Genomic DNA, 56,969 nt, shown 5'->3' with positions numbered 1-56,969 from the left:
CGTCGTGCGGTCTGGCAGACGGCGACGTGGATCGTCGTCAACGCGCGCCACTACGGCGTCGTCAAGGTCGCCGCGGACGGCATGACGTGGACGCGTGCGGCGACCGCGTGGACCGGCGACGAGAAGGCGGGGAGCACGGTGACGGTCACGTTCGCGTGACCTCGCCATGCTCCCCGCCTGAACCCTGGGGGATGATCCCGGAAAGAGAAGACTCCGGAGCCTACAGTTCGCGCAGCTGGGCGGCGATCTGGATGGCCTCGACGCTGGCCTCCGCCTTGTTGCGGGTCTCCTGCCATTCGTTGGCGGGCACGGAGTCGAGCACCAGTCCGGCGCCGGCCTGCACGCTCGCCTCATGGTCGCGCAGGAACGCGGTGCGGATGGCGATCGCCATGTCCATGTTGCCGGAGAAGTCGAAGTAGCCGACGGTGCCGCCGTAGATGCCGCGGTCGGCGGGCTCCAGCTCGTCGATGATCTCGATGGCGCGCGGCTTCGGCGCTCCGGACAGCGTGCCCGCGGGGAACGCCGACATGAACACGTCGAACGCGGTCATGTCCGGATTGACCTCGCCGGTGACGGTCGAGCAGATGTGCATGATGTGGCTGAACCGCTTGATGTCCATGAGGGACACCACTTCGACGGTCTCCGGCCTGCACACCTTGCTCAGGTCGTTGCGCGACAGGTCGACGAGCATGATGTGCTCGCTGCGCTCCTTCGGATCGGCGAGCAGCTCCTTGGCGAGGCGCGCGTCCTCCTCAGGGGTCTTGCCGCGCGGACGGGAGCCGGCGATCGGGAAGGTGAGCGCATGGCCGTCGTCCACCTTGATGAGCGTCTCCGGGCTGGAGCCGATCACGTTGAAGTCGCGGCCCTCGGCGTCGGTCAACGCCATGAAGTACATGTACGGGCTCGGGTTGAGCGTGCGCAGCACGCGGTAGACGTCGAACGGGTCGGCGGGCGAGTCGATGTCGAGACGCTGGGAGATGACCGTCTGGAACACGTCGCCGTCGATGATGTGCTGCCGGGTGGCCTCCACCGCCTTCTCGTACACCTCCTTGGGGGTGCGGAACCGCAGTTCGGGCTGCCTGACGGAGGTGTCGAGCGCGCTGACGCGGGCCTCCCCCGGCGTGGGCGTGGCCGCGTTCTCCTGCATGCGGTCGAGGCGCCTGACGGCCTGGTCGTAGGCGATGTCGGCGCGGGTGGGCTTGTCGTCCACGTTCACCGCGTTGGCGATGAGCCACACCGAACCGGACACGTGGTCGACGACGGCGATGTCGGTGGCGAGGGCGAGCACCATCTCCGGCTGGCCGGTCTCGTTCGGCGCGGTGGCGCGCAGCGTCGGCTCCCAGTGGCGGATCGCGTCCCAGCCGACGGTGCCGACCAGACCGGACGTGAGATTCGGCAGTCCCTCGACGCGCGGCGCCTTGAGCGTCTTCAGCGTGGCGTGCGCGACCTCGACCACGTCGCCGTGCGTGGGGACTCCGGCGGGCACAGTGCCCAACCAGTCGGCGTTGCCGTCCTTGTCGGCGCGCAGCTGCGCCATCGAGTTCACGCCGATGAAGCTGTATCGGCTCCAGGAGCCGCCGTATTCGGCGGATTCAAGGATGAACGTACCGGTGCGGCCGCCGGCGAGGCGCTCGTAGAAGCCGACCGGAGTGAGCGAGTCGGCGAGCAGACGGCGCACGATCGGAATCACACGGTAGCCTTCGCCCGCCAGTTCGAGGAACTGTTCGCGGGTCGGCCACGTGCCGCCCCAGTTGAGATGTTCGACGCTGCACTCGGTCATGCCCGTGCCTCCGTTTCCGTATCGTCCGCGTGCCCTTCGCGCTCGGAAGCGCCGGAGACGTCGGCCTGTTCCGGCGTGCGGTGGCCGACGACCACCGGCAGCGGCCCTCCTTCGAGGAAGCAGCTGCGCTTGCCGGTGTGGCAGGCGGCACCCACCTGGTCGACCTCGACGAGCAGCGCGTCGCCGTCGCAGTCCAGGGACACGCCCTTCACGTACTGCACGTGGCCCGACGTGTCGCCCTTGCGCCAGTATTCCTGACGGGAGCGTGACCAGAAGGTCACGCGGCCGGTGGTGAGCGTGCGTCGGAGCGCCTCGTCGTTCATGTAGCCGACCATAAGCACTTCACGCGTGTCGTATTGCTGGACGACCGCCGCCACGAGACCCTTCGCGTCGCGCTTGAGCCGCGCGGCGATGCGGGGGTCGAGTTCGGTCGCATTGTCGTAGATGGTGTCCGTCATTGCAGTCTTTCCGTCGATTCCGTATGTCCGTATGTGTCCGACGCCGTATGCCCGCGCGCGTCTCAGCGCACCGTGTAGCCGTGGCGTTTGAGCTCCGCCTTCACGTCGGCGATGGTCATGAGCCCGAAGTGGAAGACCGATGCGGCGAGCACCGCATTCGCCCCTGCCTCGATGGCGGGAGGGAAGTCCTCGACCTTGCCGGCGCCGCCGGAGGCGATGATCGGGATCTTGACCTCCTTGCGCACGGCGCGGATCATCTCCAGGTCGAAACCCTCTTTCGTGCCGTCGGCATCCATCGAGTTGAGGAGAATCTCGCCGGCTCCCAGCTCCTCGGCGCGCTTCACCCACCAGATCGCGTCGATGCCGGTGGATTTGCGGCCGCCCATCGTCGTGACCTCGAAACCGGATTGCGTGTGCTGCTCGCCCTTCTCGCGGCGCGCGTCGACGGACAGGACCAGCACCTGGTTGCCGAAGCGTCCGGCGACGCGGCTGATGAGCGTCGGATCGTTGATGGCCGCCGTGTTGACGCCCACCTTGTCGGCGCCGCAACGCAGCAGCGAATCCACGTCCTCCGGGGTGCGCACGCCGCCGCCCACGGTCATGGGGATGAACACCTGCTCGGCGGTGCGCGACACGACGTCGATCATCGTGTTGCGGTGCGAGCTGGAGGCGGTCACGTCGAGGAAGGTGAGCTCGTCGGCGCCCTGCCGGTAGTATTCGGCGGCGAGCTCCACCGGGTCGCCGGCGTCCTTCAGATTCTCGAAATGCACGCCTTTGACCACTCGTCCGGCATCGACGTCCAGGCACGGGATGACTCGAACCGCCAGCGACATAACTCCACTCCCCTGTTCGCAAGGTTTTCTTCTGTACGACACCCCAGACTACCGGCCGCGCGCCGTACGGGCGGCCGGCGTCTCACTTCGCGCGCTCGAACGCCTCCCGGGTCTTGGCGGCGAGCTGCCCGCAGGCGCCGTCGATGTCCTGGCCGCGGGTGTCGCGCAGGGTGGCGGTGATGCCCGCGTCGTGCAGGATCTCGAGGAACCGCGCCTCGTCCTCCGGCTTGGAGGCGGTCCAGCGGGACCCTTCGATCGGGTTGAGCGGGATCGGGTTCACATGCGCCCAGTCGTCGCCGTAATGGTTGAGCCGCTTGGCGAGCAGACGCGCGTGCTCGGCCTGGTCGTTGATGCCGCGCATCAGCGCGTATTCGATGCTGACGCGGCGCTTGGAGGCCAGCCAGTAGTCGTGCGCGGCGTCGAGCACCTGCGTGGTGTCGAAACGCTTGTTCATCGGCACGAGCTCGTCGCGCAGCTCGTCGCTCGGCGCATGCAGGGAGACGGCGAGGCGCACCGGGATGCCTTCGGCGGCGAGCTTCCTGATGCCGGGCACGACGCCCACCGTGGAGACGGTGATGTTGCGCGCGGAGATGCCGAAGCCCTCGGGCGGCATGGCGGAGATCTGGCGCACGGCGGACAGGACGGAACGGTAGTTGCCCATCGGTTCGCCCATGCCCATGAACACGATGTTGCTCAGACGTCCGGGGCCGCCGGAGACCTCGCCGTCGCGCATCATGCGCGCGGCGACGCGCACCTGTTCGAGGATCTCCCCCGCGGACATGTTGCGGGTGAGGCCGAGCTTGCCGGTGGCGCAGAACGGGCATCCCATGCCGCAGCCGACCTGCGAGGAGATGCACAGCGTGGTGCGCGTCGGATAGCGCATGAGCACCGATTCGATGTGGGAGCCGTCGAACAGGCGCCACAGCGTCTTGATCGTGGTGCCGTTGTCCGCCACCTGACGGGTGACCTCGTGGATGAGTTCGGGGAAGAACGCGGCCGCCGCCTCGTCGCGTTTGGCGGCCGGGAAGTCGGTGAATTCGGCGGCGTTCACGTCGAAGCGCCCATAGTAGTGGTTGGCGAGCTGCTTGACGCGGAACTTCGGCATGCCGAGCTCTTTCGCGGTCTCGACGCGCTGTTCGGGCGTCATGTCGGCGAAATGCAGCGGCGGCTTGCCGCGGCGTGCGTGGTCCTTGGACAGCACGTCGCGGAACGCGCCGGTGGTGCCTCCCGGCGTGATGCCGGTCTCGGGGGCGTCCCCGTCGGCAATGATGTTCTGGTCGGTCATGGTCGGCTTCCTTTCGTCACGTTTCGTCGTGTGTCGTCATTCGTCGTCCGTCGCGGTTCACCCGCGAAAATGCGGAACGGGCCGGACAATCGTCACGACTGTCCGGCCCGGGAATCGTCCGGTTCCTCACCGGCCTCGGTCATCGGCATCACCGCGTCATCGCCGTCACAGACCGGTGAACCACAGGAGGATGCAGGTGAACGGCGCCGCCATGAGGATGGAGTCGACGCGGTCCATCACGCCGCCGTGGCCTTTGAGCAGATGGCCCATGTCCTTGATGCCGAGGTCGCGCTTGATCATCGAGGCACACAGGTCGCCGAACGTGCCGGTCACGCCGACGAGCACGCCTTCGAGCACGGGCACCCACCACATGGCGGCCCACACATCCGACGTGTACGTGCAGAACATGACGGCGAACGCGCCGGCCATGGCGAACAGCACCGATCCGGCGAGACCCTCCCAGCTCTTCTTCGGGGAGATGCGCGGGGAGAGCTTGTGCTTGCCGAGCCACGCGCCGGCGAACAGGCCGCCGGTGTCGGACAGGGCCGGCAGGAACACGAGCATGATCGCGTGGGCGACCGGATGCCCGTGGAAGGTCAGCGGCATGACGATGCACGCGGCGAGCACGGGGATGTACAGCACGGTGAGCACCGACACGGACACGTGGCTCAGCCGGGAGTGGTGCTGTTCGCCGCCCTCGTGGTTGAACGAGGATTCGAGGCGCGCGCCCGCCTCCGTGTTGGAGAGCTTGTCCGCCACGGCGAGCGACAGGCGGTTGCCGAAGCTCAGCTTGGCGGTCGCCGTCATGGAGACGAGCATGATCGACGCCATCGCGCACAACGCCATCGCGACGACGTGCAACGGCGCGTAGTAGGTGGCGAACAGGGTCGCCGCCGAGCAGACGCACAGCATGACGAACGGGATGTGCAGGCCGACGGTCGCGAAGTCGACGCGCAGCTCCCACAGGGCGAGAATCATGAACACGACGATCAACGCCACGAACAGGTCGATGCTGAGCAGCATCGCGGCGAGGATGACGGCGATCAGGACGACGGCGGTTCCTACCGCCTGAGGCATGTTCCGGCCGGTCTTCTTGTTGATCTCGTCGAGTGCGACTTCGGCCTCTTCGTGGAGTTGTTCGTTGCGTTCCATAACGGCGTACGGAGGCTCAGACCTCCATGATCTCCTTCTGCTTGGTCTCCAGCAGGGTGTCGATCTCGTCGGTGACGGACTTGGTGACCTTGTCGAGGTCCTTGAGGAGACGATCGCCCTCGTCCTCGCCCATGTCGCCGTCCTTGACGGACTTGTCGATGCCTTCCTTGGTCTTGCGGCGGATGTTGCGCACCGCGACCTTGCCGTCCTCGGCCTTCGCCTTGGCGAGCTTGACGTACTCCTTGCGGCGTTCCTCGGTGAGTTCCGGCATCGTGATGCGGATCACGTTGCCGTCGCGGTTCGGGCTGACGCCGAGGTCGGAGTTGCGGATCGCCTTCTCGACGGCGCCCGCCTGGGAGGCGTCGAACGGGGTGACGGAAAGGGTGCGCGGCTCCGGCACGCCGATGGAGGCGACGGCCTTGATCGGCGTGGGGGCGCCGTAGTAATCGACCACGATGCCGTTGAGGAGGGCCGGGTTGGCGCGGCCGGTGCGGATGCCCGCGAAGTTCTCCTTGGTGTTCTCGACGGTCTTGGCCATCTGCTCCTTGGCCTGATCGATGACGTTTGCCATGTTGTGCTCCTTGCTGTTCGTCTGCGAACGGTTCGTTTACGGTTGTGTCCCTACCGATTGTAGGGTCTCGAAGCGGATTCGGCCTATTCCGCCACGCGCGATTCCGCGGTGGACACGAGCGTGCCGATCTCCTCGCCGAGCAGGGCGCGGGTCACGTTGCCCGGCTCCTCGAGGCCGAAGACGCGGATGCGCTTCTTGTTGTCGCGGGCCATGGACAGCGCGGAGGCGTCCATGACGGCGAGGTTGTCGACCAGGGCGCGGTTGTAGCTCAGCGTCTCGAAGCGCTTGGCGTCGGCGTTCCTGCGCGGGTCGGCGGTGTAGACGCCGTCGACGCCGTTCTTGCCCATGAGGACCTCGTCGCAGTGGATCTCCAGCGAACGCTGGATGGAGACGGTGTCGGTGGAGAAGTACGGCATGCCGGCGCCGGCGCCGAAGATGACCACGCGGCCCTTCTCCAGATGACGGATGGCCTTGAGCGGGATGTACGGCTCGGCGACCTGGCCCATGGTGATGGCGGTCTGCACGCGGGTGGCCTGCCCCTCCTGCTCGAGGAAGTCCTGGAGGGCGAGGCAGTTCATCACGGTGCCGAGCATGCCCATGTAGTCGCCGCGGGAACGGTCGATGCCGGCCTGCTGCAGTTCGGCGCCGCGGAAGAAGTTGCCGCCGCCCGTCACGATGGCGACCTGCACGCCCTGCCGGACCGCGGGGACGATCTCCTCGGCGATGCGGCGGATCACCTTGGTGTCGATGCCGACCCTGCCGCCGCCGAACGCCTCGCCCGACAGCTTGAGCAGCACCCTGCGCGGCTTGTCCTTCGCCTCGTTGCCAGTCATACTGTTACACCCTTTCGTCCTCGGATGCCCGGCATGGCGAGACCCCGCCTGTTGCCGCGCTTCCACGAAAATTACCATCTGACAGGTTATCCGCCGTTCACGACAGCACTCAAGCCGGCGGCGGCGCGCATGCCGGCTGGGATCAGGCCTTGTTCCCGCCCAGCCGTTCCGCGAGCCAGTTGAGCACGGAACCGGCGACGACGAGCAGCGCGCCGCACCAGAACGGCAGCGTCAGCGACAGGCCGAGGATGACCGCGCTGGCGGCCACGGACAGCACGGGGGTCGCATACGAGGCGACGGCGAGCGTCTTGAGGCTCCCGTGCAGGATGCCGTACCCCCAGAACGCGTATCCGCCGGCGATGACCGCCGCGGATGCGACGACGGCGGCCCAGGCGAGTGGTCCGGGGACCGCGTCGGGCATTCCTTCGCCGGAGGTGAGATGGATGATCCACAATACGACCGCCACACCGGGGAAGAACACCGATGTGCCGTCCAGACCGTCGGACATGGCGGGGGTGATCACCGCGTAGAGGGACCATGCGAACGCGCCGAGGAAGGCGAGCAGGTACGGCAGCGGATCGGAGGCGACGTGGCCGAGGGCCGCGCCGACGTCCAGCCCGCTGTTGCCGCCCACGGCAAGCGCGACGCCCATGGTGGCGACGACGGCGCCCGGGATCGCCCGCCATACGGCGCCCTTGCGCCGCGGCCTGCCGATGGCGGCGGCGAGCAGCACCATCAGCGTGGGCCACAGGTAGTTGACGAGGCTCACCTCGACGGATTGCTCGGCGGTGGATGCCAGACCGATGGACAGGGAGATGGAGGATTCGTAGAACACGAAGAGCGCTCCCCCGACCATCAGATACCTCTTCGGGTAGCGCGCGAGCGGCGCGGGACGGTGGAAGACGAGCAGCAGGGCGACGCCGGCCGTGTAGATGAGCGCCGATCCGAGCGTCGCGCCGAACGATTCGGCGACGACGCGCACCAATGCGGTCATGAGGCTCCACACCACGATGGCGAGCAGTCCCACGGCGGTGGCTCGCGTCGCGGGCACATATCCGAGGCGTTTCTCGTCGGCGTCCATGATCGGTCTTCCCCTTCGTTCCTTCTTGTTCTCTTGCCCCGTCGGTTCCGCGGGTTTTCCTGGAATATGATGGCGGCCGCGCACCACGGGGATGCGCGGCCGCCATCATTCAGCGTGTCGCATGGCCGTCAGCCGGCCTTGGAGGCCGATCCGACGGGATACGGGAGAGTGCCTCAGGCCTCCTCGCCCTTGCCGACCTCGACGCGGGCGAAGGCCACGGCCTTGCCGCCGACCTCGTCGAAGAGCTTGCCGACGGTCTTGGACGGATCCTTGACGAACGGCTGCTCGAGGAGGACGACCTCCTTGAAGAAGGCGTTGAGACGGCCCTCGACGATCTTCGGGACGATCTTCTCCGGCTTGCCCTCGGCGAGGGACTTCTCGGTGGCGACGCGACGCTCGGACTCGACCACGTCGGCCGGGACGTCCTCGCGGGTCAGCCACTTGGCGCCCATCGCGGAGATCTGCAGCGCGGCCTCGTGCGCGACGGCGGCGCCGGCCTTGTCGGTGGCGATCATCGCGACGATGCTCGGCGGCATCTCGGCGGACTTCTTGTGGGCGTAGATCTCGACGTGCTCGCCGGAGATCTTCGCGAACTGGCCGACCTTGACGTGCTCGCCGAACAGGGCGGCGGCCTCCTCGATGGCCTCCTTGACGGTCTCGTCGCCAGCCTTGGCGGCCAGCAGCTCGTCGGCGTTGCTCGCGTCGGCGGCCACGGCGTAGCCGAGGATCGTGTCGGCGAACTCGACGAACTTCGGGGTCTTGGCCACGAAGTCGGTCTCGGAGTTCAGCTCGACGGCGTAGCCGGTCTGGCCCTCGGCGCCTTCGACGACCTTGGAGGCGATGGTGCCTTCCTGGGCCTTGCGGCCTTCGCGCTTGCCGGCCGCGGCGATGCCCTTGGCGCGGATGATCTCCTTGGCGCGGGCGACGTCGCCCTCGGCCTCGGTCAGGGCCTTCTTGACGTCGAGCATGCCGGCGCCGGTGTCCTCACGAACCTGCTTGATCAGAGCGGCGGTAATAGCTGCCATGAAATTGTTCTCCTTGGGATAAAACTCGATTACATTCCCCTACGACAGGAGGTGCAATCATTGTTGCACCTCCCATCCTAGCGGTAGGCGAACCTCAGCGGTTCACGCTTGGCGAATCCTTAAGCGGGGATTCACTCGGCCTTGGCTTCGCCCTCGGCGGCCGGGGCGGCGGTGGCGTCCTGGTTCTCCAGAAGCTCCTTCTCCCAAGCGGCCATCGGCTGCTCGGAGGCGCCCTCCTCCTTGGCGGCCTTGCCGGAACGCTCCAGCAGACCGTCGGCGACGGCGTCGGCCATGAGGCTGGTCAGCAGCTCGATGCCGCGGATGGCGTCGTCGTTGGCCGGAATCGGGTAGTCGACGGACTCCGGGTCGGTGTTGGTGTCGACGATGGCGACGACCGGGATGCCCAGCTTGTGGGCCTCCTCGACGGCCAGCGCCTCCTTGTTGATGTCGACGACGAACATCGCGGACGGGGTGCGGCCCATGTTGCGGATGCCGCCGAGCTGCTTCTCCAGCTTGTCCTTCTCGCGCTCGAGGAGCAGCAGCTCCTTCTTGGTCAGACCGGAGCCGTGCACGTCGGAGAAGTCCATCTCCTCGAGCTCCTTGAGGCGGTTGACGCGCTTGGAGACGGTCTGGAAGTTGGTCAGCATGCCGCCGAGCCAGCGCTCGGAGACGTACGGCATGTTCACGCGGGTGGCCTGGGCGGAGATGGCCTCCTGGGCCTGCTTCTTGGTGCCGACGAAGAGCACGGTGCCGTTGTGGGCGACGGTGGTCTTGATGAAGTCGTACGCCTTGTCGATCATCTCGAGCGACTTGAACAGGTTGATGATGTGGATGCCGTTGCGCTGGGTGAGGATGAACTGCTTCATCTTCGGGTTCCAGCGGCGGGTCTGGTGGCCGAAGTGCAGGCCGGCCTTCAGCATTTCGCTCATCGTGATCTGAGCCATGGTGATGCTACCTTTCTTGTCGGTTATTGCCTGGTCATGCGCACCTGCGTGCAGTCCTTCCCGTGGTCCACGGGCTCGGACCGACCGACACAGGCCGTCGCGGGCATGACGCGAATTCTTCGCACGCCGGTTGACGATATTGGGTGGTCCGGAGCGGCTGCGACTCCGCTCCTCGCCGGTTGGCGCACAAGGCGGCAGAATAGCACACCACATGGAAAAGGGAACCGTCGGCGCTGCCGAACCGCTTCATCGGCCGATGGTCCCCTTGTCTTCCGCGGTGTTCCCCGCGGTCGTCCGCCCGTTGCGGGCCAGACGTCACTTCTGGTGTTCGCGCATGTACTTCAGCGCCGCGCGGCGCTCCTCCTTCTCCAGACGGTCGAGGTAGACGTGGCCGTCGAGGTGGTCGGTCTCGTGCTGAAGCATGCGGCCCATGAGCCCGGTCCCCTCCAGCACGATCTCCTTGCCGTCGAGGTCGATGCCGCGCACGCGCGCGTAGTCAGCGCGGCGCGTCTTGTACCACAGTCCGGGCACGGACAGGCATCCCTCGTCGCCGTACTGTTCGCCGCGGGTCTCCTCAAGCACCGGGTTGAGGATGTAGCCGATTTTCCCGTCGATGTTGTAGGAGAAGGCCCTGAGGCTCACGCCGATCTGGTTGGCGGACAGGCCGGCGCGCCCCGGATCGTCGACGGTCTCGAGCAGGTCGTCGACCAGCCGGCGCACGGCGGGCGTGATCTCGCGGATCTCGTCGCAGGGGGTGCGCAGCACGGGGTCGGGGACGATGCGGATCTCACGGATGGCCAAGGCTAGTTCTCCTCGTTGTCGGTGGTTTCGGTGGTGTCGCGGCCGTCGGCACGGTCGGCGGGGGAAGCGGCGTCGTCGTTCCCGTCCGCGCCTTCCGGCTGGCGCTTGATCTTCTCGGACACGGTAGCAAGCGAATCAGACACGTTCTCCTTGGCCTGCTCGTAGGCGGAGCGCAGGCTCTTGGGGTTGACGGTCTCGGACGCCTGCTTGACGGTCTCGGCGGTGCGCTTGACCGATTCGGTGGTCTTGTCGAGGATGCGCACGGTGGCTGGCAGCGGCTTGCCGGGGTTGCGGGGCGTGTAGATCTCATGCTCGATCACGTCCTCGTAGCGCTTGAGCACCTTCGGGCGCACGACCTTCATGCTCGGCGTCAGCGTACCCTTCTCCTGGCTGAACTCCTCGTCGAGGATCGCGAACTTGCGCACCGATTCGGCGCGCGAGACGTTCGCATTGGCCTTGTCGACGTACTGCTGGACGAACGCGCGCACCGCGTCGTTCGTCGCGATCTCGGACATCGGCGCGTCCTGGTCGAGTCCCTGGGAGGCGAGCCAGGAACGGGTCATCTCCGGGTCGAGTTCGATGAGCGCGGAGATGAACGGCTTGCCGTCGCCGACGACGACCGCGTGGTCGACAATCGGGCAGGTGGCGATGGTCTCCTCCATGGGAGCTGGGCTCACGTTCTTGCCGCCGGCAGTGATGATGATGTCCTTCTTGCGGCCGGTGATGAAGACGAAGCCGTCGTCGTCGATCGTGCCGAGGTCGCCGGTGCGGATCCATCCGTCGGCGGTCTTCGTCTCGGCGGTGAGCTCGGGCTGCTTATAGTAGCCGAGGAACACGTTCGGGCCGGTGAGCAGCAGTTCGTCGCCCTCGCCCTGGCGTACGCCCATGCCGGGGCCAGGCTTGCCGACGGAGCCGACCTTGTTGGCGTCCTGCCAGTTGACGAGCATCGGGGCCGCGGTCTCGGTCATGCCGTAGCCCTGGATGAACGTGATGCCGTCCATGCCGTTGAAGAAGTGCGCGAGGTCCGGGTTGAGCGGGGCGCCGCCGCACGCCAGCCACGCGAGGTTGGGGCCGAGGGCGGAACGCACCGACTTGCCCACCGTGCCCATGTAGAACGAGTGCTGGATGCGGGCGATTGGCGAATGGGCCTTGCCCGCCTGCGTGTCCTTCGACCACTGGACGAAATGCCGGTAGGCGGCGGCGAACACGCGGCCGGCGATGCCGTTGCCGGCCTTCTGCGAGGCCGCGTTGTACACCTTCTCGAACACGCGGGGCACGCCGAGCAGGTAGGTGGGCTTGAACGAGCGCAGGTCGGCGAGCAGGTGCTTGGCCCCGGGGATGTAGCCGACGACGCCGTGGCCGCCGATGGCCACGTACTGGATGTAGCGGGCGAAGCAGTGCGCCAGCGGGAGGAACAGCAGCAGGCGGTTCGGGTTGTAGAGCATGTCCTCGAGGATGATGTAGCCGTTCTTCACGATGTGCGTGAAGTTGCGGTTGGACAGCATCGCGCCCTTCGGCTTGCCGGTGGAGCCGGACGTGTAGACGATGGTCGTCATGTCGTCGGCCTTGACGCGCGCGATGGCCGCGTCGAGCTCCTCGTCGGCGACGTTCGCCCCGAAGTCGGCGACCGCGTCGAGGCCGTTCGCCTTGAAGTTGAACACGTATTCGAGGCTCTTGACCTCGTCGCGTACCTGTTCGAGGGTCTGCGCGTGCGCCTGGTCGCCGGCGAAGGCGATGAGCGGCGCGGTGTCCTCGATGATCGAGGCGGCCTGGCGTTCCGAGTCGGTCTCGTAGATCGGCACGCTGACCGCGCCGATGGCCGCGCAGGCGAAGTCCGTCACGCCCCACTCGTAGCAGGTGGCCGAGTAGATGGCGACCATGGTGCCGGGACGCACGCCCAGTCCGAGCAGGCCCTTCGCCACGGCGCGCACGCGTTCCAGCATCTCGGACGCCGTCACCGAATGCCAGCGTCGGTCGTCGTCCTGGTATTCGGCGATCTCGTCATCGGGTGCGCTTTCGGCGCGGGCGGCGAGCAGCGAGAAGATCGTGTCGTCGTCGTTGGTCACATACTCGGGGTCGGAAATATACTCACGCAACATGGACACCAGACTATACCCGGTCCGGTATCAGCCATGCCGGCGACCGCACGTCCTCATGCCGGCGAGGCGGCTCGCCGCTATCCGATGTCGGCGACCGTGCACATCCATCGCGACCCGCGCACCTCGAACCTGAGGTTCGACCAGTAGGATTCCCCGCCGACGGAAAGGTGGACGGCAAGTTCAAGCGCGACGGCGCTCACCAGCATCCCGTCCACGGAGAACGGCACGACCGGCAGGTAGCGCATCCGCGCCCGGTAGGCGTCGTCGACGCGCATCCTGCCGTCCATCATGTACGCCATGGTCTCCAGCTTGCCGACGCATGACGGCTCCACCGCCCGCCGCAGAATCGCCGGCGACAGACTGCCGCGCATCACGTCGGCGGCGAGGCATGCGACGCGGCAGCCGGATACGGCCATCGCGTGCATCTGCCCGTCCGTCATCGCGTCGTCGATGACGGCGACGATGCGGTACGGCACCGGTTCGGCGGACAGTTCGACGTGGATGACGCCCTCGTAGACGGGCGGCGTGCGGCCGTGCACGAATCCGGCCGACGGGAAGATGACGTATTGCACTGGCTGCATGATGGGCTCCTTCGTCCGGGTCTTACGCCCATCCCACGTCGGGACGTGGCGTAGACCCATCCCATCATGCGAAAGGTCCCGCGTCAACGGACGCGGGACCCCGGTGCATCACCGTGGATAACACGGTGGATAATCCTGCCCTGACGGCGCCGTCTCAGCGACGGCCGGCGTACGGCGTGACGACCACGCCGCAACGCTGGAAGTTCTTCACGTCCACGTATCCGGTGGACGCCATCGCACGGCGCAGCGCGCCGACGAAGTTCGTGGTGCCGTCGGCGGTGTGGCTCGGTCCGAACAGGATCTGCTCGAGCGGCGCGACCGTGCCGACGTCGGTGCGGAAGCCGCGCGGCAGCGTCTGGTGGCGCGCCTCGGCGCCCCAGTGCTTGCCGCGGCCCGGAGCCTCGGTGGCGCGGGCGAGCGGCGCGCCGAGCATGACCGCGTCGGCGCCGAGGGCGAGCGCCTTGACGAAGCTGCCGGAGTCACCCATGCCGCCGTCGGCGATGAGCTGCACGTAGCGGCCGCCCGACTCGTCCATGTAGTCGCGGCGGGCCTCGGCCACGTCGGCGATGGCGGTCGCCATCGGCGCCTCGACGCCGATCGTCTGGCGCGTGGCGGACACGGCGCCGCCGCCGAAGCCGACGAGCACGCCGGCCGCGCCCGTGCGCATCAGGTGCAGGGCGGCCGTGTAGTTGGCGGCGCCGCCGACGATGACCGGCACGTCCAGATCGTAGATGAACTGCTTGAGGTTGAGCGGCTCGTGGTCCTGCGAGACGTGCTCGGCGGACACGGCGGTGCCGCGGATCACGAACAGGTCGACGCCCGCCTCGACCACGGTCGAGTAGAACTGCTGGGTGCGCTGCGGGGAGAGCGCGCCGGCCACGGTGACGCCGGCGTCGCGGATCTCGTGCAGGCGCCTGACGATGAGCTCCGGCTTGATCGGCTCCGCGTAGATCTCCTGGATTCGGCGGGTCGCGCCCTCGGCCGGCAGGTCCGCGATCTCCTTGAGATACGGTTCCGGATCGTCGTAGCGGGTCCACAGACCCTCGAGGTCGAGCACGCCGAGCGCGCCGAGCTTGCCCATCGCGATCGCGGTGGCCGGGCTCGTCACCGAGTCCATCGGGGCGCCGATGACCGGCACGTCGAACTCGTAGGCGTCGACCTGCCAGGACGTGGAGACGTCCTGCGGGTCGCGCGTCCTGCGGGAGGGGACGATCGAGACATCGTCCAGCGAGTAGGCCATGCGGCCCTTCTTGCCCAAACCGATTTCAATTTCCTGAGACATGCCTCCGAGACTAATGCGCGCGCGGGACGGCGGCGCGCTGCGTCCCGCCCGCCATCTCATATAATCGAACGCCCGCCCGCGGCGTTACATTCCTGCGCTAGGAATGGCAATGTCTCAACCGAACTGTCAGGAGGAAGCATGGCCAGAATCAAGGTCGAAGGCAAGGTCGTCGAGCTCGACGGCGACGAGATGACGCGCGTCATCTGGAAGGACATCAAGAACCGTCTCATCCTGCCGTACCTCGACGTGGATCTCGACTACTACGATCTGGGCATCGAGAACCGCGACGCCACCGACGACCAGGTCACCATCGACGCGGCTCACGCCATCCAGCGCGAGCACGTGGGCGTCAAGTGCGCGACGATCACCCCCGACGAGGCGCGCGTCAAGGAGTTCGGGCTGAAAAAGATGTGGAAGTCCCCCAACGGCACGATCCGCAACATCCTCGGCGGCACCATCTTCCGCGAGCCGATCGTCATGAGCAACGTGCCGCGCCTCGTGCCCGGCTGGACCAAGCCGATCGTCGTCGCCCGCCACGCCTTCGGCGACCAGTACAAGGCCACCGACTTCAAGGTGCCGGGAGCCGGACGCCTCACCGTGACCTTCACGCCGGAAGACGGCTCCGAACCGATCCAGCACGTGGTCTACGACTACGGCCCCGACGGCGGCGTCGCCCAGGTGCAGTACAACGTCAACGATTCGATCCGCGGCTTCGCGCGCGCCTGCTTCAACTACGGCCTCATGCGCCACTACCCCGTGTACCTGTCCACGAAGAACACGATCCTCAAGGCGTACGACGGCCAGTTCAAGGACATCTTCGCCGAGATCTACGAGACCGAATACAAGGAGCGCTTCGAGGCGGAGGGTCTCACCTACGAGCACCGCCTCATCGACGACATGGTCGCCAGCTCGCTCAAATGGCACGGCGGCTACATCTGGGCCTGCAAGAACTACGACGGCGACGTGCAGTCCGACTCCGTCGCCCAGGGCTTCGGCTCCCTCGGCCTCATGACCTCCGTGCTGATGACCCCCGACGGGCAGACCGTCGAAGCCGAGGCCGCCCACGGCACCGTCACCCGCCACTACCGCCGTTGGCTCAAGGGCGAGAAGACCTCCACGAACCCGATCGCCTCGATCTTCGCCTGGACCGGCGGCCTCAAGCACCGCGCCGACCTCGACGGCACGCCCGAGGTCCGCCATTTCGCCGAGACGCTCGAGAAGGTCATCGTCTCCACCGTCGAAGGCGGCCAGATGACCAAGGACCTCGCCATGCTCATCGGCCCCGACGAGCCGTGGCTCGACACCGAGGGCTTCATGGACGCACTCGACGAGAACCTCGCCAAGGCGCTCGCCGACTGACGGCGGCACGCGTGGCTCCCCTCCCGGCGGATCCGCGGGGATGCTACTACAATCGACGGCAGTGCATAAGCCAGCCGATCGAAAGGAATCCCGTCCCATGGCACTTCGCAGCAGCAATCCCGCGGCACGACTGATCGCCATGGCGGCGGGATTCGCCATGCTCGTCTCCTGCGCGGCGTGCGGCGCGGCGCAGGACGGCACGCAGGGCGACGCCTCATCGTCCGGAGACGCCGCAGCCACGTCGAAGGCGACGGCCGGCAGTGCCGTCATCTTCACGCCGTCGGACGGCATCACCATCTCCCAGCGCACGCCGCTCAACAAATGGGCGAAACTGACGCCCGAGATCACGGCGAAGCTCGTCGACGCCGGCATGGCGAAGAAGTCGATCGAGACGAAGACCTCCTCCGATCTCGACGCGCAGAGCCGCGACGTGCAGGACTGGGTCGTGGACCATATGACCGCCGATGACGCGTCGAAGTCCGGCAAGGAGGAGGCGAAGCGCACGACGCTGATCGTCGCGCCGGCGGTGTCCATGGATTCGTCGACGCGCCAGTACGGCGACTATGTCACACGGCCGCAATCGGAATCCTCCTCTGACACGTCGCAGTCCGGTTCCACGGGCACGGATTCGACGGACACGTCCGCAGGCGACGAGGCGCAGGACGACGCGTACGCCCGTCTCGCCTCCGCGCTCCAGCTCGCGCAGGATTCCGGCATGCACGTTGTCCTGCTCGCCAACGGGGTGGACGACATCACGTCGGACGCGTTCGTGCGGTTCTCCACGGCCGAGCAGATCGGCCGCGTGCAGGCGCAGAAGCTCGTCACGAAGCTCGACTTGGCCAAGGCCAGCAAAGACAACCCGAAGGCCGTCGAGGTGTTCATCCCCTATTCCGCGGACGCGAGGGACGGCGACGAGACGGCCGACGCCGTCGACGACGACGCCTTCGCACGTGAGGCGTTCGCCGGCATCTGGAAGGTGCTGCAACCGTATTTCACTCAGGGCAAGGCGTATTCGCCGTCCGGTCTGCTCACCAAGGACACGTCCGACGACGACTGGAACGACGTGACCGTCGACGCCACCGACGAGAAACGCATCACGGCGGAAGTCGACAAGCGCCTGCCGACGAAGAAGACCGCCGACGGCACCTCGTATACGCGCATCGACGGCGTCATCGCGATGAACGACTATGTCGCCTCCGCGGTGACCGACGAGCTCGACGCGCTCGGATACACCGGATCCGCCGCGGACATCAACCCGCAGATCACCATTTCGGGCATCGTCGGCAACATCGCCGGCCGCAAGGACCTGCAACGCGGCAGCGTGCCCGACCCCGCGAAGGCCCCCGAAGACGACGGCACGGGTTCGGACGACTCCGGAGACACCGACACGCCCGTGCGGTCCGGCGTCGACGAGACGAACCGCCGCTGGCCGATCGTCACCGGCTTCGGCGGCTACGTGGACACCATGCCGCAGGTGGTGAACGGCAAGCAGTGGATGACCGGTCTGGAGAACCGCGTCGCACTGGCCTCCGACACGGCCGAGGTCACAGTGAGGCTCAACCGGGGCGAGTCGCTCGACAAGCTCGCCTACGTGTCGAAGAAGAAGGCCCCGGGCGCGTTGAAGAAGACGAGCGTCGTCGAGGAGGAGCTGCTCGCCGTCAGCGCCTCGAATCTCAAGGCCACGCTCATCGACCCAGGCTACATCACCATGGCCGACGCCGGCCTGTGACCGCGTCACGCGCCGAATACGTTGAAGGCCCGCTCCCCTCGATGGGAAGCGGGCCTTCAACATCCTGAAATCGGAAGCCGAGACGATCAGAAGCCGAGACGTTCCAATTGCTTGGGATCGGACTGCCAGCTCTTGGCGACCTTGACGTGCAGGTCGAGGCGCGCCTTCTGGCCGACGATGCGGTTGACGGGGGTGCGCAGCTTCTTCTTCACGGCGGTCAGGTTCCTCGCGCCCTTGCCGATGATGATCGGCTTCTGCGAGTCGCGCTCCACGTAGATGGAGACGCGCACGTCCGCCTTGCCGTCGTATGCCTCGCCGGTCTCGTTGTCCTCCGGATAGTCGATGGAGTCGACGACGACCGCCAGCGAATGCGGCAGCTCGTCGTCCAGCTGTTCGAGGAACGCGCCGCGGATGAGCTCGGCGATCGTCTCCTCGGGGCGCTCCTCGCTGATCTGCTCCTCCGGGTACATCTGCGGGCCTTCCGGCATATGCTCGACGAGCACCTTGCGTACCTCGTCGACGTTGTCGTGCCCGAGGGCGCTCACCGGCACGATGTCCGCGAAGTCGGCGAACCCGTCGATCTCGATGAGCTTGGCGACGAGCTGCTCGCGCGTGAGCTCGTCGATCTTGGTGACGACGGCGATCAGCGGCACCTTCCACGAGAACGTGCCGTCGTCGCGCTTCACGGCGAAGTCGGAGCGCAGACGGGACAGGATGCGCCTGTCGCCGGGACCGATCTCCTGGTCGGCGGGCAGCAGGAACGCCACCTCGTCCACGTCGGACAGGCTTTCGTCGACGATGTCGTTGAGCCGCTGGCCGAGCAACGTGCGCGGACGGTGGATGCCGGGCGTGTCGACGAGCACGAGCTGCGCGTTCTCGGTGGTGAGGATGCCGCGGATCGCCTTGCGCGTGGTCTCGGGACGGGACGACGTGATGGCGATGCGCGTGCCGATGAGCGCGTTGATGAGCGTGGATTTGCCGACGTTCGGCCTGCCCACGACCGCCACGAATCCGGAACGGTACGGCTGCGCCTCGCGGCGGTCCGCGCCGTCGTCCGCGGTCGTGTTCTCGTTCGTCGATACGGCGGTGTCGGTCATGTCACTCCTTGGCTTGGGTCTTCGTGTCCGCGGCCCCGCCGTCGGCATCGTCCTCGGACGCCTTGGCCTGCCGCTCGCCGTCTCCGGCGTTGCCATCTTCCTCGCGCCCCTCGACGTGGGCGGGCTCGACCACGATGGTCGACACCTTCTTGCGCCGGCCGGCGGAGTCGACGGCGGTGAGTTTCAGGCCTCGGGTCACGGCGGATGCCCCGACGATCGGCACGCGGCCGAGCAGTTTGGTGAGCAGCCCGTAGACGGTGTCGACGTCGTCCTCGTCGATGTCGATCTCGAAGATCTCCTCCAGATCGGCGATGGGCGTGCGCGCCGGCATCCGCCATTTGCGCTCGCCTATCCGTTCAGGCTCCTCACGCTGCGTGCGGTCGTGCTCGTCCTCGAGTTCGCCGACGATCTGCTCGATGGCGTCCTCGATGGTGACGAGCCCGGCGATGCCGCCGTATTCGTCGACGACGACGGCGACATGCTGCCGGGAACGCTGCATCTGGTGGAACAGATCGTCGACCGGCTTGGATTCGGGCACGAGCATCGGGTCGCGCACGATGGATTCGACCGCGCGGCCGAGCGCCGCCGGGTTGAACGCGGTGGCGCGCACGGCGTCCTTGAGGTAGGCGACGCCGATGAGATCGTCCACGTCGTCGCCGATGACGGGCACGCGGGAGAAGCCGGAACGCGAGCACAGCTTGAGCATCGCCTCGAGCGTCGCGTCCTTCTCGATGCAGATCATGTCCGTGCGCGGCACCATGATCTCGCGGGTCAGCGTGTCGGACAGGGTGAGCACGTTGCGCAGCATCTCGGAGACCTCGGGATCGAAGTCGTTCGATTCGACGAGCCGGTCGATGATGGCGCGCCCCTGCTCCTGCTGGATCTTCTCCAGCTCCTCGTCGTCGGACAGCTCCTGCGCGCGGCGGCGCCCCTCGCGGGCCGCGCCGAGGCGCAGGAACGGCGTGAGACGGACGGCCGCGGCGACGAGTCGGGAATGTTCGATCATGATGTCGGCGGGCTTGATCGCGCCGGTCTCGCGCGGACGGACGAACACGCTGACCACGGCGACGACGATGGCGACGACCGCCCCGATGACGAGCGCGAGCCACACGCGGGCGTCCCACAGCCCGGCGACGATGGCGACGAGCACGCCGACGAGCACGTTGCTGGCGATGCGGAAGAACGCGCACGCGCCGGCGGTCACGTAACGGTCGGCGATGAGCCGCTGCACGCGGTGGATGCGGTCGACGCGCTTCATGCGGCTGAACTGGGTGAGCTCGCCGTCGGTCTGCGCCTCCAGCACGAGGTTGTTGAGGCTGGCGCGCGTGACCCTGCCGACCGCGCCTTCGGCGGCGGCGAGGGACAGGGACAGCCACACCATCAGCGCGGCGACGATGACGAGCGCGGCGGTGACCGCGATCAGGGTCTGTTGGGAATACTCCATCGGTGTCGTGTTTCCTTTTGTGTCGACGGGCGGCGGTCAGTGGGTGATCTGGCGGCCGGATCCGTGCTGCGCGTCGTAGGCAGCGAGCGCGTCCTTGCTGCCGGCGGGCAGTTCGACGGGCGAGCCGAGGTCGTGGCGCACGGCGATGAACGTGAGCAGCAGCTGGCGTTGCAGGCCGAACATCTGGCGTTCCTGCTGCGGGTTCACATGGTCGTAGCCGAGCAGGTGGAGGATGCCGTGGATGGTCAGGAGCATCATCTCCTGGAGCACACCGTGTCCGGCGGCGGCGGCCTGCTGGGCGGCGACCCAGGGGCAGATGACGATGTCGCCGAGCACGCCTTCCGTCACGGTCTTGCCGTCGCCGGGGCGCAGCTCGTCCATCGGGAAGCTCATCACGTCGGTGGGGCCTTCGAGGTTCATCCAGTGCTCGTGCATCTCGGCGATGGGTTCCGGGTCGACGAAGAGGATCGTCAGGTCGGACTGGGTGCTCACCCTCATCTGGTCGAGCACCCATACGCCGAGGTCGGAGAAGAGTTTCGGGTCGATGGTCCATACGGTCTCGTTGGAGACGTCAACGCTCATCGGTGTCGGTGTCCTTTCGTTCGTTCGTCGCGCCGGCCGTGGTTTCGGCGGTCATGGCCTTCGTGTCTTTCGCGCCTTTCGCCCGCGAGATGCGCCGGTGGTCGCCGTCCAGTCCCTCGTGGCGGTTGTACGCTTCGACGATCTGGCCGACGAGGCGGTGGCGTACCACGTCCTCGGATTTCAGGTGCACGAACGCGATGTCCTTGATGCCGCCGAGGATGCGCTCGATGGTGGCGAGGCCGGACCGCGGCACGGTGAGGTCGACCTGGGTGATGTCGCCGGTGATGACCATCTTCGTGTTGAATCCGAGGCGGGTGAGGAACATCTTCATCTGCTGCTCGGTGGTGTTCTGCGCCTCGTCGAGAATGACGTAGGCGTCGTTGAGGGTGCGTCCGCGCATATAGGCGAGCGGCGCGACCTCGATGGTGTTGTCGCCCATGAGCCGTCTGAGCTGGTCGGCGCCGAGCATGTCGCCGAGCGCGTCGTACAGGGGGCGCAGGTACGGGTCGACCTTGTCGTTGAGGGTGCCGGGCAGGAAGCCGAGGCTCTCGCCCGCTTCGACGGCGGGACGCGTGAGGATGATGCGGCGCACCTGGCGGTCCTGGAAGGCGCGCACCGCCTTGGCGACGGCGAGGTAGGTCTTGCCGGTGCCGGCCGGGCCGATGCCGAACGTGATGGTGTGCGATTCGATGGCCGCCACGTAGGCGGCCTGTCCGGGCGTCTTGGCCCGCACCGGGTTGCCGCTCGCGTAGGTGATGACGCCGGGCACGGCGGGTCTGCGATGTCCGCTCTCCCCCCGTCGCGTCTTCGCCGAGGAGGCTTCGACGCGCTGCAGCGTCTCGACCTCGCGGCCGTGGCCGGGGTGCGTGGCGCGCGTGCGGTTGTCGAGCACGTCCTGGTCGATCATGCGTCGCACGGTGTCGGCATCCATGGGTGCCGTGTGGGCGGCTTCGATGATCGTGTCGATGAGTTCCTCGGCCTTCGATGCGTCGGTCTCGGTCTGTTTGGACCGCGAGACGATGGCCACGCGGTTGCCGCGCACGATGATCGTCAGTTCGGGGAACGCCTTCTCTATCTCGCGGATCACCTCGTCCACCGGTCCCAGCACGGCAACGGGGTCGAGCTGGGTGGGGATGGTGATGGTGCGTGTTGTGGTCGCCACGGATTCCTTTCCTGCAAAAGACCGTTCGTTGGAGGGTTCTTCGTCGGTCCGGCCGCCCGCCGGCGCGGACCGACGGGCCGGCTACTCGTCGAGCTTCTCGCCCGTCATCACGTGCGCGTGCACGTGGAAGACGGTCTGTCCGGCGTCGAGACCGGTGTTGAACACGAGGCGGAACGCGCCATGGAAGGCGTCGTCGGCGATGTGCTGGGCGACCTCGACGATGTGCGCGAGCTCGGCGGGATCGGCGGCGGCGAGTTCGGCGACGTTCGCGTAGTGCTTCTTCGGCACGACCAGCACGTGGACCTTGGCCTTGGGGTTGATGTCCTTGAAGGCGTATGTGGTGTCGTCCTCGTAGACCTTGGCGCTGGGGATGTCCCCGGCGATGATTTTGCAGAACAGGCAGTCGTCCGATGCGCTCATGGTTGCTCCTTCATGCGGGCCGCGCGGTGTCGGGACGCGCGGCCATGGTTTCCGCACCCAGCTTAGCGCGTCCCGTCACCCGTCACCCGCATGGTCCGGCGTCCATCCGCCCTACGCGAACCGTCCCAGGGCGCGGCTGAGCAGGGACAGCGCCACGGGGCCGGCGGCGGACGCCCTGAGGATGTTCGAGCCGAGCACGACGCTGTGGGCGCCGGCCTCGGTGAACGCGGCGACCTCGTCCTCGCTGATGCCGCCTTCGGGGCCGACCACCACGTAGACGGTGCGCGCCTTGGCGTCCTTCAGGCAGCGGTCCATGAGCTCGGCCACGAGCCCCTCCACCGACGCCCATGTGTCGGTGGCGTCCTGATGGAGCACGACGACCAGGTCGCCGTGCACGTTGGCGCGCAGGCACATGGAGACAATCTGCTTCGAGGAGACGCACTCCCCCAATCCGGGCCGCCACGCGCGACGGGACTGTTCGGTGGCCGCGTCCAGCGTGGTCCGCCACTTGCGGTCGGTGCGGCCGGTCTTCCATTTGGCGATGGAACGGTCCGCCTGCCAGGGGATCACCTCATCGACGCCGATCTGCGTGGCCATGTCGATGGCCTGCTCGTCGTGCCCGTTCTTCGCGAGGGCCTGCACGAGCGCGAGGCGGGTCACGGGCGCGGGTTCGCGCACGAATTCGCGCACCTCGGCGACGCCGTTGTCCGGGTCGTCGAGCACCGCGGTGACGCGAAGCCCCCGTCCGTCGGACAGCTGGAGCTCGTCGCCGGCCCTGAGGCGCATCGACTGCACCGCGTGCCGTCTGGCCTGCGCGGGCAGCGTGAGCTTCCACCCGGCGTTGAGCTCGTCCGAGTTCACGGGGACGTCGTCATGGTCGGAATCCAAGAGAAACAGGGCTTTCGTCATGCCCACAAGGCTATCAGCACCATCACGACACGCCGATGATTGCACGAGCGCGGAAACCGTGTATTGTAATCACTCGTTGCTTCACCGCGACAACGCACCTGCCCGGGTGGCGGAATGGTAGACGCGCTAGCTTGAGGTGCTAGTGCCTATTTTTTAACGGGCGTACGGGTTCAAGTCCCGTCTCGGGCACCGTCGAAAACCCCTTGGAAACAAGGGGTTTTCTCGTATCCGCATGCATATCGTCCCCGTGTCCCCGCGATACGGCCCACCACACTCATCACAGGAGGCACCGCCATGCGCTTCGTCCATCTGGAATCCATTGACGACGAACGCGTGTCCGCCTACGTCAATCTCACCGAGATCCAGCTGCGCAACCGTCTCGAACCGGCCAAGGGCCTGTTCATCGCCGAATCCCCGAAAGTGATCGACCGGGCGCTGGCGGCGGGCCGCGAACCCATCTCCCTGCTCGTCGAGGAGCCGTGGATCGAGGGCATGGCCGCCACGTTCGACGCCATCGACGCGCGCTGGGGCGCGGACGTCCCCGTCTACGTCGCCTCCCCCGAACAGCTGAAACGTCTCACCGGCTACCGTCTGCACCGCGGCGCGCTCGCGGCGATACGCCGCTGGCCGTTGCCGTCCGTCGCCGACGTCTGCCACGGCGCACGCCGCGTCGCCGTGATGGAGAACATCGTCGACCATACGAACGTCGGCGCGCTGATGCGCTCCGCGGCCGCGCTCGACGTGGACGCCGTGCTCGTCACCCCCTCCTGCGGCGATCCCCTGTACCGCCGCGCGGCCCGCGTGTCGATGGGCACCGTCTTCCAGATCCCGTGGACGCGCATCGGCGGCGAGGACAAGCATTACTGGCCGTTCCAGGGCATCGACGAGCTGAAATCCCTCGGATTCACCACCGTCGCGATGGCGCTGGAGGACGATTCGATCAGTCTGGACGAGCTGACCCGCCGCCTCCACGCCGACGCCTCCGACCCCGACCGCATCGACCGTCTCGCGCTCATCTTCGGCACCGAGGGCGACGGGCTGTCACGCCACACCATCGCCCGTGCCGACCTGACGGTGAAGATCCCGATGAGCCACGACGTCGACTCGCTCAACGTGGCCGCCTCCAGCGCCGTCGCCTTCTACGCCACGCGCATGCGCTGACGCGACGCGCTGGACACGATTCGGGCGTGTCGCGGTTTTTGTGCAATCATTGTCATTGTGAGTTCGGAGCGAGGAAGCCCGAACCAAACCCGAGCGCGGCGCCGAAAGGCGCTGTTGGTTGTTGAGAGGAGCAACACGACAATGGCCAAGAACAAGCAGAAGATTCTGTCGATAGTGTTGGCGGGCGGCGAGGGCACCCGACTGATGCCGTTGACCCGCGACCGCGCGAAGCCGGCCGTCCCGTTCGGCGGCGTGTTCCGCCTCATCGACTTCCCGCTGTCCAACCTGGTGAACTCCGACTACCGCCACATCGTCGTGCTCACCCAGTACAAGTCCCACTCGCTGGACCGTCACATCTCCCAGATGTGGCGCTTCTCCTCGCTGCTCGGCAACTACGTCTCCCCGGTCCCCGCGCAGCAGCGTCTCGGCAAGCACTGGTACCTCGGCTCCGCGGACGCCATCTACCAGACCATCAACATCATCGAGGACGTCCAGCCGGACATCGTCGTGATCGTCGGCGCCGACCACGTCTACCGCATGGACTTCGGCCAGATGGTCGAACAGCACATCGAATCCGGCGCGGAGTTCACCGTGGCCGGCATCCGCCAGCCGATCGAGCAGTCCAACCAGTTCGGCGTGATCGACGTCGACCCGAACCACCCGAACCAGATCAAGAGCTTCCTGGAGAAGCCGGACACCTGCGCGGGCCTTCCGGACGACCCGAACTCCTTCCTCGCCTCCATGGGCAACTACGTGGCCAACACGGACGCCCTGTTCGACGCGCTCGCCAAGGACGAGAAGAACGAGAACACGAAGCACGACATGGGCGGCGACATCGCCCCGTACTTCGCCGCGCGCGGCGAGGCCGGCGTCTACGACTTCAACTCAAACGAGATTCCGGGCTCGACGCCCACCGACCACGCCTACTGGCGCGACGTGGGTACGATCAAGCAGTTCTACGACGCGCACATGGACCTGATCGCCTACGTGCCCGAGTTCAACCTGTACAACCAGGCCTGGCCGATCTACACGAACTCCGGCACCCTGCCGCCGGCCAAGTTCGTGCACGCCGGCCGCGACCGTCTCGGCCACGCGACCGATTCGATCGTCTCCCCCGGCGTGATCGTCTCCGGCGGCGAGGTGCACCACTCCGTGCTGTCGCCGAACGTGCGCATCCACTCGTGGGCGCAGGTCGTGGACTCCGTGCTGTTCGACGGCGTCGTCGTGAACCGTCGCGCACGCGTGTACAAGGCCATCCTCGACAAGAACGTCGTGCTCACCGAGAATTCGACGGTCGGCATCGACACCGAGCATGATCTCGCCCGCGGCTTCACCGTCACGCCCGAGGGCATCACCGTCGTCCCGAAGAACACCGTCGTCGACGACTGACGGATTCCGGCAGACGCGAGGAAGGCCCCGAACCGTTCATCCGGTTCGGGGCCTTCCCGTATCCTCAGCCGTTTCCGATCGAATCGGTATCGAATCAGTACTTCGGCAGGTTGTCGAAGTTGAAGCCGAGGGCGGCGAGCTGCTCGCGTCCCTCCGGCGTGATCTTGTCCATCGTCCAGCGGGGCTGCCATGTCCAGTCGATGCGGAACTCCTCGACGAGGCCGGCGAGCGTGCTCGCGCACTCGTCCTCGATGAGGTCGGTCAGCGGGCATGCGGGCGTGGTGAGCGTCATCGTGATGATCGCGCGACCGAGGTCGTCGATCTCGATGCCGTAGACGAGACCCAGATCGATGACGTCGATGCCGAGCTCCGGGTCGATGACCTGATGCAGCGCTTCGCGCACGTCCTCCGCGGTGGCGCGGCCGATGTCGTCGACGAACTTCAGCGGGATGTGGCTGTCATCCGATTCCGCATCGTCGCCGTGACCACATTCGCTCTTCTTGTGGCGTCCGCACGCGCACATCTCGTCGTCGCCGGAGGCCGGCTCGGCGGGGCGCCCGTTCGGGAATCCCTTGGCGAGGGCCGGGTTGGCCATCACGCGGCGGGCCGCCTCCTCGTCCTGCAGCACGTCGTTCACCGCGTCGAACACGCTGGGCTGGGGTTCGGGCACGAGATTATCACTCATAGTTCACTCCAAAAATCGTCGGGTCATATCCACTGTACGCGTCGCCCACGGCTTTTCGCTCCGGGACGACGCGCAATCGACAGGGTTCGTCACCGCTTGGCGGCCAGCGCCTTGGCGACGGAGTCCTTGAGCCCCTCCCAGGCGAGCAACGCGCATTTGATGCGCATCGGATACTTGGACACGCCCTGGAAGACGATGCCGTCGCCGAGCGACTCCTCGAGCTCGTCGTCGCCGAGGCCCTTGCCGCGCGATTCCATGAGCTTGTGGAACGTGTGCTCGAGCGCCATGGCCTCGTCCACGGTCTTGCCGTCGACCAGATCGACCATAACGGACAGGCTGGCCTGGGAGATGGAGCATCCCTGGCCGTCCCACACGACGCGTTCGATGGTGTGCGGCTCCTTGTCGGAGACCTCCACGTGCACGGTCGCCTCGTCGCCGCAGGTCGGGTTGAACTGGTGGGATTCGCCGGGCGTGCAGTATTCGTGGCTGGCGCGCACCACCGTGTCGCCGGACGACTGGGCGCCGGCGCCCTCCTTCGTGAGGTCCGCCGCGAAATGCTCCTTGCCGTGCGGGTTCTTCGCGGCCTCGAGGATGACCTCCTGGTACATCTGCTCGAGGTCGTCGCCGCTCATGCCGTAATCGTTCATAGTTTCCTTATCGTAGTGGCACTCCCGACCGGGAGACACGCGTATCGGCGGACATGCCACGGAGTTCCTCCCGCGCCTTCGGCAAGCGTCCGAAAGAGGAACCCCGCGATGTCGATCGGGAACCGTCAGGCTCCGAAGAACTTCCTGATGCCCTTCGCCGCCTCGACGAGCGCCCGCGCGTCCTCGACGCTGTTGTACACGCCGGACGAGGCGCGGTTGGAGGCGTACAGGCCGAAGTGACGGTGCACCGGCTGGGCGCAGTGGTGGCCGACGCGGATGGCAATGCCCTGCGCGTCGATGTACTGGCCGACGTCGTGCGGGTGCACGCCCTCGACGTCGAACGCGACGGTGCCGATGCGGTCCACGTTCTCACGGGGGCCGAGGATGCGGATGCCATCGATGTCGCCGAGCTTGAGCAGTTCGGCGGCGATCGTGCGCTCATGCGCCTCGATGTTCTCGAGTCCGACGTTCATCATCCATTCGGCGGCGACGCCGGCGGCCACGACCTGCGCGACCGGCTGCGTGCCGGCCTCGAAGCGGGCCGGCGGCTCCATGTACTGGGCCGGCTGGTCCATCCATGCGAGCTCGACCATCGACCCGCCGAAGTTGGCCGGCGGCAGCGCCTCGAGCAGCTCGCGCCTGCCGTACAGGAAGCCGACGCCGGTGGGACCGTACATCTTGTGCGCGCTCCACGCGGCGAAATCGACGTCGAGCGCGTGGAAATCGACCTTGAGGTGCGGCACCGACTGGCATGCGTCGAGGATGAACACGGCGCCCACGGCGTGAGCGCGGGCGACGATCGGGGCGATGTCGGTGATCGCGCCGGTCGTGTTGCCCACGTGCGTGACGGCCACGACCTTCGTGCGTTCGGTAATGACCTCGTCGAGGTCGTCGGTGCGCACGCGGCCGTCCTCGGTCAGGTCAATCCACTTGAACGTGGCGCCGGTGCGGTAGGCGAGCTCCTGGAACGGCAGCAGCACCGAATGGTGCTCCGCCTTCGAGACGACGATCTCGTCGCCCGGCTTCAACGCGAAGCGCTTGGCGGCCGCTCCCCCACGGCCGAGCGACGCGTTGCCGAACGCGGTGGCCAGCAGGTTCAGTCCCGCCGTCGCGCCACCGGTGACGACGACCTCCTCGTTGCCCTCCTCGGCGTTCGCGCCGACCAGCTTCGCGACCTTCGCGCGCGCCTCCTCGAACGCCATCGTGGAACGCGCCGCGAGCTCGTGGGCTCCACGATGCACGCCCGCGTTGATCGTGCGGTAGAACTCGCTCTCCGCGTCGATCACACATTGCGGCTTCTGCGAGGTGGCCGCCGAGTCGAGGTACACGAGCGGGTGCCCGTGGATCTCCTGGTCCAGAATCGGGAATTCATCCCTGATCGCTGCGAAATCTGTCATTTGTCCCCCTAGTTGTAATTTCGTAACGTATCCACACAGGTGAGCGTGGGAGCGGAATATCCCGTTCACGACCGTAAAGACTTGGCCAGAGCGGCCCGGAGCGTGTCGAGGATGGGACATGCCGCTCCCACGCGGCAACGTCGGAAGCTGCTTGCCGTGCCGAACGGCTAGGCGAGTGCGGACTCGGAGTCCGCGCCCTCCGGCAGGTACGCGTCGTAGCCGTTCTCCTCGAGCTCATCGGCCAGCTCCGGGCCGCCGGTCTTCACGAAGTGGCCGTCGGCGAACACGTGCACGATGTCCGGCTTGATGTACTTGAGGATGCGCGTGTAGTGCGTGACCATGAGGATGCCGAACTGGTTGGCCTCCTTGGCACGGTTCACGCCCTCGGACACGATGCGCAGCGCGTCCACGTCGAGGCCGGAGTCGGTCTCGTCGAGGATGGCGAACTTCGGCTTGAGCAGTTCGAGCTGCAGCACTTCGGCGCGCTTCTTCTCACCGCCGGAGAAGCCTTCGTTGACGGAGCGTGTGGCGAACTTCGGATCCATCTTGAGGCGCTTCATCGCGGCGGACAGCTCCTTGGTCCACGTGCGGATGGACGGCGCCTCGCCGTCGACCTCGGTCTTCGCGGTCCTGAGGAAGTTGGTCATGGAGACGCCGGGGACCTCGACCGGGTACTGCATGGCGAGGAACAGGCCCGCCTTGGCGCGCTCGTCCGGGGTCATCTTGAGGATGTCCTGGCCGTCGAGCAGCGCCTCGCCGGAGTCGACCACGTACTTGGGGTGGCCGGCCAGCGTGTAGGCGAGCGTGGACTTGCCGGAGCCGTTGGGGCCCATGATGGCGTGGGTCTCGCCGGAGTTGACGGTCAGGGAGGCGCCCTTGAGGATCTGCTTGGTGCCTTCCTTGGTTTCGACGTGGACGTAGAGGTCCTTGATTTCGAGAGTGGACATTGGTTCTCCTAAAAGTCCGTAAAAGTCTTGGGTTACTTGTCTTCCAGCACCTGCGCCATGGCCGCGTCCTCGCCGCGCGCCAATCGGCGGTCGATGACGTCCATGAGGTGGTCGGAGACGGCGGGGATGCCGATCTCCTCGACGAGTTCGCCGAAGAATCCGCGCACGACGAGCTTGCGTGCCTCGGCCTCCGGGATGCCGCGCGATTCGAGGTAGAACAGCTCTTCGTCGTCGAAGCGGCCCACCGAGGAGGCGTGGCCGGCGCCGATGATGTTGCCGTTCTCAATCTCGAGGTTCGGCTCGGAGTCGGCGATGGCGCCCGGCGTGAGCACGAGGTTGCGGTTGAGCTCGTAGGAGTCGGTGCCGGGGGCGGTCGGCTCGATCAGGGCGTTGCCCACCCACGTGGAGTGCGCGCCCTTGCCGTCGAGCGCGCCCTTGTAGACGACGCGGCTCTTGCAGTCGGGATGGTTGTGCACGACCATCGTGCGGTGCTCGATGTGCTCGCCCGGGTCGACGAAGTAGATGCCGAGCATGTTGAGCTCGCCCTGCTCGCCGCCGAAGTCCTGGTCCATGCGGATGCGCACCACGTCGCCGCCGAGCGTGACGACGGAGTGGCGCAGGGACGCGCCCTCGCCGACGTGGATGCGGTGGTTGCCGACGTGCTTGGCCGTGCGGTCCCATTCCTGGATGAACGTCGTGGAGACGTGCGAGTCCTTGCCGGTGGTGATTTCGACGCCTTCGGCGAGGCGGGCGTCGCCGTCGTGTTCGACGACCACGTCGGCGTGCGCGCGGTCCGCGGCGTCGATGACGAGGTGGAACGCGTCGAGGTCCTCGCCGGCGCCGTGCACCTTGACGAGCACCGGCTGGGCGATCTCGCCGTCGAGGCGCAGGATCGTCGCCGTGGAGCCGGAGTTCCATTCGACGGCGGACACGCGGTCGTTCGGCTTGGAGACGGTGCCGGACGCCCCTTCGCCGAGCCTGACCTGGCTGAGCGTGACGCCTTCGGCCAGCGGCGAGCCGTCGATCATCGACACTTCGATCTCGGTCTCGCCGGAAGGCTTGAACACGTCGAAGAACTCGCCGATGCGGTCGATCGGCGTGTAGCGCCAGTCCTCCTGATCGCGCGCGGGCACCGGGAACGCGGACACCTCAAAGGAGCGGGGCGCGCGGTCGGCGCTCGACGGCATGGCCGCCGGGATCTTGTACGGGTCGTTCGGGTCGGCGACCGGGATGTTCAGTTCCGCCGCCTTGTTTTCGGTTTCGGCCATGGGATCAGCCCACCGATCCTTCCATCTGCAGTTCGACGAGTCTGTTGAGTTCGAGCGCGTATTCCATCGGCAGCTCACGGCTGATCGGCTCGACGAAGCCGCGCACGATCATGCCCTGCGCCTCCTCCTCGGACAGGCCGCGGCTCATCAGGTAGAACAGCTGGTCCTCGGAGATCTTGGAGACGGTGGCCTCGTGGGCCATGGAGACGTCGTCCTCGCGCACGTCCACATGCGGGTACGTGTCGGAGCGGCTGAAGTCGTCGACGAGCAGCGCGTCGCACACGGTCGAGTTCGAGGAGCCCTCCGCGCCCTTGACGATCTTGACCAGGCCGCGGTAGGCGGAACGGCCGCCGCCGCGCGAGATGGACTTGGCTACGATCGTGGAGCTGGTGTGCGGGGCGAGGTGGATCATCTTCGCGCCCGTGTCCTGGTACTGGCCCTTGCCGGCGAAGCCGAGCGACATGGTGCTCGCCTTCGCGTACGGCTCGGCGAGGATGCAGGCCGGGTACTTCATCGTGGCCTTGGAGCCGATGTTGCCGTCCACCCATTCCATCGTGCCGCCTTCGCGCACGTAGGCGCGCTGGGTGACGAGGTTGTAGACGTTGTTCGACCAGTTCTGCACGGTGGTGTAGCGCACGCGCGCGTGCTTCTCGACGATGATCTCGACGATGGCGGCGTGCAGCGAGTCCTCGGACCAGATCGGGGCGGTGCAGCCCTCCACGTAGTGCACGTAGGAGCCTTCGTCCGCGATGATGAGCGTGCGCTCGAACTGACCCATGGCGGGCGTGTTGATGCGGAAGTACGCCTGCAGCGGGATGTCCACGTGCACGCCCTTCGGCACATACACGAACGAGCCGCCGGACCATGCGGCGGTGTTGAGCGCGCCGAACTTGTTGTCCTCCGGCGGCACGACGGTGCCGAAGTACTTCCTGACGAGGTCGGGGTATTCGCGCACGGCGGTGTCCGTGTCGACGAAGATGACGCCCTGCTTCTTCAGGTCCTCCTGGATGGAGTTGTAGATGACCTCGGACTCGTACTGGGCTGCCACGCCGGAGACGAGGCGGTTCTTCTCCGCCTCCGGGATGCCGAGGCGGTCGTAGGTGTTGCGGATGTCGTCCGGCAGCTCCTCCCACGACTTCGCCTGCTTCTCGATCGGCTTGACGTAGTACTTGAAATCATCCGCGTTGAAGCCCGACAGGTCGACGCCCCACTTGGGCATCGGCTTGTCGAGGAACGCCTTGAAACCGCGCAGACGCATGTCGAGCATCCACTCTGGCTCACCCTTGTCGGCGCTGATGTCACGCACGACCTGTTCGTCGATGCCTCGCTTGGCGGCCTCGCCGGCCGCGTCGGAATCATGCCAGCCATAGCTGTAGTCGCCGAACTGCTGGATGATCTCGTCATCCTGTCTGATCTTCTCCTCGTTGACGCGGGAGCGATCGGCCACGTACTGGCTCATCTCCACGTCAGCGGCGGCGTTTGGCGCTTGTGTTTCGCTCACCATCCTGCCTTCCGTTGGTCACAACATTCCTACGTCAACGTAGCAGAACCCCTGCGCGAACTCCACGACCGACACCGCATGTCGGCTATGGACGAACGTGAGCTTGATTACAGGAGGGCGGATTCCGCGCCACCGGCCGCGGATGCGACAAGGCGCGCCGCGACCGGATCGGTCACGACGCGCCTTGTTCTCAGCCGGCCGACGGAGCGGGGCACACGCCCCGACCCGACGTTCAGCGCTCGCGCTGGTGGTCAAGCGCGGCCTTGACGAGGCCGGCGAACAGCGGGTGCGGCTTGGTCGGGCGGCTCTTGAACTCCGGGTGCGCCTGGGTGGCCACGTAGAACGGGTGCACCTCCTGCGGCAGCTCGACGAACTCGGTGAGCTCGCCGTCCGGGCTCTGGCCGGAGATCCGCAGGCCGCCTTCGCGCAGGCGGTCCTTGTAGGCCACGTTCACCTCGTAGCGGTGACGGTGGCGCTCGGTGACGTGCGTGGAGCCGTACAGCTCGGCGACCAGCGAACCCTCCTCGAGGTCGGCCGGGTAGGAGCCGAGACGCATGGTGTGGCCCATGTCGCCCTTGCCGGCGACGATGTCCTTCTGCTCCTCCATCGTGGCGATGACCGGGTTGACGCAGTCCGGCTCGAACTCGGTGGAGTTCGCGTCCTCGATGCCGAGCACGTGGCGGGCGTATTCGATGACCATGGACTGCAGGCCCAGGCACAGGCCGAGCGCGGGCAGCTTGTGCTCGCGGGCGAACTTGAGGGCGCCGATCTTGCCGTCGATGCCGCGGATGCCGAAGCCGCCGGGCACGACGATGCCATCGACTTGGTCGAGCGCGGCGGCCGCGCCCTCCTCGGTCTCGCAGCGGTCGGCCGCCACCCACTTGACGTTCACCTTCGCCCAGTTGGCGAAGCCGCCAGCCTTGATGGCCTCGGTGACGGACAGGTAGGCGTCCGGCAGGTCGATGTACTTGCCGACGATCGCGATGTTGACCTCGTGCTTCGGGTGGTGGACACGTTCGAGCAAGTCCGCCCACTCGTCCCAGTCGACGTCGTGGAACGGCAGTCCGAGCTCGCGCACCACGTAGGCGTCGAGACCCTCGTTGAACAGGATCTTCGGCACGTCGTAGATACTGGGCGCGTCCACGCAGTTGACCACACCCTCCGCGTCCACATCGCACATGAGGGAGATCTTGTCCTTGATGGACTGGTTGAGCGGACGGTCGGAGCGCAGCACGAGCGCGTCCGGCGTGATGCCCAGCTGGCGCAGCATCATCACGGAATGCTGGGTCGGCTTGGTCTTGAGCTCGTGGGCGGCGGAGATGTACGGCACGAGGGAGACATGCACGAACATGCAGTTCTCCTGGCCGAGCTCGCGACGCACCTCACGGGCCGCCTCGAGGAACGGCTGGGATTCGATGTCGCCGACGGTGCCGCCGATCTCGGTGATGATCACGTCCACGTCGTCCGCCGCCTGGGCGCGCATGCGGGACTTGATCTCGTTGGTGATGTGCGGGATGACCTGCACGCACTGGCCGAGGTATTCGCCGGCGCGCTCCTTGCGCAGCACCTCCTGGTAGATCTGGCCGGTGGTGACGTTCGCCTTCTGCGAAAGGAACACATCGAGGAAGCGCTCGTAGTGGCCGATGTCGAGATCCGTCTCGGCGCCGTCCTCGGTCACGTACACCTCGCCGTGCTGGAACGGGTTCATCGTGCCCGGATCCACGTTGATGTACGGGTCGAGCTTCTGCTGCAGCACATGCAGACCGCGGGAACGCAGCAGACGGCCGAGCGAGGACGCCGTCAGGCCTTTGCCGAGGGAGGAGACCACGCCGCCGGTGACGAAGATGTGCTTGGTGACGTGCTCTTGCGAATTGCCATGTGTTCTTCTAACCATGGAATTTCACTCTATCACGCGTGCGTGACCCGGCGTGTTCGCCGTCTCCTCCCTTTTCCGCCGCTCCCGTCTTCAGCCGTTGACGATATGGGCGACGGCGTCGAGCGCCAGCTTGTAGCCGTAGAAGCCCATGCCGGTGATGGTGCCGGTGGCGACCGGGGAGATCACGGAGCGCTTGCGGAACTCGTCGCGCGCGGACGGGTTGGAGATGTGCACCTCCATGAGCGGCAGGCCCGCATCGCCGACCATATGGGCGGCGTCGGCCAGCGCGTACGAGTAGTGGGTGAACGCGGCCGGGTTCATGACGACCGGCGTCTTCTCGTCGGCGGCCTGATGCATCCAATGCACCATCTCGGATTCGTCGTCGGTCTGACGCACCTCGACCTCGAGGCCGAGTTCGGCGCCCCATGCGGTGCACAGGCGACGCAGCTCGGCGAGGTCCTGACGGCCGTACACGTCGGGTTGGCGCACGCCGAGGCGACCGAGGTTCGGCCCGTTGACGACGATGACTTTGGTGGACATGATGGTTCTCTCCCTCCTGCGGACGGTTCAGTGCTGGATGCGGCGGAACGCCTCGCGCACGGCGTCGGCCGGCGGATCCTCGAGGTGGATCATGTGGCCGGGCGTGCCGTCGAGGACGACGAAGCGCAGCTTGTTGCCGCGGGCCTTCTTGTCCTTGTGCATGAGCGCGAGCACGTCGTCGAACGAGCCGCCGTTCCAGGAGATCGGCAGTCCGAGCGAGCTGAGCAGCGCGCGATGGTAGTCGACGAGCTCCTGGTCGATGTAGCCGAGCCGGTGGGCGAGTTCGGCCGCGTACACGCAGCCCACGGCGACGGCGTTGCCATGCCTCCAGCGGAAGTGCTCGAGCTTCTCGATGGCGTGGCCGAGCGTGTGCCCGTAGTTGAGGAACTCGCGCTTGCCTTTCTCCTTGAGATCGGCGGACACGTGGTGCACCTTCACGGTGACGGTGCGTTCGATGAGCTCGCCGACCACGTCCTCCAGTCCGGAGCCGAGGAACGTCGCCCCGTCGAACGCGCGCAGCTCGTCGGCGTGCTCCTCGAGGATGCGCAGGATCTCCGTGTCCTCGATGAAACCGGATTTCGCGACCTCGCCGAGGCCTTCGATGAAGATGTCGTTCGGCAGCGAGGCGAGCGTCTTCGTGTCGGCGAGCACGCCGGCCGGCGTGTAGAACGAGCCGACGAGGTTCTTGCCGGCCTCGGTGTTGATGCCGGTCTTGCCGCCGGTGGAGGCGTCGACCATGGCGAGCAGCGAGGTCGGGCAGTTCACGTAGCGGATGCCGCGCATCCACGTGGCGGCGATGAAGCCGGCCAGGTCGGTGGCCGCTCCCCCGCCCACGCCGACGATCGCGTCGGAGCGGGTGAAGCCCTCGTCGCCGAGGCGCGTCCACACGCCGTTCGCCACGTCGACGGTCTTGCCGGCTTCGGCGTCGGGCACGACGATGTCGACGACGTCGTAGCCGCCCTGGCGCAGCAGGGTGCGCGCGCGATCAGAGTGGCGCTGCACGGGCTGCGTGTGGATGAGCGCGACCTTGGCGACCTTGTCTCCCAGCACGTCGGCGAGATGGTTCATCGCCCCTTCGCCGATCACCACGTCGTATGGTTCGATGCCGCTGCCGGTCACGTGGACCGTGCGTTCGCCGATCATGTCCATCACCTTCCTCGCCGCCATCTGCGGCGTCTGCCTGCGCGTGCGTACATGCACGTTCGCGACCTCGCGGAACACGGGGTCGCGCTGTTTGTACAGCTTCCTCCAGCGCGCGTTCGCGTCGCCGTTGAGCATGGGCCGTCCGCCGCCGCGGTTGGCGCGTTCCATCGCCTCGTGCGGGTCGGCGTCGAGGTAGACGACGCGTCCGCCGTCGGCGATGTAGTCGGCCAGGGCGTCCTGCGTGGACGGGGTCATCGGCGCTCCCCCGCCGAGGGAGAAGATGCCGTCGAAGTCCTCCAGATAGTCGGCGATGAGGTCGGCCTCCACCTCGCGGAACGCGGGTTCGCCGTACCGTTCGAAGTAGGCGGGGATCTTCATCCCGACCTCGCGTTCGATCTCGATGTCGGCGTCGGCGAACGACAAATGCATGAGGTGCGCCACCTCCTTGCCGACGCGTGTCTTGCCGGCGCCCATCATGCCGATGATGACGGCTTTCGGGCGGATGATGCCGCGCCTCACCTCATGTGCTCCGGCCAGGAGGCGAGGTAGTTCTCGCAGTTGCGGCGCGTCTCGGCGACGCTGTCGCCTCCGAACTTCTCCAACGCGTACTTGGCGAGCGTGAGACGCACCATGGCCTCGGCCACGACGGATGCGGCGGGCACGGCGGTCGAATCGGAACGCTGGTTGATGGCCTGCGCGGCCTCGCCGTTGGCGACGTCGACGGTGCGCAGGGCGCGCGGGATGGACGGGATCGGTTTCATGGCGGCGCGCACGCGGATCGGCTGTCCGTTGGACATGCCGCCTTCGATGCCGCCGGCGCGGTTGGTGAGGCGGGTGATGCGGCCGTCCTCGCCGGGCACCATCTCGTCGTGCGCGGCGGAGCCGGGGCGCACTGCCTCGAGGAAGCCGTCGCCGATCTCCACGCCCTTGATGGCCTGGATGCCCATGACGGCGGAGGCGAGGGCGGCGTCGAGACGACGGTCGGATTCCACGTAGGTGCCGATGCCCGCGGGCACGCCGTAGGCGATGACCTCGATGACGCCGCCGACCGTGTCGGCGTTCGCCTTGATCTCGTCGATGCGCTTAATCATGCGCTGCTCCGCGGCCTTGTCGAGCGTGCGCACCGGGGAGGCATCGAGCGCGGCGACGTCGTCCGGGGTGGGCAGCACGGCGTCGTCGGCGTCCTCGACTCCGGCGCCGCCGATGGAGATCACGTGGGCGACGGTGCGGATGCCGAACGCCTGCTCCAGGAACTTCGCGGCGATCGAGCCGAGCGCGACGCGCGAGGCGGTCTCGCGCGCGCTGGAGCGTTCGAGCACCGGACGGGCGTCGTCGAAGCCGTACTTGCGCATGCCGGTCAGATCGGCATGGCCGGGGCGCGGACGGCTCAGCGGCGCGTTGCGGCCCTCACGCGGAATCTCATGGTCGAGCGGGTCGGCGCTCATCACCTCGGTCCACTTCGGCCATTCGGTGTTGGCGATCTCGACGGCGATCGGGCCACCGAGCGTGGAACCATGGCGCACGCCGGTCAGCAGCCTCACCTTGTCCTGCTCGAACTTCATACGCGCGCCGCGGCCGTAGCCGAGTCGGCGGCGCGCCAACGCGTCCACCACGTCCTGGCTGGTGACGGACACCCCCGCGGGCAGTCCCTCGATCATCGCGACCAACGCCTCGCCGTGCGACTCCCCCGCCGTCTGCCAACGCAACATACTCTCTCGCTCCTCCATGATCGTGCGCCGCCGCGCCGCCGGTCGGGACATGGCCCGTGGCCGCGGCGTGGGCGGCTCTCGCATTTGCAACTAGGGGTTAATGTTAAGGCATGCCATACCTGTATTGTCTGCCCGGTCTCATTTGCGGCATCGCCCTCGCCGTCGAGGACGTGCGCCGCCGGCGCGTGCCGCGCGCGTGGGTGGCTGCCGGATGCGGGTCGCAGCTCGCCGCGGATCTCGTGTGGGCGGCGATGGCCAATGATTTCTTCACCGTGCTGCAGGCGCTGCTGTTCACGGCCCTGTGCGCGGGCGTCCAGCTGCTGCTCGCGTTGGCGAGGCCGGGGGCGCTGGGGTTGGGCGATGTGACGGCGATGCTGCCGCTGGGCCTCGCCGTGGGCGCTTACGGATTGATCCATGTGGCCGTCTGGTGGCTTGCGATGGGTGTGCTGGGAATCGTGTTCGTGGCCTTGTGGACCCGTCTCGACCCGCAGCGCGGGACGCCTTATGCCGGCAGGACCCCGTTCGTGCCGGTGATCGTCGTCTCCGGCGTCATCGCCGTGCTGCTGTAGGGCGACCGCCGTATGTATGCATATGCACATGCACACATATACGCTTGTGGGGTCTCCTCCGCAGTCCGGAGGAGACCCCACAAGGCGATTCACCATGCCGCGAACGTCAGTTCGCGTCGGCGTTGTTGTTCTTGTATTCCTGCACGTATTCGTTGAACGTGTCCTCGTCGTCGGTGAACTTGGTCTCGCCGGTCTGGAGGTTCACGGTCACGAAGTACAGCCAGTCGCCGTCCTCCGGGTGGAGCGCGGCGTTGATCGCGTCGTCGCCGGGGTTGGAGATCGGCGTGGGCGGCAAACCCTTCTTGATGCGCGTGTTATAGGGGTTCGACGCGTCGTCGAGCATGGCCTGCGTGATGTCCGCGGACTTCACGTTGTTGCCGTAGGCGACGGTGGAGTCCATGCCGAGGGTCATGTTCTTGTCGAGGCGGTTGAGGATGACGCGCGTCACCTTGCCATAGTAGTCCTTCGAGTTCACCTCGGCCTCGGCTATGGAGGCGATGTTGAGGATGCGCTCGCGTTCGTCGCCGGTGGGCACGCCGAGGTCGTCGAGCTTGGCGATGCGCTTGTCGACCATCATCTTGAGGATGTCGGAGGCGGACTTCTTCGACTTGACGTCGTACTGTCCCGGTTCGAACCATCCCTCGAACTTGCCCTTCGCCTCGGCGGGCAGGATGCCGCTGCCACCGCCGTCGATCACGGACTTGAATTCGGACTCGTCGATGCCGCTCAGCTGGGCGGCGTTCGCGATCACGTCGGACACGCGTTCGCCGGACTTCACGTCGAGGAAGCCGGTGGCCTTCGTCTGGTCGGAGAGGATCTCGACCGCGTCGGCCGACTGCATGTGGTACTGCATCTCGTACGTGCCCGGGTAGAGCGTCGCCGAGTTGGCGGACACCGTGGCCGCGAACGTCTCGGCGGATTTGACGATCTTCGCCTTGACGAGGTTCCTGCCGACGGTCAGCGAATCCTGCCCCTGCTCGATGGTGAAGTAGACGGTGCCGTACGCCTTGCCCTTGAACTCCTGGGAGATGCTCTTGTTGTACTCGTTGACCGCGCGGATGGCGGCGATACGCCGGTAGCCGAAGAAGCAGCCGGCGCCGATGAGCGCGAGCACGACGAGTACGGAGACGATGACGATGAGACGCTTGCGCTGCCCCCTGCGACGGCGCTTGCGCATCTCCTTGCGCGACTTCGGGGGCTTCGGCGGCTCGACCGCGGGCGCGGCCGAGTTGCCGGAGACCTTGAGTGCGTTCTCCTCGAAGAAATCGTTGAAGCTTTCGGACATCACTTCTCCCTATCGCTCTTTGCGATCCAACGCGGATTGCAGGATCACGACGGCGGATTGCTGGTCCACCACCGGGCGGTGCCTCCTCCCGGCGATGTTCGCCTCATGCAGCTGTCGATGCGCGCTTACCGTGGTCAGTCGCTCGTCCATCAATTCTACGTCAGGTGTCGTATTCAGGTGGATGTCGCCGTCCTCGACCATGCGGTCGATGCGTTTGACGAGGTTGGAGGCCCAACGGCGCGCCTTCTTGGCGCTTTTTCCCTCGCCGCCGTTGAGCAGCAACGGCAGGCCGATGACGACGTGGTCGACCTGCTCGTCCTCGATGACGTAGATCACATCGTCGAGCGCGCGGAACGAATCGCCGTACGCCTGGATGTTGCCGATGGGGTGCGCGAGGGTGAGCTCCGGGTCGGACAATGCGAGTCCGACCCGTGCGTCACCCAGATCGATGCCAAGCCAGGTCAAACGGCTCAGCCCTTCAGCGCCTCGTGTTCGAGCGCGGCGATCGCGTCGTCGATCTTCGACGCGTCGGCGCCGCCGCCCTGGGCGAAGTCCGGCTTGCCGCCGCCACCGCCGCCGAGGATCTTGGAGGCGCCGCGCACGAGGTCGCCGGCCTTGATGCCGAGCTTGCGCGCGGCCTCGTTCGTGGCGACCGCGACCATCGGCTTGTCGTCGGCGCTCACGCCGGCGAGGGCCACGACGACCGGCGACTCCTCGCCGAGGCGGGAGCGCACGTCGAGCACGGTCTTGCGCAGCGCGTCGAACGAGCCGAAGTGGCCGACGTTCTTCGCGGCGACCTTGACGGCGGCCTGGGAGGCCTGCGCGTTCTTGACGAGCTCCGGGACGGCCGCGGCGAGCTGGCCCTCGTACATGGCGGCCAGTCGGCGGTCGGATTCCTTGAGCTTGGCGAGCAGCGCGTTGACGCGCTCGGCGAGCTCGTCCGGGCGGGCGTTGAGCTTGTCGCTCAGCTGGGAGACGAGCGCGTGCTCGCGGGCGTTGAACTCGTAGGCTCCGGCGCCCACCACGGCGTCGACGCGGCGCACGCCGGAGCCGATGGAGGATTCGGACATGATGCTGATGGCGCCGATCTTGCCGACGTGGTCGACGTGGGTGCCGCCGCACAGCTCGCGGCTCCAGCCGTCCTCGCCGATGGACACGACACGCACGATGTCGCCGTACTTCTCGCCGAACAGGTGCATCGCGCCGAGCGCGATGGCGTCGTCGAACTTCATCTCCTTGGTGGTGACGACGAGGTTGTCGCGCAGACGGTCGTTGACGCGCTCCTCGACGGCGCTCATCACCTGCTTGGTCGGGGCCTTGGACCACTGGAAGTCGAAGCGCAGACGGTTCGGGGCGTCCTCGGAGCCGCGCTGGGTGGCCTGCGGGCCGAGCTCCTCGCGCAGCGCCTTGTGCACCATGTGCGTGGCGGTGTGCGAACGGGCGATGGCGCCGCGGCGGGCCAGGTCGATGCTGGCGTTCACCTGCGTGCCGACGACCAGCGTGCCCTCGGTCAGACGGCACTGGTGGACGATGAGGTCCTTGATCGGCTTCTGCACGTCGTCGACCTCGAGCACGGCGCCGTCGTCGGACAGGATCTCGCCCTGGTCGGCGAGCTGGCCGCCGGCCTCCGCATAGAACGGGGTGCGGTCGAGCACGACCTCGATGTTGGCCGGACCGGTGACGGCGGGCACGGAGCCCTTGCCCTCCTGCATGATGCCGAGCACGGTGGCACGGGCGGACATGTCGGTGTAGCCGAGGAAGTCGATCGGCTTGGCGAGCGTCTTCTTGAAATCGTCGTAGACGGACAGGTCCACGTTGTGACGCTTCTTGAGAGCGTCGGCGCGGGCGCGGCCCTTCTGCTCCGCCATGAGCTCGCGGAACTTGGCCTCGTCGACCTTCACGCCCTGGTCGGCGGCCATCTCGAGCGTGAGCTCGATCGGGAAGCCGTAGGTGTCGTGCAGCTTGAACGCGTCGTCGCCGGAGACGACGGCCTCGGACCTGCCTTCGGCGGAGTCCTTCTTCGCCTTCTTCACGGCGACGTCGAGGATCTCGATGCCGGAGGTGAGGGTGCGGCGGAAGGCGTCCTCCTCGCCGTACGCGGATTCGCTCACCTCGTGGAACGTCTTGTTGAGCTCCGGGTAGCTGGGCTCCATGGCGGCCTTGGAGGTCGGGAACAGGGTGGGCAGCACCTCGCTCTCGACGCCGAGCACGCGCATGGCCTCGATGGTGCGGCGCAGCAGGCGGCGCAGCACGTAGCCACGGCCGTTGTTGGACGGGCGCACGCCGTCGGACATGATCATGAGCGCGGAGCGCACGTGGTCGGCCACGACGCGGAACTTGACGTCCATAGCCTCGTCCTCGCCGTACTTGCGGCCCGAGAGTCGCTCGGCGGCCTCGATGACGGGGAAGACCTCGTCGGTCTCGTAGATGTTGTTCTTGCCCTGCAGCAGGTAGGCGAGTCGCTCGAGACCGGCACCGGTGTCGATGTTCTTGTTCTCGAGCTCGCCGACGATGTGCAGGTCGGTCTTGGACTTGACGTTGTCGACCTCGTAGTTCTCGAACACGAGGTCCCAGATCTCGATGTAGCGGTTCTCGTCGGCGATCGGGCCGCCCTCCTTGCCGAAGGCGGGGCCGCGGTCCACGTAGATCTCGGAGCAGGGGCCGCCGGGGCCGGGGCCGCCGGTGGTCCAGAAGTTGTCCTCCATGCCCATCTTCTGGATGTGCTCGGGGTCGACGCCCTCGTTGACCCACATGGAGCGGGCCTCCTCGTCGTCGGTGAACGTGGTCATCCACAGCTTCTCCGGGTCGAAGCCGTAGCCGCCCTTGTCCTGCGGGGAGGTGAGCAGCTCCCACGCGTAGTGGATGGCCTCCTCCTTGAAGTAGTCGCCGAAGGAGAAGTTGCCGATCATCTGGAAGAACGTGCCGTGGCGCGTGGTCTTGCCGACCTCGTCGATGTCGAGGGTGCGCACGCACTTCTGGTTGGAGGCCATGCGCTTGTGGGGCGGGGTCTGCTCGCCCATGAGGTACGGGATGAACGGGACCATGCCGGCGATGGTGAACAGCGTGGTCGGGTTCGGGGAGATCAGCGACGCGGAGGGGACGACCATGTGGTCGTGCGCCGCGAAATAGTCGAGGTAGCGCTTCGCGATTTCTGAGGTGCGCATAAGCGGATGGAACTCCTTGTTGTGTGTTTGTGCGGGCATGAGGGCCCTATGGGAACGTATCGTCGCCGTATCCGTCCTACATCATGCGTGTGCCGCCCGTACGGCGCGGGCGGCACACGACGCGGGACCGTCTCAGCGGTCTTCGCCGATGTACTGCTTGTTGAGTTCAGCCTCGCGGGCTCGGCGCGTGGCGTTGAACTCGTTGACGAGCCCTTCGAGCGTCTTCATTCCGACATGGTCCTGATCGGGGCCGAGCAGGAACTGTCGCGCCGCGTCCGGGGTGTTGGCCTTGACGTAGGCCTGGGCCTTGGTGACGGCGATGACGCCGAGCGAGAAGCCGAGACCGACCCAGAAGATGCGTTTGAACATCACTCCCCCTTGGTCTGGTCGTCGGTACGCCCGGCGGACTGGCGGACGAGGAAGGACTGCGCGGTGGACTTGAGGGCGTACGCCGCGGAGGCGACCTTGATGACCGGCTTGCCGAGGAACGATCCGTACAGGTCGGTGAGCGCACCCACGTTGTTCGCGGTCGTCGAGGCGGCGGCGGAGATCTTGTTGACGTCCTCCAGCGACTTGTTGACCTGCTTGACGGTGGTGACGCCCTCGTCGAGCGCCGGGATGGCATGCTCGCCCGATTCGCGCACGGTGTCGGCGATCTGGTCGAACAGCTTGCCCAGACGGATCAGCGGATAGATCATGAACCCGGCGAGCACGGCGAACGCTATCGCGGCGACGAGACCGGCGATCTCTCCAACTCCCATATTGCCTCCTAGTACACAGTTACCCGCACAAGACTATCACTTGCCATACGACACGATGGCGATCGCCTCGGCGAACGGCTTGTCCGTATCGAAGTCGACGAGCGTGACGGAGCCGTTCGCGGGCCTCTCGCTCAGATCGAGATCGGGGCCTCCGAAACGGTGCCCGAGGCTCAGCAACGTGTTGCCGTGCGAGATCTGGAGCACGTGGTCGCCGTCCTTGAGATCGGGGTTCGAGGCGATGAGCGCGAACGCCCCTTCGACGCGAGTCCAGTACTCCTCATCGGATTCCGCATCGTGGAACGGATCGGCCTCCTTGAGGAAGTCGCGGGTGGCGGCGAGCCCGAACTTCGCGACGATGTCGTTGTAGTTCTTCGCGCCGTGGGGGCCGCCGGCGGCGGTCCACGCGAGCGACATGTCCTGCCCCTCGAAGTAGCCGTAGCACTGCTCGCGGAAGTGCATGTCGGCGACGAGCGCGGGGCGTCGGTGCCCGGCGGCCTCGTTGATGTCGAGGATGCGCTTCGCGGTGATCTCGGCGCGCGAGGTGTCCGAGCAGTAGGCGGCGGCGAAGTCGACGCCTTCGAGCTTGTGCCCGGCCTTGTCGGCGTCGGCGAGTCCGGATTCGGTCAGGGGGGCGTTGCACCAGCCCTGGAGTCGGTTGTACTTGTTGAACGTGGTCTGTCCGTGGCGGACGAGATGCAGGTGGAGGATCATGGCACCACTCTACAACGGGAGCGCCGGCAAACGGCGACGGCGCCGCCGTCGGCCCGGAAACGCGGAAACCCCGCGTCCCTTCCGGGAACACGGGGTTTCGGCGGTATGTCCTTGACTGTATGTGATACAGAAGTGGGCCCGAATCAGCGGGCGTAGAATTCGACCACGTACTGGATGTTGACCTGCACCGGCACCTCTTCGGCCTCCGGCTTGCGGGTCAGGGTGGCCTTGAGGGAGGCCAGGTTCACATCGAGGTAGCCCGGGACCGCGGGCAGGACGTCGCGGTGGACGCCTTCGGCGGCGATCTGGAACGGAACCATGGTCTGGCTCTTCGGCTTGACCTGGATTGTCTGGCCCGGCTTGACGCGGTAGGACGGGCGGTTCACGATGTTGCCGTCCACGAGGATGTGACGGTGGGTCACGAACTGGCGGGCCTGGGCGGTGGTGCGGGCGATGCCGGCGCGCAGCACGAGGTTGTCGAGGCGGACCTCGAGATCCTGCAGCATGGCGTTACCGGTCTGGCCGGCGGTGCGGGTGGCCTTCTCGTAGGCGGCGCGCAGCTGCTTCTCGGACACGCCGTACTGGGCGCGCAGACGCTGCTTCTCGCGCAGACGCACCGCGTAATCGGACTCGGTACGGCGACGGGTGCGGCCGTGCTCACCCGGAGCGTACGGGCGCTTCTCGAAGATGCGCTGGGCCTTCGGGGTCAGGGCGATGCCGAGGGCGCGGGACAGGCGCACCTGACGGCGGGAACGCTGAACGTTCGTCATTTTGGTTTGTTCTCTTTCTGTCGTTATCTGAACGGAACGTGATGCGTTGTTCGACGCGTCACGCTGAGTCGGGCCTCTCCAACGCTTCATCGTGATTGCTCACGAGCGGCCGTATCATTCGGATTCTTGACGATTCCGGCTGCCGACCCGTTGACGGGCTAAGACTCCAGACGGCATCCGTCTTGCGGCAGACACCAATCGTCTAATCTACACCTATGCCCGGGACAACGTTCCGGCATCCATCCGATACACCGTGTCGGCGTAGCCGATCGCGTCCGTGTCATGCGTGACCATGAGCACTCCGGCGCCGGAATCCGCGCGCTCGCGCAGCAGACGCATGACCGTCGTGGTGCTGTCCGCGTCGAGGTCGCCGGTCGGCTCGTCGGCGATGATGAGCTTCGGATCGTTGATGAGGGCGCGGGCGATCGACACGCGGCGCATCTCGCCGCCGGACAGTTCGCGCGGCAGGCATCCCGCGAGATCGTCGACGCCGAGCCGTTCCAGCAGCAGCATCGCGCGGTCGACGAGCGGATCGCGGCCCTCCCATTCCCCGTCGCCTCGTTCCCCGGACGGCTCCGACCCGGCCTTCCCGTCCGGGAAGAAGGTGGCGGGCAGGATCACGTTGTCGAGCACGGGCAGGTTGCCGAGCAGCGTCTGCTCCTGCGTGACGAATCCGATGGTCCGGTTGCGCAGGAGCGACAGCCCGCGGTCGTCGAGATCGGCGACGCGCGCGCCGTCCACCGCGACGGATCCGCCGGTGGGCCGCACGAGTCCGGCGACCATGTTGATGAGCGTGCTCTTGCCGTTGCCGGAACGCCCGACGATGGCGACGAATCCGCCCGCGTCCAGGTCGAGACTCACATGGCTCACCGCGTCGAACGGCTTGCCGCGGCGCGTGAAGGTCCGGGTCAGATCATTGATGCGCAGCAGCGGGGTCACGTCCGGGTCTCGCTTCTCCGTTTCGACCGTCATGTCAGCGTCCCTCCTTGAGGATGATGTCGGCGTCGCCGCGGGAGATCCTGCCCATGACGGCGAACGACGAGACGACGCCCACCGCCGTGGAGCAGACGATGGCGAGCAGGGCGAGGCCGATGACCGTCCAGGGCCCGGCCTGCAGGTACGGCAGTTGGAGCCTGCTGCCGATGAGCGCGCTGAACGGCAGGATGCCCAGAGCCCCCAAGGCGACGCCGATCACGCCGCCGGCCGCTCCGACGGCGGCGGCCTCCTTCGCGATGACGCCGTTGACCATGCCGCGTGTGGCGCCCATGATGCGCAGCGACGCGAATTCACGTTTGCGCTCGTTGGCGCTGGCCGCGAACACGGCGAGCAGGACGATGACGCCCATCGCCCACAACGCGGCGACAAACGCCGCCATATAGCCGGTCAGCGCGTCCAGCGCGGTCTTCGTCGCCGCGGTCACGCCTCCCGGATACACGTAGCCGAGATCGGCGAACCGCGTGTCGAGCCGTTTGATGTTCGTGGCGACGGTCTGCGGATCGTAGCCGTCCTTCACCTTGATCATCACGGTGGAGACGGCCTTGTCCGCGTATTCCTCGGGCATGACGCGCTTGGAGACCGCAGCGGACGCCTCGACCATGTCGGGCACGGTGCGCTGGTTGATGAACACGGAGTTGTCGAGTCCGGTGCCGGTGTTCGCGAGTTGGGCGACGACCGGCCAGCTGCGTCCGTAGAGTTCAATGGTGCCGTCCGTGGAGACGTTGACGTTCGCCCCGGCGACCATCTGCCCGTCCTCCAACTCGCCTTGGAACTGGGAGGCCACCCATGGCGCGATGACGAAGTCGGTGGCGGGATCGTAGCCGATGATCTGGAGCTTCTCCTCGCAGCATGCGGCGGCGAGCGACGAGATGTAAGTCTGTTCGGTGGCTTGTGCGATGCCGTCGGCGCGTTCGACCTTGCGCGCGATGTCGCGGGTGAAGTAGAACGTGCTGGAGTTCGAGCCGGTGAGCAGCGCCTCGGCCTGGTTCGCGCTGTTCTGCGGCACGACCATGAGGTCGGCGCCGAGCCGGCGTTCCATGCTGCGCATGCCGTTGCCGAGGTTCATGCCGAGCATGGTTCCGCCGAACAGGGCGACGGCGAGTACGGTGACGACGGCGAGCAGCGCCGTCGTGCGCAGGGGTTTGCGTGCGAGGTTCGCGAGGGGAAGGTCGCGGAGCGTGACGTGCGTGTCCATGGCGTCGCCGTGTCGCGTCGTCACGCGCGGGTGCGGGAGTCGAGCCATGCGCCGGTCGCCGCGAAGGCGATGCCGAGCACGCCGAGCACGATGAGCGTCGGCAGCATGACCATGCGGCAGTGCATCATCGCGCCCGGGCAGACGCCGATGAGGATCGTGGGCACGGCGAGCAGCAGCAGGCAGTCGGCGATGACGGCGATGTTGAGGCCCATGCGGGTCTTCGGTCCGGAGAACAAGGCGATGACGCCGAGGGCGAGGATCACGACGCCGATGCCGGTGGCGGTCTGCTGCGACCAGTGGCAGGCGCCGAACATGCCGTGACCCGTGCAGGCGTGGGCGAAGGTCTGCGGCGCGATGGCGATCAGGGCACCGATGACAATGGACGGGACGGATGCGATGAGCTTGTTCTTCATGGTTCTCTCTTCCTATACTGCTGTCCCGTTTGCCGGAACGTCAGGCATTATGCGCAGATGATCCCGTGGAACACAAGTCTTGACTTTCGCCCGCCCGTCTGCTATGGAGTCAGAGCTTCTCGATGGCCGAGCCGTCAAACGGACGGCCCAGCGGGGCGTCCGTAGGCGAGGTGAGCGGCGGCAGCCGCGAAGGACGCCTATCGAGAAGCCGTCAGAGCTTCTCGATAGGCGCCACGCGCAGCATGAGACGTTTGACGCCGTCGGTGCCGAAGTCGACGGTGATGACCGAGTTGCGTCCCTTGTCCTGCACGTCGACGACCTTGCCCATGCCGTAGCGGTCGTGGGTGATGCGGTCGCCGATCGCGAAGTCCTTGACGTCGAGGCCGTTGTCCTTGGTCAGCGACGAGGCCGGCACGCCGTGGCCGGACGACGCGGCCTTCGGCGTGACGCGACGCGTCGTGACCTTGCCGGAGCGAGAGCCGGAACCCGAACCGGAACCGTACGAGGAGGAACCGTACCGAGAGCCGGACGAACCGCCGTACGTGGACGAGCCGTAGGCCGAGCCGCGACGCGACGAGCCGGACGAACCGCGCGAACCCGAGCCGTACAAGGAGGAGCCGTACGAGCGTGAACCCGATCCATACGACGAACCGCCGTACGAACGCGAACCGGAGCCATAGGACGACGAGCCGTAGGAGCCGCCGAACGTCGGTCCGGACGAGGGCATGCCGTCATCCCAGCCGCCGAACTCGTCGTCGTCCCAGCTGGAGCGCATACGCTCGACGCCGGCCTCGCGGCGCTTCCAGTCGATGAGGTTCTCGGGGATCTCGTCGAGGAACTGGCTGGGCATCATGTCGGCCGCCTGCCCCCACTGGGCGCGCACGGCGGCGCGCGTCACGTACAGACGGCGCTTGGCGCGCGTGATGCCCACGTAGGCGAGACGACGCTCCTCCTGCAGTTCGCTCGTGTCCTCCATGGAACGCGAATGCGGGAACGTGCCCTGCTCCATGCCCGTCAGGAACACGACCGGGTATTCCAGGCCCTTCGCCGTGTGGAGGGTCATCAGCGTGACCTTGCCGGAATCCTCGTTCTCGCCGGGCAGCTGGTCGGAGTCGGCGACGAGCGCCGTGGTCTCCAGGAACCCGGCGAGCGTGGCGTCCGGCGTCTTCTGTTCGAATTCGGCGGCGGTGGACTGCAGCTGGGAGAGGTTCTCGACGCGTGACTCGTCCTGCGGGTCGGTGGATTTGCGCAGCTCCTCGAGCAGACCGGACTTCTCCAGCACCTCGGCGACGATCTCGCTCGGCTTGGTCTCGTTGGCGCGCGCGAACGCGGACAGTCCGCCCATGAGGTCGCGGAACGCGTGCAGCTGCTTGAGTGTGCGGGTGGGGACGCCCTCGATCTCGTCCATGTGCATGAGGCCGGCGAAGAAGCTCGCCCCGTGAGCCCGCGCGTAGTCGAGGATGATGCCTTCGGCACGTGCGCCGAGACCGCGCTTGGGCACGTTGAGGATGCGCCTCAAATTCACGTCGTCGTTCGGGTTGACGATGGCTTGCAGGTACGCCATCGCATCCTTGACCTCGCGGCGCTCGTAGAACTTGGTGCCGCCGACCAGCTGGTACGGCAGCCCCTCGTTGATGAGCGCCTCCTCCAGGGAGCGGGACTGCGCGTTGGCGCGGTACATGACGGCCATGTCCGAGTAGGCGATCGCCTCCTCGGCGTGGAGGCGGGCGATCTCGCCGGCCACCCACTGCGCCTCCTGCTGCGCGTTGTCGGCCGCGTAGCCGACGATCGGCTCGCCCTTGCCGAGCGCCGTCCACAGCTTCTTCGGCTTGCGCCCCTCGTTGTTGGAGATGACGGCGTTCGCCGCATCGAGGATGGTCTGCGTGGAACGGTAGTTCTGTTCGAGCATGATGGTCTTCGCGTCGGGGAAGTCCTGCTCGAAGTCCTGGATGTTGCGGATGTCGGCGCCGCGGAACGCGTAGATAGACTGGTCGGAGTCGCCCACCACGGTGATCCACGCCGGCCCCTGCCGTCCGGCGGTCGCCTCCTGCGACGGGACGGTGGGCGCGACGGCCTTCCCCTCCCCCGCGTCAACGCCGGCGAGTTCGCGCACGAGCACGTACTGCGCGTGGTTGGTGTCCTGATACTCGTCGACGAGAATGTAGCGGAACCGGTGGTGATAGTACTCGGCGACGTCCGGGTGGTCGCGCAGCAGTTCGACGGTGCGCACGATGAGGTCGTCGAAGTCGACGGCGTTGGCGAGCGCGAGCCGGTGCTGGTATTCGGCGTAGACGACCGCGTACAGCGCTTCGATGTCGCCGACGGTGCCGATCTTGTAGCCGCGCTGGCCGGGTTTGAAGTCGGGCGCGTACTGGGCGAGCTGCGTCTTGACGCCGATGAGCTGGTTCTTGTAGTCGGAGATGCGTCCGAGGATGGATCGCGGCGTGTAGCGTTTGACGTCGATGTTGAATTCGGTGGCGATGATCTTGACGAGGCGTTCGGAGTCGGCGGAGTCGTAGATGGAGAATCCGCTGTTGAGCCCGATGGCCTTGCCGTCGCGGCGCAGGATGCGCACGCATGCGGAGTGGAAGGTGGAGACCCACATGCGCTGGGCGACGGGTCCGATGAGCGTTTCGAGGCGTTCGCGCATTTCGGCGGCGGCCTTGTTGGTGAAGGTGATGGCGAGGATCTGGCTGGGCCATGCGCCGAACCGGCTCAGGATCCATGCGATGCGTCGGGTGAGCACGCGGGTCTTGCCCGATCCGGCGCCGGCGCCGATGAGCAGTGCGGGCCCGCGGTACTGCACGGCCTGCGACTGCTGAGGGTTGAGGTCTCCGACGAGTTCGTCGGCGCTTCTTGCGATGACGTCCGGATCCTGCTGCACGTTGCTCCCTTATTGTCGTCTGATGGGTTCTTTCGGAGGACGCACTCCCCCTGTTTTCGGCCATCCATGTCTACCACATGCCGTCGTCGTGCGGGCGGGGCGTGGAGGTCATGCGCGCGGCGTAGACTGTCGCTTCAATCATCCGTTACCCGTTATTCATCAAAGGGGTTGTATGAAGGAACTCGAGGAGCGCATCCGCAGGGAGGGCACGGTCAAGCCGGGCAACGTGCTGAAGGTGGACGCCTTTCTGAACCACCAGTGCGACGTGACACTGTTCGACCACATGGGTGCCGCGTGGGCCGAGCATTTCGCGGGCAAGACCATCACGAAGATCCTCACGATCGAGGCGTCGGGCATCGGCATCGCCTGCGTCGCCGCCCGTCATTTCGACGGCGTGCCGGTCGTGTTCGCGAAGAAGGCGCAGTCCATCAATCTGGACGGTGACCAGTACACGACCACCGTCTACTCCTTCACGAAGCAGAAGGAGTTCCCGGTGATCGTTGCGAAGAAGTATCTCAACGCGGGCGACCATGTGCTGCTCATCGACGACTTCCTGGCGAACGGCAAGGCGCTGCGCGGCCTGATCGACCTGTGCGAGTCGGCCGGCGCGGTGGTCGAGGGCATCGGCATCGCGGTGGAGAAGGGCTTCCAGGGCGGCGGCGACAGGCTGCGCGAGGAGGGCTACGACGTGGATTCCCTCGCGATCGTCGAAAGCATGGACGCCGAGACCGGCGACATCGAGTTCCGCCGCTGACCATACGATGACGACATGAACGGCCCTCCCCGCGGCCGTCGCCCCGGGGAGGGCCGTTCATGTCGCAAGGAATCAAGAGAGGACATCATGGAAGAGAAGAAGAACGTCGGGAAGGCCGGCATCTCGATGGAGGCGCTGACCTCCCTCGACGCGCCGGTCTCCTTCTGGAAGGGCATTCCGTTCGGCCTGCAGCATGTGATGGCGATGTTCGTCGCGAACCTCGCCCCGATCTTCATCGTCGCCTCGGCGGCGAAGATGAGCGCCGCCCAGTCGGCCGCCGTCATCCAGGCCGGTCTGCTGGTGGCGGGTCTCGGCACCTGCCTGCAGCTGTACGGCGCGTGGCGCATCGGCTCGCGTCTGCCGATGGTGACGGGCATCTCGTTCACGTACGTGGCGGCCGCGGTCGCGATCTGCGCGGACAAGGGTTACGGCGCGGTCGTCGGCGCGGTCATGGTCGGCGGTCTGCTGGAGCTGGTGCTCGGCCTGACCGCGAAGTACTGGCGTCGGTTCGTGCCGCCGATCGTCTCGGCGATCGTCGTCACGTCGATCGGCTTCTCGCTGCTCAACGTGGGCGCGACGAGCTTCGGCGGAGGCAGCGGTGCAAAGGACTTCGGTTCGTGGCAGAACCTCACGCTGGGCCTGATCTCGCTGGTCGCCTGCCTCGCGTTCCAGCTGCTGATGAAGGGCACCGCCAAGCAGCTGTCCGTGCTGTTCGGCCTGGTCGTCGGCTATGTGGCGGCCATCTGCATGGGCAAGGTCGATTTCTCCGGCTTCCAGCATCTCGCCATCGTCTCCGTGCCGCAGTTCATGCCGTTCAAGCCGGTGTTCGACTGGGGTGCGATCATCTCCCTCGGCCTGCTGTACGTGGTCTCCTCGGTCGAGGTGCTGGGCGACACGGCCGCCCTCACCAAGGTCGGTCTGAACAGGCTCCCCACGGAGAAGGAGACGGCGGGCGCGATCGCCGGCGACGGCCTCATCTCCTCCGTGTCCGGCCTGTTCGGATGCCTGCCGCTCACCTCGTTCGCGCAGAACATCGGCCTGGTCGCGATGACGAAGGTCGTCAACCGCAAGGTGATCCTCTCCGGCGGTCTGATCCTCGTGGTGGCGAGCTTCGTGCCGGCCATCGCCGAGGTGTTCAACTCGCTGCCGCAGGCGGTGCTCGGCGGCTGCACGATCATGATGTTCGGCAACATCATCCTCTCCGGCTTCCAGATGATCGCGGAGGCCGGCTTCACGCAGCGCAACATCACGATCGCCGCGCTGAGCCTGACGATCGGCATCGGCTTCACGCAGGTGAGCGACATCTTCGACCAGTTCCCGGCCCTGTTCCAGCAGATCTTCGCCTCGAACTGCATCGCCGTCGCGTTCGTCGTGGCCGTGATTTTGAACGCCGTGCTGCCGAGCGAGGAGCACTTCCTCTCCGCGCCGAAGGAGCAGACGGACGCCAAGTGACGGCGTTCCGGCTGGTTCCCTGAGAAGAGACGGGAGCCCACGTGACGAAGGGCGGGGCCCGAACCGATATGGTTCGGGCCCCGCCCTTTCGCGCACCTATTGCGTATCCCGGATTCCGCCGGCATGGCTCCGGAGACCTACTCCTCCTCCGCATCCGCCACCTGACGGCGCAGGACGAGGAAGCCGATCGCCCCGGCGAGGATCGACGCGGCGAGAATCGCGGTCTTCGCGATGGCCGCGGTCTGCACGTCCGTGAACGAGAGGTTCGTCACGAAGATCGCCATCGTGAAGCCGACGCCGCCAAGGATGGACACGCCGGCGATATGCCCCCATCTGACGCCGTCCGGCAAGCCGGAGACGCCGAGCCGCACGGTCGCCCACGTGGCGAGGAAGATGCCGAGCGGCTTGCCGACGAACAGGCCGAGGAACACGCCGATCGCGACCGGGCTGGTCACAATCTCCCCCACGGACATGCCGTGCAGCACGACGCCGGCGTTCGAGAACGCGAACAGGGGCAGTACGAAGAAGGTGACGAACGTGTGCAGGCCGTTCTCCAGCCGAATGGTCGGCGGGATCGTCGCACTGGAGACGCGCCGGATCGACTCCACCTCGCGCAGGTACTCCTTCTGCGCGATGTCCGGCTCGCCCGGATCGTAACGGTCCTCGGCGGAGCGCACGCGTTTCGCGAACCATGCGCCCACACGGTCGAGTTTGATCTCGGAACGTGCAGGGATGGCGAGCGCGAGCATCACGCCGGCGAGCGTGGCGTGCACGCCGGAGAACAGCACGCACACCCACATGACGAATCCGACGACGAGATAGGGCGGCAGGTCGTGGATGTGGAGCCGGTTGAACGCGAACAGGACGGCGAGCATGACCAGTGCGGCGATCAGCCACGGCAAATTCAGGTCGGACGTGTAGAACAGGGCGATCACGCCGATGGCGATCATGTCGTCGGCGATGGTGAGCGCGGACAGGTAGGCGCGCAGTCCCGCGGGCACGCGGCTGCCGAGCAGGGCGAGCAGGCCGAGGCAGAAGGCGATGTCGTTGGCCATGGGCACGCCCCAACCGCCCGCATGCTCGCCTCCTATGTTGACCGCGAGGTAGACGAGGGCGGGCAGGACGGCGCCTCCGGCCGCGGCGACGATCGGCAGGACGGCCTTGCGTGGTTCGGTGAGCTCGCCGGCGCGCATCTCGTGTTTGATCTCCAGTCCGACCATGAGGAAGAACAGGGCCATGAGGAAATCATTGATGAAGTGTTCGAGGCTGATGTCCGCATGGAGCGGACCGATGGAGAACGCGAGGTGCACGGACTGCCAGAATTCGTTGAAGTACGGCAATGCGGGCGTGTTCTCGATGAGGAACGCGGCGAGCGCGGCGCCGACCATGAGCATGGTGGCGCGTGTGGACGAGTGGGTGAACCGGATGAGGCGGCGTTTGCCCTTGTGTATCCTGACGGCGCCCGGTTCGAGGATGCCCTCGTGGATCGGAGGGTGTGAGGTCATGTGAGGCTCCTGACTGCTTGCGGTGAATGGAGTCGGCCGCCCGTCATGACATGTGGTGCCCGTCATGCGCGGCCGCGAGGATTCAACCTTCCCATGGTACCGGACTCCCCCAAACATCCCTCCGCCGCCCGCGAAAACCGTCCCGAAGCCGCGATTCAGGACTTCGGACGGTCGCCTCCGTCCACGCGGCGATGAGGTATGTTGGTGTGGAGGGAGGATCGTCCTCCGCTTCGCGAACCATCACGGCAAAGGAGCTGCCATGCGCATCTACAACTTCACAGACAACGACGACGTCGCCATCGTCGCCCGGCAGGGGCCGTTCCAGGTCATCGAATGGAAGCGGGACCTGTCCGTCGACTACGGTGGCGCCGCCGGCGCGTATTTCGCTTCCGAGATGAACGTGCGCCGCCGTCAGGTGGTGTGCACGCTCGACGGCAAGACCGGGATCACCGTGCAGGCCGGCGCCATGCAGTGGACCGCCGGCCATATCCAGGCCACGACGGGCGTCAAGGGCGTGGGCGACTTCATCGGCAAGATGGCGCGCGGCGCGGTGACCAAGGAGTCCGCGGTCAAACCCGAATACCAGGGAATCGGCACGCTGGTGCTCGAACCCACGTACCGTCACATCCTGCTCATCGACCCAGCGGCGCAGATGGGCGGTTCGATGACGGTCAACGACGGCCTGTTCTACGCGTGCGAGTCGACCGTGCGGCAGCGCGCGGTGATGGTGTCGCGCCCGAGCGCGATGGTCGCCGGCGGCGAGGGGCTGTTCAACCTCGCGCTTGAAGGGCAGGGCACGGTCGCGCTGGAATCCCCCGTCCCCGCGTCCGAGCTCATCACCGTCGATTTGGAGAACGACGAGCTGAAAATCGACGGCAACTTCGCCATCGCGTGGACCAGCGGATTGCAGTTCACGGTGGAACGCTCCGGTAAGACGCTGATCGGCTCCGCCGCGAGCGGCGAAGGATTGGTGAACGTGTACCGCGGCGTCGGCCGCGTGCTGCTCGCGCCGGTCTCCGGTCCCACGTTCAATATCAACGCCGGCTCCGGCACCGTGTGACCGGCCCCAATCGGAAGGAGGAGAACCATGACCGACGGCAACGCGACCGCATCCGACAAGCCGCGCGTCTACCCGGAGGTGGGTGCGGCGCTGCTCAAGGCGCGCAAGGAGTCGGGGATGACCCAGCAACAGCTGGCCGACGCGACCGGTGTCTCGCGCATCACCATTCAGCGCATCGAACAGGCGCACATCAACCCGTCGTTCAAGACGCTGGAGGCGCTCGCGCACGGGATGGGCCGCACGCTCACCATCAGCTTCGACGCGTGAATTCCGGGTGAACGGCCGACGGCGAACCGACGCACGCACGCCGGACGCCGCCTCGCATACGGCACAATGGTGGCAAGGAGGCCCGCCATGGTCGATGACTACACCGCGAAGATGACCGAACTGATCGGTCTGATGCGCCTGATCGGCAACGACACGCAGCAGTGCGAGGTCAAGGAGTGCGCGCGGCGCATCTCGTCCACGATCACGGACACGCTGTCCGCGTTCTCGAACGGCTCGGGCGGTTGGATTATCCTCGGATTGAGCGAACGCAACGGGTTCACGCCGGTCGAAGGGTTCAACGCGCGCGCCATGCAGGAGGCGCTGAGCCAGGCGTGCGAGAAGATGACGCCGGTCGTGCGCCCGGTGATCGTCACCTGCCCGTTCGAGGGAGCGAACCTCGTGTTCGCCCGCATCGACGAGATGATCCCCCGGGACAAGCCCTGCTTCATCACCGAACGGGGACCTTACGGCGGCTCCTATATCCGCACCGGCGACGGCGACCGGCATATGACCTCGTACGAGGTGGACCGACTCATCGAAGAGCACCTGCAACCCACCTACGATCTGGACGTCGTGCCGCGCGCCACGCCCGATGACCTCGACCCCGGTCTCGTCGCGGGGCTGCTGGAGCGGGTCAGACGGCAGCATCCCCACGTGTTCGCCGGTCGCGGCGACACCGACATGCTGCTCGATCTGGAGGTGCTGCGCCACGACGATTCCGACGTCAGGGCGGTGGGCGGCGTGCTGCGCCCCACGCTCGCCGGTCTCCTCGCGCTCGGCCGCTACCCTCAGAAATACTATCCGCGTCTGAGCGTCTCCATCGCCGTGTTTCCGGGTACGAGCCGCGACGACGTGTTCCGCGGTGACGAACGGCTCGTCGCCTCGCAGACCATCGTCGGGCCGATTCCGGTGATGATCGACGATGCGGTCGACGCGCTCATGCACTGGATCGGCGCGAAGAAGCCCGACTATCCGCCCGTGGCCCTGCGGGAGGCGATCGCGAACTCGCTCACCCACCGCGACTACTCCCCCGACGCCCGCGGCACGCAGGTCAACATCAACGTATTCACCGACCGCATCGAGATCACGAATCCCGGAGGCCTCTACGGCACGGTGACGCATGACGTGCTCGCCAACCCGCATCCGGTCACGGGCGTGCCGTTCGTCTCCACCCGCAACCAGTTCCTGTTCACCCTGCTCGAATCCACCCCCTATCCGGGCGGCGGCTACGTGAACCCGGAGGGCGGCGACGGCTACCAGCGCATCGCCGCCACGTTGCGCGAGGCGGGCATCGAACCGGCGACGACGCGCAACACGATCAACACGTTCACGATGACGATCACCCGGCATCGGACCGCCGTGGCCGGGACCCCCAGCGACATCGCCAAGGCGATCACCGGCGTTCTGGAACGCCATTCGGCGATGAGCATCCGGGAGATCCTGCACGAGCTGCAGCTGACGCCGCTGGCGGTGACCACCGGCATGCGCGAACT

General features: G+C 66.7%; 53 protein-coding genes and 1 tRNA gene (2 of these 54 running past the window's edge). 12 read left to right on the top strand and 42 right to left on the bottom strand.

Annotation, left to right across the window (positions count from 1 at the left end; translation table 11 throughout):
* Nucleotides 1–159: the final stretch of a hypothetical protein gene (locus BSTEL_RS05530; protein WP_051922871.1), read on the top strand. It extends 840 nt beyond the left edge of the window; only the last 159 of its 999 coding nucleotides appear in the window; its start codon lies beyond the left edge, outside the window; the stop codon is at nt 157–159.
* A 61-nt stretch (nt 160–220) separates the two neighbouring features.
* Here the strand turns inward: BSTEL_RS05530 and trpE are convergent, their stop codons facing one another.
* The 14 genes from trpE to BSTEL_RS05460 all read right to left on the bottom strand — a co-directional run bounded on the left by trpE (nt 221) and on the right by BSTEL_RS05460 (nt 14,725).
* A complete protein-coding gene (gene trpE, locus BSTEL_RS05525; RefSeq protein WP_034528143.1) occupies nt 221–1,780 on the bottom strand; it encodes an anthranilate synthase component I in 1,560 nt (519 codons plus the stop codon).
* Complete coding sequence (gene hisI / locus BSTEL_RS05520) at nt 1,777–2,238, bottom strand: phosphoribosyl-AMP cyclohydrolase (RefSeq protein WP_051922870.1); 462 nt, start codon at nt 2,236–2,238, stop codon at nt 1,777–1,779. Before hisI ends, trpE begins: the two co-directional genes overlap by 4 nt.
* A 62-nt stretch (nt 2,239–2,300) precedes the next feature.
* A complete protein-coding gene (gene hisF / locus BSTEL_RS05515; protein ID WP_034528141.1) occupies nt 2,301–3,071 on the bottom strand; it encodes an imidazole glycerol phosphate synthase subunit HisF in 771 nt (256 codons plus the stop codon).
* Between the two features lie 82 nt (nt 3,072–3,153).
* Nucleotides 3,154–4,356, bottom strand: a complete 1,203-nt coding sequence (rlmN, locus tag BSTEL_RS05510) for a dual-specificity RNA methyltransferase RlmN (RefSeq protein ID WP_034528139.1) — start codon at nt 4,354–4,356, stop codon at nt 3,154–3,156.
* 165 nt (nt 4,357–4,521) lie between these two features.
* Nucleotides 4,522–5,508, bottom strand: coding sequence for a phosphatidate cytidylyltransferase (locus BSTEL_RS05505; RefSeq protein WP_034528136.1), 987 nt, complete (start codon nt 5,506–5,508; stop codon nt 4,522–4,524).
* A gap of 16 nt (nt 5,509–5,524) precedes the next feature.
* Nucleotides 5,525–6,079, bottom strand: coding sequence for a ribosome recycling factor (gene frr, locus BSTEL_RS05500; RefSeq protein WP_034528134.1), 555 nt, complete (start codon nt 6,077–6,079; stop codon nt 5,525–5,527).
* An 83-nt stretch (nt 6,080–6,162) separates the two neighbouring features.
* Nucleotides 6,163–6,912 carry a UMP kinase gene (pyrH, locus tag BSTEL_RS05495; RefSeq protein WP_034528122.1) on the bottom strand — a complete coding sequence of 250 codons (750 nt, stop codon included), beginning with the start codon at nt 6,910–6,912 and terminating at the stop codon, nt 6,163–6,165.
* A gap of 142 nt (nt 6,913–7,054) precedes the next feature.
* Entirely contained in the window at nt 7,055–7,993 is a 939-nt protein-coding gene (gene yddG / locus BSTEL_RS05490; protein ID WP_051922869.1) for an aromatic amino acid DMT transporter YddG, read from the bottom strand.
* A gap of 173 nt (nt 7,994–8,166) precedes the next feature.
* Nucleotides 8,167–9,018 carry a translation elongation factor Ts gene (tsf, locus tag BSTEL_RS05485; protein WP_034528118.1) on the bottom strand — a complete coding sequence of 284 codons (852 nt, stop codon included), beginning with the start codon at nt 9,016–9,018 and terminating at the stop codon, nt 8,167–8,169.
* Nucleotides 9,019–9,149: 131 nt separating this feature from the next.
* Nucleotides 9,150–9,962, bottom strand: a complete 813-nt coding sequence (gene rpsB, locus BSTEL_RS05480) for a 30S ribosomal protein S2 (protein ID WP_034528116.1) — start codon at nt 9,960–9,962, stop codon at nt 9,150–9,152.
* A gap of 315 nt (nt 9,963–10,277) precedes the next feature.
* A complete protein-coding gene (def, locus tag BSTEL_RS05475; protein WP_034528113.1) occupies nt 10,278–10,763 on the bottom strand; it encodes a peptide deformylase in 486 nt (161 codons plus the stop codon).
* 2 nt (nt 10,764–10,765) lie between these two features.
* Entirely contained in the window at nt 10,766–12,862 is a 2,097-nt protein-coding gene (locus BSTEL_RS05470) for an AMP-dependent synthetase/ligase (RefSeq protein ID WP_034528111.1), read from the bottom strand.
* Between the two features lie 77 nt (nt 12,863–12,939).
* Nucleotides 12,940–13,443, bottom strand: a complete 504-nt coding sequence (locus BSTEL_RS05465; RefSeq protein ID WP_051922868.1) for an Rv3235 family protein — start codon at nt 13,441–13,443, stop codon at nt 12,940–12,942.
* Between the two features lie 154 nt (nt 13,444–13,597).
* On the bottom strand, nt 13,598–14,725 hold the full coding sequence (locus BSTEL_RS05460) for a GuaB3 family IMP dehydrogenase-related protein (RefSeq protein ID WP_034528110.1): 1,128 nt from the start codon (nt 14,723–14,725) through the stop codon (nt 13,598–13,600).
* 138 nt (nt 14,726–14,863) lie between these two features.
* Between BSTEL_RS05460 and BSTEL_RS05455 the strand changes: the two genes are divergently transcribed.
* Both BSTEL_RS05455 and BSTEL_RS05450 read left to right on the top strand, forming a co-directional pair.
* Entirely contained in the window at nt 14,864–16,084 is a 1,221-nt protein-coding gene (locus tag BSTEL_RS05455) for an NADP-dependent isocitrate dehydrogenase (protein ID WP_034528108.1), read from the top strand.
* Between the two features lie 97 nt (nt 16,085–16,181).
* The gene (locus tag BSTEL_RS05450) at nt 16,182–17,813 is read left to right on the top strand and encodes a type 1 periplasmic-binding domain-containing protein (protein ID WP_034528106.1); all 1,632 of its coding nucleotides are present in this window, start codon (nt 16,182–16,184) and stop codon (nt 17,811–17,813) included.
* 86 nt (nt 17,814–17,899) lie between these two features.
* Here the strand turns inward: BSTEL_RS05450 and era are convergent, their stop codons facing one another.
* The 6 genes from era to BSTEL_RS05420 all read right to left on the bottom strand — a co-directional run bounded on the left by era (nt 17,900) and on the right by BSTEL_RS05420 (nt 23,427).
* Nucleotides 17,900–18,910: a GTPase Era gene (gene era, locus BSTEL_RS05445; protein WP_034528104.1), complete on the bottom strand. Its 1,011-nt coding sequence runs from the start codon at nt 18,908–18,910 to the stop codon at nt 17,900–17,902.
* Between the two features lies 1 nt (nt 18,911).
* Nucleotides 18,912–20,354 (bottom strand): hemolysin family protein, encoded by a 1,443-nt coding sequence (locus BSTEL_RS05440; RefSeq protein WP_034528101.1) that lies wholly within the window; start codon nt 20,352–20,354, stop codon nt 18,912–18,914.
* Nucleotides 20,355–20,390: 36 nt separating this feature from the next.
* The gene (ybeY, locus tag BSTEL_RS05435) at nt 20,391–20,936 is read right to left on the bottom strand and encodes an rRNA maturation RNase YbeY (RefSeq protein WP_034528098.1); all 546 of its coding nucleotides are present in this window, start codon (nt 20,934–20,936) and stop codon (nt 20,391–20,393) included.
* Nucleotides 20,926–22,098, bottom strand: a complete 1,173-nt coding sequence (locus tag BSTEL_RS05430; RefSeq protein ID WP_034528097.1) for a PhoH family protein — start codon at nt 22,096–22,098, stop codon at nt 20,926–20,928. Before BSTEL_RS05430 ends, ybeY begins: the two co-directional genes overlap by 11 nt.
* 81 nt (nt 22,099–22,179) lie before the next feature.
* Nucleotides 22,180–22,518, bottom strand: coding sequence for a histidine triad nucleotide-binding protein (locus BSTEL_RS05425; RefSeq protein ID WP_034528096.1), 339 nt, complete (start codon nt 22,516–22,518; stop codon nt 22,180–22,182).
* A gap of 111 nt (nt 22,519–22,629) precedes the next feature.
* A complete protein-coding gene (locus BSTEL_RS05420; protein ID WP_034528095.1) occupies nt 22,630–23,427 on the bottom strand; it encodes a 16S rRNA (uracil(1498)-N(3))-methyltransferase in 798 nt (265 codons plus the stop codon).
* A 100-nt stretch (nt 23,428–23,527) separates the two neighbouring features.
* On the opposite strand from BSTEL_RS05420, the gene BSTEL_RS05415 reads away from it, so the two are divergent.
* The 3 genes from BSTEL_RS05415 (at nt 23,528) to glgC (ending at nt 25,977) form a co-directional block, all read left to right on the top strand.
* Nucleotides 23,528–23,616 (top strand) — tRNA-Leu (locus BSTEL_RS05415).
* Nucleotides 23,617–23,721: 105 nt separating this feature from the next.
* Nucleotides 23,722–24,588, top strand: coding sequence for a TrmH family RNA methyltransferase (locus BSTEL_RS05410; protein WP_034528094.1), 867 nt, complete (start codon nt 23,722–23,724; stop codon nt 24,586–24,588).
* Nucleotides 24,589–24,729: 141 nt separating this feature from the next.
* On the top strand, nt 24,730–25,977 hold the full coding sequence (gene glgC, locus BSTEL_RS05405; RefSeq protein ID WP_034528092.1) for a glucose-1-phosphate adenylyltransferase: 1,248 nt from the start codon (nt 24,730–24,732) through the stop codon (nt 25,975–25,977).
* A 94-nt stretch (nt 25,978–26,071) separates the two neighbouring features.
* Here glgC and BSTEL_RS05400 read toward each other — a convergent pair whose 3' ends face one another.
* The 10 genes from BSTEL_RS05400 to aroC form a co-directional block, all read right to left on the bottom strand.
* Nucleotides 26,072–26,662: a metal-sulfur cluster assembly factor gene (locus BSTEL_RS05400; protein ID WP_034528090.1), complete on the bottom strand. Its 591-nt coding sequence runs from the start codon at nt 26,660–26,662 to the stop codon at nt 26,072–26,074.
* 89 nt (nt 26,663–26,751) lie between these two features.
* Nucleotides 26,752–27,309 (bottom strand): Fe-S cluster assembly sulfur transfer protein SufU, encoded by a 558-nt coding sequence (gene sufU, locus BSTEL_RS05395; protein ID WP_034528088.1) that lies wholly within the window; start codon nt 27,307–27,309, stop codon nt 26,752–26,754.
* A 125-nt stretch (nt 27,310–27,434) separates the two neighbouring features.
* A complete protein-coding gene (locus BSTEL_RS05390; RefSeq protein ID WP_034528085.1) occupies nt 27,435–28,706 on the bottom strand; it encodes a cysteine desulfurase in 1,272 nt (423 codons plus the stop codon).
* Between the two features lie 167 nt (nt 28,707–28,873).
* Nucleotides 28,874–29,653 (bottom strand): Fe-S cluster assembly ATPase SufC, encoded by a 780-nt coding sequence (gene sufC, locus BSTEL_RS05385; RefSeq protein WP_034528082.1) that lies wholly within the window; start codon nt 29,651–29,653, stop codon nt 28,874–28,876.
* Nucleotides 29,654–29,685: 32 nt separating this feature from the next.
* A complete protein-coding gene (gene sufD, locus BSTEL_RS05380; protein ID WP_034528079.1) occupies nt 29,686–30,921 on the bottom strand; it encodes a Fe-S cluster assembly protein SufD in 1,236 nt (411 codons plus the stop codon).
* Between the two features lie 4 nt (nt 30,922–30,925).
* Complete coding sequence (gene sufB / locus BSTEL_RS05375; protein WP_034528076.1) at nt 30,926–32,425, bottom strand: Fe-S cluster assembly protein SufB; 1,500 nt, start codon at nt 32,423–32,425, stop codon at nt 30,926–30,928.
* A 229-nt stretch (nt 32,426–32,654) separates the two neighbouring features.
* Entirely contained in the window at nt 32,655–34,316 is a 1,662-nt protein-coding gene (locus BSTEL_RS05370; RefSeq protein ID WP_034528073.1) for a CTP synthase, read from the bottom strand.
* Between the two features lie 72 nt (nt 34,317–34,388).
* The gene (gene aroQ / locus BSTEL_RS05365) at nt 34,389–34,838 is read right to left on the bottom strand and encodes a type II 3-dehydroquinate dehydratase (protein ID WP_034528071.1); all 450 of its coding nucleotides are present in this window, start codon (nt 34,836–34,838) and stop codon (nt 34,389–34,391) included.
* Between the two features lie 27 nt (nt 34,839–34,865).
* Nucleotides 34,866–36,488 carry a bifunctional shikimate kinase/3-dehydroquinate synthase gene (locus BSTEL_RS05360; RefSeq protein ID WP_034528439.1) on the bottom strand — a complete coding sequence of 541 codons (1,623 nt, stop codon included), beginning with the start codon at nt 36,486–36,488 and terminating at the stop codon, nt 34,866–34,868.
* Between the two features lie 8 nt (nt 36,489–36,496).
* Nucleotides 36,497–37,690 (bottom strand): chorismate synthase, encoded by a 1,194-nt coding sequence (aroC, locus tag BSTEL_RS05355; protein WP_034528068.1) that lies wholly within the window; start codon nt 37,688–37,690, stop codon nt 36,497–36,499.
* Nucleotides 37,691–37,800: 110 nt separating this feature from the next.
* Between aroC and BSTEL_RS05350 the strand changes: the two genes are divergently transcribed.
* Complete coding sequence (locus BSTEL_RS05350; RefSeq protein ID WP_034528066.1) at nt 37,801–38,259, top strand: prepilin peptidase; 459 nt, start codon at nt 37,801–37,803, stop codon at nt 38,257–38,259.
* A 106-nt stretch (nt 38,260–38,365) separates the two neighbouring features.
* On the opposite strand, the gene mltG is transcribed toward BSTEL_RS05350, so the two are convergent.
* The 11 genes from mltG to BSTEL_RS05295 all read right to left on the bottom strand — a co-directional run bounded on the left by mltG (nt 38,366) and on the right by BSTEL_RS05295 (nt 50,438).
* Entirely contained in the window at nt 38,366–39,544 is a 1,179-nt protein-coding gene (mltG, locus tag BSTEL_RS05345) for an endolytic transglycosylase MltG (RefSeq protein ID WP_034528063.1), read from the bottom strand.
* 9 nt (nt 39,545–39,553) lie between these two features.
* Entirely contained in the window at nt 39,554–40,009 is a 456-nt protein-coding gene (ruvX, locus tag BSTEL_RS05340) for a Holliday junction resolvase RuvX (RefSeq protein ID WP_034528060.1), read from the bottom strand.
* Between the two features lie 5 nt (nt 40,010–40,014).
* Nucleotides 40,015–42,708 (bottom strand): alanine--tRNA ligase, encoded by a 2,694-nt coding sequence (gene alaS, locus BSTEL_RS05335; protein WP_034528059.1) that lies wholly within the window; start codon nt 42,706–42,708, stop codon nt 40,015–40,017.
* Nucleotides 42,709–42,840: 132 nt separating this feature from the next.
* Nucleotides 42,841–43,077, bottom strand: coding sequence for a hypothetical protein (locus BSTEL_RS05330; protein WP_034528057.1), 237 nt, complete (start codon nt 43,075–43,077; stop codon nt 42,841–42,843).
* Nucleotides 43,077–43,469, bottom strand: coding sequence for a DUF948 domain-containing protein (locus tag BSTEL_RS05325; RefSeq protein WP_034528055.1), 393 nt, complete (start codon nt 43,467–43,469; stop codon nt 43,077–43,079). The genes BSTEL_RS05330 and BSTEL_RS05325 overlap by 1 nt, the downstream gene beginning before the upstream one ends.
* Before the next feature lie 36 nt (nt 43,470–43,505).
* A complete protein-coding gene (locus tag BSTEL_RS05320; protein ID WP_034528052.1) occupies nt 43,506–44,180 on the bottom strand; it encodes a histidine phosphatase family protein in 675 nt (224 codons plus the stop codon).
* A gap of 143 nt (nt 44,181–44,323) precedes the next feature.
* Nucleotides 44,324–44,950, bottom strand: a complete 627-nt coding sequence (rpsD, locus tag BSTEL_RS05315; protein WP_034528049.1) for a 30S ribosomal protein S4 — start codon at nt 44,948–44,950, stop codon at nt 44,324–44,326.
* A 213-nt stretch (nt 44,951–45,163) separates the two neighbouring features.
* Nucleotides 45,164–45,922 carry an ABC transporter ATP-binding protein gene (locus BSTEL_RS05310; protein ID WP_051922867.1) on the bottom strand — a complete coding sequence of 253 codons (759 nt, stop codon included), beginning with the start codon at nt 45,920–45,922 and terminating at the stop codon, nt 45,164–45,166.
* Between the two features lies 1 nt (nt 45,923).
* A complete protein-coding gene (locus tag BSTEL_RS05305; protein WP_034528436.1) occupies nt 45,924–47,141 on the bottom strand; it encodes an FtsX-like permease family protein in 1,218 nt (405 codons plus the stop codon).
* A 20-nt stretch (nt 47,142–47,161) separates the two neighbouring features.
* The gene (locus BSTEL_RS05300) at nt 47,162–47,554 is read right to left on the bottom strand and encodes a DUF4418 family protein (protein ID WP_034528047.1); all 393 of its coding nucleotides are present in this window, start codon (nt 47,552–47,554) and stop codon (nt 47,162–47,164) included.
* A gap of 211 nt (nt 47,555–47,765) precedes the next feature.
* Nucleotides 47,766–50,438, bottom strand: coding sequence for an ATP-dependent helicase (locus tag BSTEL_RS05295; protein WP_034528044.1), 2,673 nt, complete (start codon nt 50,436–50,438; stop codon nt 47,766–47,768).
* A 172-nt stretch (nt 50,439–50,610) separates the two neighbouring features.
* Here BSTEL_RS05295 and BSTEL_RS05290 point away from each other — a divergent pair, with 172 nt between their 5' ends.
* Both BSTEL_RS05290 and BSTEL_RS05285 read left to right on the top strand, forming a co-directional pair.
* The gene (locus BSTEL_RS05290) at nt 50,611–51,192 is read left to right on the top strand and encodes a xanthine phosphoribosyltransferase (RefSeq protein WP_034528042.1); all 582 of its coding nucleotides are present in this window, start codon (nt 50,611–50,613) and stop codon (nt 51,190–51,192) included.
* A gap of 87 nt (nt 51,193–51,279) precedes the next feature.
* The gene (locus tag BSTEL_RS05285) at nt 51,280–52,644 is read left to right on the top strand and encodes a nucleobase:cation symporter-2 family protein (RefSeq protein WP_034528040.1); all 1,365 of its coding nucleotides are present in this window, start codon (nt 51,280–51,282) and stop codon (nt 52,642–52,644) included.
* A 137-nt stretch (nt 52,645–52,781) separates the two neighbouring features.
* Here BSTEL_RS05285 and nhaA read toward each other — a convergent pair whose 3' ends face one another.
* Nucleotides 52,782–54,149, bottom strand: a complete 1,368-nt coding sequence (nhaA, locus tag BSTEL_RS05280; protein WP_202962068.1) for a Na+/H+ antiporter NhaA — start codon at nt 54,147–54,149, stop codon at nt 52,782–52,784.
* A 259-nt stretch (nt 54,150–54,408) separates the two neighbouring features.
* Between nhaA and BSTEL_RS05275 the strand changes: the two genes are divergently transcribed.
* The 3 genes from BSTEL_RS05275 to BSTEL_RS05265 all read left to right on the top strand — a co-directional run.
* Entirely contained in the window at nt 54,409–55,209 is an 801-nt protein-coding gene (locus tag BSTEL_RS05275; protein ID WP_034528038.1) for an AIM24 family protein, read from the top strand.
* A gap of 27 nt (nt 55,210–55,236) precedes the next feature.
* Nucleotides 55,237–55,476 (top strand): helix-turn-helix transcriptional regulator, encoded by a 240-nt coding sequence (locus tag BSTEL_RS05270; RefSeq protein WP_051922866.1) that lies wholly within the window; start codon nt 55,237–55,239, stop codon nt 55,474–55,476.
* Between the two features lie 87 nt (nt 55,477–55,563).
* Nucleotides 55,564–56,969 carry the 5' portion of an ATP-binding protein gene (locus BSTEL_RS05265; RefSeq protein ID WP_034528036.1) on the top strand. Its footprint extends 76 nt past the window's final position, so 1,406 of the gene's 1,482 nt are visible here — the first part of the coding sequence; its start codon is at nt 55,564–55,566; its stop codon lies beyond the right edge, outside the window.

It is taken from the genome of Bifidobacterium stellenboschense (assembly GCF_000741785.1).
In the GTDB taxonomy this organism is placed as follows: domain Bacteria; phylum Actinomycetota; class Actinomycetes; order Actinomycetales; family Bifidobacteriaceae; genus Bifidobacterium; species Bifidobacterium stellenboschense.
This window is presented reverse-complemented; position numbering and strand designations above follow the sequence as displayed.

Bases quoted from the DNA above. Each gene is read 5' to 3' on its own strand.
- BSTEL_RS05285 (WP_034528040.1), top strand. From the start codon at position 51,280: ATGGAAGAGAAGAAGAACGTCGGGAAGGCCGGCATCTCGATGGAGGCG.
- alaS (WP_034528059.1), bottom strand. From the start codon at position 42,708: ATGCGCACCTCAGAAATCGCGAAGCGCTACCTCGACTATTTCGCGGCG.
- glgC (WP_034528092.1), top strand. From the start codon at position 24,730: ATGGCCAAGAACAAGCAGAAGATTCTGTCGATAGTGTTGGCGGGCGGC.
- BSTEL_RS05270 (WP_051922866.1), top strand. From the start codon at position 55,237: ATGACCGACGGCAACGCGACCGCATCCGACAAGCCGCGCGTCTACCCG.
- mltG (WP_034528063.1), bottom strand. From the start codon at position 39,544: ATGTCCGAAAGCTTCAACGATTTCTTCGAGGAGAACGCACTCAAGGTC.
- era (WP_034528104.1), bottom strand. From the start codon at position 18,910: ATGACCGACACCGCCGTATCGACGAACGAGAACACGACCGCGGACGAC.
- BSTEL_RS05470 (WP_034528111.1), bottom strand. From the start codon at position 12,862: ATGTTGCGTGAGTATATTTCCGACCCCGAGTATGTGACCAACGACGAC.
- BSTEL_RS05390 (WP_034528085.1), bottom strand. From the start codon at position 28,706: ATGACAGATTTCGCAGCGATCAGGGATGAATTCCCGATTCTGGACCAG.
- hisF (WP_034528141.1), bottom strand. From the start codon at position 3,071: ATGTCGCTGGCGGTTCGAGTCATCCCGTGCCTGGACGTCGATGCCGGA.
- BSTEL_RS05290 (WP_034528042.1), top strand. From the start codon at position 50,611: ATGAAGGAACTCGAGGAGCGCATCCGCAGGGAGGGCACGGTCAAGCCG.
- rlmN (WP_034528139.1), bottom strand. From the start codon at position 4,356: ATGACCGACCAGAACATCATTGCCGACGGGGACGCCCCCGAGACCGGC.
- BSTEL_RS05370 (WP_034528073.1), bottom strand. From the start codon at position 34,316: ATGGTTAGAAGAACACATGGCAATTCGCAAGAGCACGTCACCAAGCAC.
- sufB (WP_034528076.1), bottom strand. From the start codon at position 32,425: ATGGTGAGCGAAACACAAGCGCCAAACGCCGCCGCTGACGTGGAGATG.
- BSTEL_RS05275 (WP_034528038.1), top strand. From the start codon at position 54,409: ATGCGCATCTACAACTTCACAGACAACGACGACGTCGCCATCGTCGCC.
- BSTEL_RS05460 (WP_034528110.1), bottom strand. From the start codon at position 14,725: ATGTCTCAGGAAATTGAAATCGGTTTGGGCAAGAAGGGCCGCATGGCC.
- BSTEL_RS05310 (WP_051922867.1), bottom strand. From the start codon at position 45,922: ATGACGGTCGAAACGGAGAAGCGAGACCCGGACGTGACCCCGCTGCTG.
- BSTEL_RS05425 (WP_034528096.1), bottom strand. From the start codon at position 22,518: ATGAGCGCATCGGACGACTGCCTGTTCTGCAAAATCATCGCCGGGGAC.
- BSTEL_RS05400 (WP_034528090.1), bottom strand. From the start codon at position 26,662: ATGAGTGATAATCTCGTGCCCGAACCCCAGCCCAGCGTGTTCGACGCG.
- BSTEL_RS05450 (WP_034528106.1), top strand. From the start codon at position 16,182: ATGGCACTTCGCAGCAGCAATCCCGCGGCACGACTGATCGCCATGGCG.
- nhaA (WP_202962068.1), bottom strand. From the start codon at position 54,149: ATGACCTCACACCCTCCGATCCACGAGGGCATCCTCGAACCGGGCGCC.
- BSTEL_RS05300 (WP_034528047.1), bottom strand. From the start codon at position 47,554: ATGAAGAACAAGCTCATCGCATCCGTCCCGTCCATTGTCATCGGTGCC.
- sufC (WP_034528082.1), bottom strand. From the start codon at position 29,653: ATGTCCACTCTCGAAATCAAGGACCTCTACGTCCACGTCGAAACCAAG.
- BSTEL_RS05325 (WP_034528055.1), bottom strand. From the start codon at position 43,469: ATGGGAGTTGGAGAGATCGCCGGTCTCGTCGCCGCGATAGCGTTCGCC.
- tsf (WP_034528118.1), bottom strand. From the start codon at position 9,018: ATGGCAGCTATTACCGCCGCTCTGATCAAGCAGGTTCGTGAGGACACC.
- BSTEL_RS05455 (WP_034528108.1), top strand. From the start codon at position 14,864: ATGGCCAGAATCAAGGTCGAAGGCAAGGTCGTCGAGCTCGACGGCGAC.
- BSTEL_RS05410 (WP_034528094.1), top strand. From the start codon at position 23,722: ATGCGCTTCGTCCATCTGGAATCCATTGACGACGAACGCGTGTCCGCC.
- ybeY (WP_034528098.1), bottom strand. From the start codon at position 20,936: ATGAGCGTTGACGTCTCCAACGAGACCGTATGGACCATCGACCCGAAA.
- frr (WP_034528134.1), bottom strand. From the start codon at position 6,079: ATGGCAAACGTCATCGATCAGGCCAAGGAGCAGATGGCCAAGACCGTC.
- BSTEL_RS05330 (WP_034528057.1), bottom strand. From the start codon at position 43,077: ATGTTCAAACGCATCTTCTGGGTCGGTCTCGGCTTCTCGCTCGGCGTC.
- aroC (WP_034528068.1), bottom strand. From the start codon at position 37,690: ATGTTGCGTTGGCAGACGGCGGGGGAGTCGCACGGCGAGGCGTTGGTC.
- hisI (WP_051922870.1), bottom strand. From the start codon at position 2,238: ATGACGGACACCATCTACGACAATGCGACCGAACTCGACCCCCGCATC.
- rpsD (WP_034528049.1), bottom strand. From the start codon at position 44,950: ATGACGAACGTTCAGCGTTCCCGCCGTCAGGTGCGCCTGTCCCGCGCC.
- BSTEL_RS05350 (WP_034528066.1), top strand. From the start codon at position 37,801: ATGCCATACCTGTATTGTCTGCCCGGTCTCATTTGCGGCATCGCCCTC.
- BSTEL_RS05440 (WP_034528101.1), bottom strand. From the start codon at position 20,354: ATGGAGTATTCCCAACAGACCCTGATCGCGGTCACCGCCGCGCTCGTC.
- trpE (WP_034528143.1), bottom strand. From the start codon at position 1,780: ATGACCGAGTGCAGCGTCGAACATCTCAACTGGGGCGGCACGTGGCCG.
- yddG (WP_051922869.1), bottom strand. From the start codon at position 7,993: ATGGACGCCGACGAGAAACGCCTCGGATATGTGCCCGCGACGCGAGCC.
- rpsB (WP_034528116.1), bottom strand. From the start codon at position 9,962: ATGGCTCAGATCACGATGAGCGAAATGCTGAAGGCCGGCCTGCACTTC.
- BSTEL_RS05465 (WP_051922868.1), bottom strand. From the start codon at position 13,443: ATGCAGCCAGTGCAATACGTCATCTTCCCGTCGGCCGGATTCGTGCAC.
- BSTEL_RS05420 (WP_034528095.1), bottom strand. From the start codon at position 23,427: ATGACGAAAGCCCTGTTTCTCTTGGATTCCGACCATGACGACGTCCCC.
- aroQ (WP_034528071.1), bottom strand. From the start codon at position 34,838: ATGTCCACCAAAGTCATCGTCGTCAACGGGCCGAACCTCGGTCGCCTC.
- BSTEL_RS05320 (WP_034528052.1), bottom strand. From the start codon at position 44,180: ATGATCCTCCACCTGCATCTCGTCCGCCACGGACAGACCACGTTCAAC.
- BSTEL_RS05305 (WP_034528436.1), bottom strand. From the start codon at position 47,141: ATGGACACGCACGTCACGCTCCGCGACCTTCCCCTCGCGAACCTCGCA.
- sufU (WP_034528088.1), bottom strand. From the start codon at position 27,309: ATGAACGATTACGGCATGAGCGGCGACGACCTCGAGCAGATGTACCAG.
- pyrH (WP_034528122.1), bottom strand. From the start codon at position 6,912: ATGACTGGCAACGAGGCGAAGGACAAGCCGCGCAGGGTGCTGCTCAAG.
- BSTEL_RS05505 (WP_034528136.1), bottom strand. From the start codon at position 5,508: ATGGAACGCAACGAACAACTCCACGAAGAGGCCGAAGTCGCACTCGAC.
- sufD (WP_034528079.1), bottom strand. From the start codon at position 30,921: ATGGCCGAAACCGAAAACAAGGCGGCGGAACTGAACATCCCGGTCGCC.